This window comes from uncultured Campylobacter sp. (genome assembly GCF_937981295.1).
Lineage (GTDB): Bacteria > Campylobacterota > Campylobacteria > Campylobacterales > Campylobacteraceae > Campylobacter_B.
The window spans coordinates 1-57671 of record NZ_CALJPC010000071.1; the positions used below are offsets into that span (position 1 = coordinate 1).

At 45.9% G+C, this 57671-nt stretch carries 44 protein-coding genes, 1 tRNA gene and 1 pseudogene (1 of these 46 running past the window's edge); 16 read left to right on the forward strand and 30 right to left on the reverse strand.

Annotated features, from left to right (window positions below):
* The 10 genes from Q0135_RS05810 to Q0135_RS05855 all read right to left on the reverse strand — a co-directional run.
* Positions 1-256, reverse strand: a 256-nt coding sequence (locus Q0135_RS05810; protein WP_297989103.1) for a phytanoyl-CoA dioxygenase, incomplete at its 3' end; no start/stop codon positions are given.
* A complete protein-coding gene (locus Q0135_RS05815; RefSeq protein ID WP_297989105.1) occupies positions 246-605 on the reverse strand; it encodes a hypothetical protein in 360 nt (119 codons plus the stop codon). The genes Q0135_RS05810 and Q0135_RS05815, both read right to left, overlap by 11 nt.
* 46 nt (positions 606-651) lie before the next feature.
* Entirely contained in the window at positions 652-966 is a 315-nt protein-coding gene (locus Q0135_RS05820) for a hypothetical protein (RefSeq protein WP_297989108.1), read from the reverse strand.
* Positions 956-8953, reverse strand: coding sequence for a hemagglutinin repeat-containing protein (locus Q0135_RS05825; protein WP_297989110.1), 7998 nt, complete (start codon positions 8951-8953; stop codon positions 956-958). The genes Q0135_RS05820 and Q0135_RS05825 overlap by 11 nt, the downstream gene beginning before the upstream one ends.
* Positions 8954-9208: 255 nt before the next feature.
* Positions 9209-11221: a ShlB/FhaC/HecB family hemolysin secretion/activation protein gene (locus tag Q0135_RS05830; RefSeq protein WP_297989113.1), complete on the reverse strand. Its 2013-nt coding sequence runs from the start codon at positions 11219-11221 to the stop codon at positions 9209-9211.
* Between the two features lie 841 nt (positions 11222-12062).
* Positions 12063-12139, reverse strand: a tRNA-Arg gene (locus tag Q0135_RS05835).
* Positions 12140-12151: 12 nt separating this feature from the next.
* Positions 12152-12532, reverse strand: coding sequence for a response regulator (locus tag Q0135_RS05840; RefSeq protein WP_005869488.1), 381 nt, complete (start codon positions 12530-12532; stop codon positions 12152-12154).
* A 14-nt stretch (positions 12533-12546) separates the two neighbouring features.
* Positions 12547-17100 carry an ATP-binding protein gene (locus Q0135_RS05845; RefSeq protein ID WP_297989115.1) on the reverse strand — a complete coding sequence of 1518 codons (4554 nt, stop codon included), beginning with the start codon at positions 17098-17100 and terminating at the stop codon, positions 12547-12549.
* A 165-nt stretch (positions 17101-17265) separates the two neighbouring features.
* The gene (gene uvrC / locus Q0135_RS05850; RefSeq protein WP_297989116.1) at positions 17266-19068 is read right to left on the reverse strand and encodes an excinuclease ABC subunit UvrC; all 1803 of its coding nucleotides are present in this window, start codon (positions 19066-19068) and stop codon (positions 17266-17268) included.
* Entirely contained in the window at positions 19049-19459 is a 411-nt protein-coding gene (locus Q0135_RS05855) for a hypothetical protein (RefSeq protein WP_177388186.1), read from the reverse strand. Before Q0135_RS05855 ends, uvrC begins: the two co-directional genes overlap by 20 nt.
* A 27-nt stretch (positions 19460-19486) precedes the next feature.
* Between Q0135_RS05855 and Q0135_RS05860 the strand changes: the two genes are divergently transcribed.
* The 5 genes and pseudogenes from Q0135_RS05860 to Q0135_RS11420 form a co-directional block, all read left to right on the forward strand.
* Positions 19487-19684 (forward strand): hypothetical protein, encoded by a 198-nt coding sequence (locus tag Q0135_RS05860; RefSeq protein ID WP_177388184.1) that lies wholly within the window; start codon positions 19487-19489, stop codon positions 19682-19684.
* Positions 19685-19738: 54 nt separating this feature from the next.
* On the forward strand, positions 19739-21274 hold the full coding sequence (guaA, locus tag Q0135_RS05865) for a glutamine-hydrolyzing GMP synthase (RefSeq protein ID WP_177388182.1): 1536 nt from the start codon (positions 19739-19741) through the stop codon (positions 21272-21274).
* Entirely contained in the window at positions 21265-22227 is a 963-nt protein-coding gene (locus tag Q0135_RS05870; RefSeq protein ID WP_295099340.1) for a site-specific DNA-methyltransferase, read from the forward strand. Before guaA ends, Q0135_RS05870 begins: the two co-directional genes overlap by 10 nt.
* Complete coding sequence (locus Q0135_RS05875) at positions 22224-23978, forward strand: DGQHR domain-containing protein (protein ID WP_297989120.1); 1755 nt, start codon at positions 22224-22226, stop codon at positions 23976-23978. The genes Q0135_RS05870 and Q0135_RS05875 overlap by 4 nt, the downstream gene beginning before the upstream one ends.
* 221 nt (positions 23979-24199) lie before the next feature.
* A pseudogene (locus tag Q0135_RS11420) lies at positions 24200-24310 on the forward strand (cupin); the annotation flags it as partial.
* 445 nt (positions 24311-24755) lie between these two features.
* Here Q0135_RS11420 and Q0135_RS05885 read toward each other — a convergent pair.
* The 4 genes from Q0135_RS05885 to Q0135_RS05900 form a co-directional block, all read right to left on the reverse strand.
* Complete coding sequence (locus Q0135_RS05885) at positions 24756-26423, reverse strand: hypothetical protein (RefSeq protein WP_295098024.1); 1668 nt, start codon at positions 26421-26423, stop codon at positions 24756-24758.
* Complete coding sequence (locus tag Q0135_RS05890) at positions 26407-27528, reverse strand: DNA adenine methylase (RefSeq protein WP_177388571.1); 1122 nt, start codon at positions 27526-27528, stop codon at positions 26407-26409. Before Q0135_RS05890 ends, Q0135_RS05885 begins: the two co-directional genes overlap by 17 nt.
* Positions 27529-29142, reverse strand: a complete 1614-nt coding sequence (gene trpD, locus Q0135_RS05895) for an anthranilate phosphoribosyltransferase (RefSeq protein ID WP_177388570.1) — start codon at positions 29140-29142, stop codon at positions 27529-27531.
* Between the two features lie 284 nt (positions 29143-29426).
* Complete coding sequence (locus Q0135_RS05900) at positions 29427-31142, reverse strand: anthranilate synthase component I family protein (protein WP_297989124.1); 1716 nt, start codon at positions 31140-31142, stop codon at positions 29427-29429.
* Between the two features lie 126 nt (positions 31143-31268).
* On the opposite strand from Q0135_RS05900, the gene Q0135_RS05905 reads away from it, so the two are divergent.
* The 3 genes from Q0135_RS05905 to Q0135_RS05915 all read left to right on the forward strand — a co-directional run bounded on the left by Q0135_RS05905 (position 31269) and on the right by Q0135_RS05915 (position 34352).
* A complete protein-coding gene (locus Q0135_RS05905; protein WP_177388568.1) occupies positions 31269-32000 on the forward strand; it encodes a YaaA family protein in 732 nt (243 codons plus the stop codon).
* An 852-nt stretch (positions 32001-32852) separates the two neighbouring features.
* Complete coding sequence (locus Q0135_RS05910) at positions 32853-33584, forward strand: sulfite exporter TauE/SafE family protein (protein WP_177388566.1); 732 nt, start codon at positions 32853-32855, stop codon at positions 33582-33584.
* Between the two features lie 387 nt (positions 33585-33971).
* Complete coding sequence (locus Q0135_RS05915) at positions 33972-34352, forward strand: CrcB family protein (RefSeq protein ID WP_177388564.1); 381 nt, start codon at positions 33972-33974, stop codon at positions 34350-34352.
* 586 nt (positions 34353-34938) lie between these two features.
* Here Q0135_RS05915 and Q0135_RS05920 read toward each other — a convergent pair.
* The 4 genes from Q0135_RS05920 to Q0135_RS05935 form a co-directional block, all read right to left on the reverse strand.
* A complete protein-coding gene (locus tag Q0135_RS05920; RefSeq protein WP_295098029.1) occupies positions 34939-35841 on the reverse strand; it encodes a hypothetical protein in 903 nt (300 codons plus the stop codon).
* Positions 35816-36100, reverse strand: coding sequence for a hypothetical protein (locus Q0135_RS05925; RefSeq protein ID WP_177388562.1), 285 nt, complete (start codon positions 36098-36100; stop codon positions 35816-35818). The genes Q0135_RS05920 and Q0135_RS05925 overlap by 26 nt, the downstream gene beginning before the upstream one ends.
* Before the next feature lie 658 nt (positions 36101-36758).
* Entirely contained in the window at positions 36759-36974 is a 216-nt protein-coding gene (gene kcuS / locus Q0135_RS05930; protein ID WP_297989127.1) for a KCU-star family selenoprotein, read from the reverse strand.
* A complete protein-coding gene (locus tag Q0135_RS05935; protein ID WP_297989129.1) occupies positions 36961-39042 on the reverse strand; it encodes a carbon starvation CstA family protein in 2082 nt (693 codons plus the stop codon). The genes kcuS and Q0135_RS05935 overlap by 14 nt, the downstream gene beginning before the upstream one ends.
* 373 nt (positions 39043-39415) lie before the next feature.
* Here Q0135_RS05935 and Q0135_RS05940 point away from each other — a divergent pair, with 373 nt between their 5' ends.
* The 6 genes from Q0135_RS05940 to Q0135_RS05965 are packed head-to-tail and all read left to right on the forward strand — an operon-like array spanning position 39416 to position 43833.
* The gene (locus Q0135_RS05940) at positions 39416-39604 is read left to right on the forward strand and encodes a hypothetical protein (RefSeq protein WP_177388558.1); all 189 of its coding nucleotides are present in this window, start codon (positions 39416-39418) and stop codon (positions 39602-39604) included.
* A complete protein-coding gene (locus Q0135_RS05945; RefSeq protein WP_177388556.1) occupies positions 39601-40569 on the forward strand; it encodes an iron ABC transporter permease in 969 nt (322 codons plus the stop codon). Before Q0135_RS05940 ends, Q0135_RS05945 begins: the two co-directional genes overlap by 4 nt.
* On the forward strand, positions 40566-41339 hold the full coding sequence (locus Q0135_RS05950) for an ABC transporter ATP-binding protein (RefSeq protein ID WP_177388554.1): 774 nt from the start codon (positions 40566-40568) through the stop codon (positions 41337-41339). Before Q0135_RS05945 ends, Q0135_RS05950 begins: the two co-directional genes overlap by 4 nt.
* The gene (locus tag Q0135_RS05955; RefSeq protein ID WP_297989132.1) at positions 41336-42118 is read left to right on the forward strand and encodes an ABC transporter substrate-binding protein; all 783 of its coding nucleotides are present in this window, start codon (positions 41336-41338) and stop codon (positions 42116-42118) included. The genes Q0135_RS05950 and Q0135_RS05955 overlap by 4 nt, the downstream gene beginning before the upstream one ends.
* Complete coding sequence (locus tag Q0135_RS05960; protein ID WP_297989135.1) at positions 42119-43333, forward strand: radical SAM protein; 1215 nt, start codon at positions 42119-42121, stop codon at positions 43331-43333.
* A complete protein-coding gene (locus Q0135_RS05965; protein ID WP_297989137.1) occupies positions 43330-43833 on the forward strand; it encodes a flavodoxin family protein in 504 nt (167 codons plus the stop codon). Before Q0135_RS05960 ends, Q0135_RS05965 begins: the two co-directional genes overlap by 4 nt.
* A 612-nt stretch (positions 43834-44445) precedes the next feature.
* Here Q0135_RS05965 and Q0135_RS05970 read toward each other — a convergent pair.
* Entirely contained in the window at positions 44446-45015 is a 570-nt protein-coding gene (locus Q0135_RS05970; RefSeq protein ID WP_297989140.1) for a hypothetical protein, read from the reverse strand.
* Positions 45016-45188: 173 nt separating this feature from the next.
* Between Q0135_RS05970 and Q0135_RS05975 the strand changes: the two genes are divergently transcribed.
* On the forward strand, positions 45189-45389 hold the full coding sequence (locus Q0135_RS05975; protein ID WP_297989143.1) for a hypothetical protein: 201 nt from the start codon (positions 45189-45191) through the stop codon (positions 45387-45389).
* 207 nt (positions 45390-45596) lie between these two features.
* On the forward strand, positions 45597-46283 hold the full coding sequence (locus Q0135_RS05980; protein WP_297989145.1) for a hypothetical protein: 687 nt from the start codon (positions 45597-45599) through the stop codon (positions 46281-46283).
* 446 nt (positions 46284-46729) lie between these two features.
* On the opposite strand, the gene Q0135_RS05985 is transcribed toward Q0135_RS05980, so the two are convergent.
* The 11 genes from Q0135_RS05985 to lysA all read right to left on the reverse strand — a co-directional run.
* Positions 46730-46969: a DUF333 domain-containing protein gene (locus tag Q0135_RS05985; protein WP_297880494.1), complete on the reverse strand. Its 240-nt coding sequence runs from the start codon at positions 46967-46969 to the stop codon at positions 46730-46732.
* 416 nt (positions 46970-47385) lie between these two features.
* Positions 47386-48462, reverse strand: a complete 1077-nt coding sequence (serC, locus tag Q0135_RS05990) for a 3-phosphoserine/phosphohydroxythreonine transaminase (RefSeq protein WP_177388541.1) — start codon at positions 48460-48462, stop codon at positions 47386-47388.
* Positions 48463-48472: 10 nt separating this feature from the next.
* Complete coding sequence (gene xseA / locus Q0135_RS05995) at positions 48473-49639, reverse strand: exodeoxyribonuclease VII large subunit (protein ID WP_297989148.1); 1167 nt, start codon at positions 49637-49639, stop codon at positions 48473-48475.
* Entirely contained in the window at positions 49632-50360 is a 729-nt protein-coding gene (gene ubiE / locus Q0135_RS06000) for a bifunctional demethylmenaquinone methyltransferase/2-methoxy-6-polyprenyl-1,4-benzoquinol methylase UbiE (RefSeq protein ID WP_297989150.1), read from the reverse strand. Before ubiE ends, xseA begins: the two co-directional genes overlap by 8 nt.
* A gap of 9 nt (positions 50361-50369) precedes the next feature.
* Positions 50370-51788, reverse strand: coding sequence for a CHAD domain-containing protein (locus Q0135_RS06005; protein ID WP_297989153.1), 1419 nt, complete (start codon positions 51786-51788; stop codon positions 50370-50372).
* 48 nt (positions 51789-51836) lie between these two features.
* A complete protein-coding gene (locus tag Q0135_RS06010) occupies positions 51837-52247 on the reverse strand; it encodes a Fur family transcriptional regulator (RefSeq protein WP_005869540.1) in 411 nt (136 codons plus the stop codon).
* Between the two features lie 65 nt (positions 52248-52312).
* Positions 52313-54145: a 1-deoxy-D-xylulose-5-phosphate synthase gene (dxs, locus tag Q0135_RS06015; protein ID WP_297989156.1), complete on the reverse strand. Its 1833-nt coding sequence runs from the start codon at positions 54143-54145 to the stop codon at positions 52313-52315.
* A complete protein-coding gene (hisC, locus tag Q0135_RS06020) occupies positions 54135-55244 on the reverse strand; it encodes a histidinol-phosphate transaminase (RefSeq protein ID WP_297989159.1) in 1110 nt (369 codons plus the stop codon). Before hisC ends, dxs begins: the two co-directional genes overlap by 11 nt.
* On the reverse strand, positions 55244-56320 hold the full coding sequence (gene pheA, locus Q0135_RS06025; protein WP_297989161.1) for a prephenate dehydratase: 1077 nt from the start codon (positions 56318-56320) through the stop codon (positions 55244-55246). Before pheA ends, hisC begins: the two co-directional genes overlap by 1 nt.
* Entirely contained in the window at positions 56304-56738 is a 435-nt protein-coding gene (locus tag Q0135_RS06030) for a hypothetical protein (RefSeq protein WP_297989163.1), read from the reverse strand. Before Q0135_RS06030 ends, pheA begins: the two co-directional genes overlap by 17 nt.
* On the reverse strand, positions 56735-57671 hold the 3' portion of the coding sequence (lysA, locus tag Q0135_RS06035) for a diaminopimelate decarboxylase (RefSeq protein WP_297989165.1). It continues 554 nt past the right edge of the window; only the last 937 of its 1491 coding nucleotides appear in the window; the start codon falls outside the window, past its right edge; its stop codon occupies positions 56735-56737. Before lysA ends, Q0135_RS06030 begins: the two co-directional genes overlap by 4 nt.

Genomic DNA, 57671 nt, shown 5'->3' on the forward strand with positions numbered 1-57671 from the left:
CGTTAAAATTTTTATCTATAAGTTCCACAAGCACCATTAGTGTATCTCTTTCGTATGGCAGGAAACAAAATTTAAATTGTTCCAATAAGGCATTTTTACATTCGGTATATAAAAATTCTACCATTTCCGAAGGACTTTCGTAATGTTTAGCCGTAGGATGAACGATATATTTATCCTGATGTTCCAAAGAAGCCATTCGAGTTAAATGGAACATAAGATCACCCTTTTTAAATATCTCTTTTCCGTCAATTTGCATTTGGGTTTCCTTTTATTGGGATGTGGGTTTCATCGGTATCATATGGTAATATTTTACCAGTATCATCAAAATATTTTTTTCTACTAAACGGAATTCTTAAAACCCATCCACTATTAGTATTTGCGGTGCTTGGTAAATTCGGATTGTTTTCCGGCGCATGTATTCTGACCCTATCCGCACCATCTTTATCGACAAATTTTATTCCATTACCGTCATTTTGTAGCACTACTTTCCAGTCTTTCGACGCTCTTGAAAATATCTCTTCAAATGATGCGCCTGTTAGACCGGTGAAATCTCCTATATTAATCGATGCTTCCTGTCTAACCAGCCGTTTTAAATTTCTTGACATTTAGCGTAAGCCGTTTCCGTATACTACAAAATTTAATTTTACTATATTATTTCAATTCATTAAATGAATTTGAAAACATTTTACCTTTTTCTATTACGTGTTCTTCTTCTGATGTAAAATTAATATCTTCGGGCAGAAATTTTAAATAATATTTTATCTGAGAAGCCGCCCTCCTTAGCTCTTTATTTATGCAATAAGCGAATCTGCTTTTATTATTATCATAAACCTTAAAATATGCATAGTAGCAAGGATCTTTCCTTTCAGCATCTTGAGAAAACCGATAATCCAATGCCCAATACATCAAAGCCCCGGCGATCAAAGTCACTAGTGTTAAAAATGCCCGCTGAAAACTATTTTTCATTTTTTACTCCTTGTATATTTGGTTTAAATTTCTCCATACCTTCGTCGGCAATGTTTGGTAGAAAAAATATAGGGCTGTAGCCATATTCCCCCTTTGTTCCATATACAACGACGGATCTTCCTGTTTTTGTATAGATTAAATTAGAAAGCTTCTGCGCATAATTTGCACTGCTGCATGCGGCTAAATGTATAGCTATTACCCTCCCCTTTTTCCATGTACTATCATTTTTTATAAATTTTTCATACAATTCTTCTGGCGTGTATGCGGCACCTCTTCGCGTTCCTACTTTGTTCCCATCGCCATGCCCACCAATATATAGTTCCCTATAGTTGGTTAAAAATTCTCTTATTGCACCAGAAAAATCAGCGTTAAGATGCATTGAATAGTCTGCCGTGAAATCGTCTCCTCCCTCGTATGTAGGCTCATATGGGTCAAATAAATTTATCCTATTCGCTCCCTTCTGTTTATCCAGCCTAGAGAATTCTTTATTGTTGCTTGCATAGTAGTTTTGATTGATACTACTAGGAGCGTTTATCTTAGCAGAGCCGTAGCCACTGCCGTATGAGCTAAGAGCATATCCGTAGTATCTAGCGACTGCGTTTCCGAAATTTCGTGAATAGGTCGAATGATCGTCTTCGTTTTTAAGGAAGTCTATGCCTCTTTGATGATCCATAGCTCTTTGGCTTTCTGTAGCAGAGGTAGCGACTAGATCCTTTGTGCTTTCATTGTTTTTTATATTGATATAGCTGCGCCCGGTCTGCAAGGAGTAAAAGCCCATTATCTGCTTACCGTCTCTACCAGTCTCATCGGTATAGACGGTCTTTGTTTGATTAGGGATGTAGCCTAAATTTAGCATTACCTGCCTTGTGATATTTTGCGTTATGGCTTGTTTCTCTTGATCAGAAAGCTCATCGCTTTGTAGCATCCCTCTTAGCTCTGGATTATTTGCTATCTCCTGCCTTACTCCGTTTACCGTCATAAAGCCTTTGCCGTTTTCGCTAAAAAAGTCCGTAAAGCTAACTCTATCGGTAGTTGCTATTTGGTATATGGCATCATATATGGTAGAGGCGTCTTCATAATCTCTTTTTATCTCATTCCTTCCCCCTTCGCTAAAAAACCTCATATCCACACTTGCATCAACGTTAGAGCTTAGCTTTGTAGAGTATAGCTCTTTACTTAGCTTGGAGCTGTCTCTGTTTAATCTTCTAAGATCGTCTGAGTTATATAGAGCCTTATTGTTAGGATCAGATTGTAAAGAAGCAAGCTCATCTTTACTTAAAGAGCTTATATCTTTATCTCCTACTATAAGCTCTCCTTTTCCTATAGTAGCTAAGCTCTTACTCATAGAGTAGGATAGGTTTCTATTATTAGCGTAGTTAATCGATGAAATTTTAGACTTAGGGTCGGTATCGTTCTTTTTATCTTGCAAGCTCGTGCCGCTTTGTCCTATGATGCCACTTGTTTGCATACCGCTCATGTGATTTGAGCTAAAGGCGTTTGATCCCGCGGTGTTCTCTTTAGCTTCGGAGCCCCTGCTCTCTTTAGCTTGGCTACCTCCATCTTTACTTCCGCCTCCTCCTTGTTGAGGATCCTTAAAAGCATAATTGGTTCCTATGCTTAAAGAATTTGATTTGTCGTATCTGGTGTTGCTTAAATTTGAAAAAGTTAGAGTATCTGTTTTTAATCTAAGCTTGCCGTTATCTATGAAATTTCCATTCTCATCATAGTAGCCTGCGGCTATTAGTGAGCCTTTTAGATCTGTGTTAGATCCTACCTCTATGTCTAACTCTTTAGCGGTTATACTAGATAGCACGGTCTGTTTTACCATAGTGCTTGATTTGGATCTGGAGTAGTTAGCGTTTATGCTTGAAAGTTTGGAATTTGAATACCTTACTATGTTGTTGCTTATGGCATAAGGACGAGAAGGATCGGAGGTTGTTTTACTGCCGCTTATACCTATACCTGCTGCTATAGAGCTTGATTTGCTATCGTAATTATAGCTATCTCGCAAGCTTGCTAGGCTTAGATCATGTCCTACCTTTAAAGCTAAAGCGTTATCCGCTCTAAGGTTTGCTCCTTTTATTAAAGCGTCGTTACTAGCTAAGGCGTATATATTATGTCCTGCATAAACTTTAGCGTTATTGTGGCTAAGGCTTTCCTCTTTCATATTGCTTTTAGAGTAATCAAGCCCTGCGCTTCCTCCTCCGCCTCCATACATAGTAGCAGATACTCTTCCGCTTATGGTTTTAGAGCTTTGTTTAGCTTCATAGCTATCTTGCGAAGCATCCATAAATAGATTATGGGTGTTTAGGTATATATCATTACTAGCATATAAATTTGAGCCTTTGATATTTATAGCGGTATCTTTATTGCTATCAGTTAAAATTTTAATATTCTTGCCGCTAAGATTAGAGGCTACGGAGTTACTTGATTTGGAACTATCTTTGGAAGTGGTTCCGCTAAGCTCTGCAGAGGCGCCTACGCTAAAGCCCCAGGTAACCCAGCTAGAGGATGCGGCAGATCCTTGGGAGATGAGGGCGGCGGTTTTAGAGGCTACGTTAGCGGTAGCTAGAGCGATATTTGATAGATAGTATTTCTCCTCGTCCTTTACGTCCTCTATTATGTTTTGTAGATCTTCAATGTCGGAGTAGTCTATGCCTACCTCTTTAGCCTTATAGCGGTTCTTTAACTCAACAAGTTTGTCTTGTAGAGCATTTTTCTGATCCTTATACTCCTTGTATTGCTTTTTGGTCTGATTTAGCTGTTTTATCGCTTCTTGCAAGGCGATAGCCGCAGGGGCGATCTGGGCGTATTCGTTTTGAACGGTAAGAGATAGGGAGCCTTCCAGATGCTTAGAGTTAGATGAGGAGCTTGCGGTATCGGTAGAATTTATTATATTGATATTCCCATCTTTAGATATTAAGTTAAGATCCTCTTCGGCCTTTAAATTTGAACCTATAACGCTTAGGCTATTATCCCCTCTAAGAGTTATATTTTTAGCTTCCATATTAGAAGAGACGGTCTCGGTACCGTATAAGTTCGTATTGGATTTATCGTATGAGGCGGACGCTATTTTGGCTTTAAGGCTGGTATCTTTTTTAAACTCGTCCAAGGATTTAGGCTTCATCTGATTTAGCGAGTCTTTCGCTTTAGTAATAGATACGGAGGTGCTTTTTTGCGAGCTTTGTTCGCTGTATTCGTTAGCGGCAGCGGATATCGTTAGGTTTTTAGCGTCTATATTTATATCTCCGCCCGCTTTCATATTTGAAGTTATAAAAGCTGTAGGAGAGTTTAAGCTTATATCGCCCGCAGCTTTGATATCGGATAGTTTAGATATACCTTCCTTTACCTGCTTGCTATTATAATCCGACCTATATACCTCGGTAAAGCTTCCCCCGCCTATCTTTTCTATCCCGGCCTCTAATGCGATATTATCCATTGCCCCCACGGAAGCCGCTATCGCTACGGGATAGTTGAACACCGAGAGCGGATTGAAGCTTCTTTTCTTATGGGCGCTTAGCTCCTCTTTATACTCCTTAGCCGCTAGGATATTGATGGAATTTCCCGCGCCTAAGTTTAGATTGCGTCCGCTTGAAATATCCGCAGATATTAGGCTTAGATCGTTCTTTGCTCTTAAGTTTATATTCCCCGTTTCGCTCGATAGGGAGGAGCTTTGCAAATTTCGTTTATAAAGCGAGTGCATATCCATACTAGCTTTCAATCCGCCTAAAGAGGATTTGGAGCTATTTTTATAGTTTAAGGAGTTATAGCTTAGAGGCGATATATTGATATTGTTTCCCGCCTGTATATCTATAGCTTCTTTAGCTTTTAATGCAGAGCCTGCTATATTGATATCGGCCTCTTGCGAGCTAAGCATTATATTTTTAGCCCTTATGCTAGTAGGTACTACGCTTTGATTTAAAGCTTTAGTGGTAGTGCTTTTTTTAGACGCAAAGCCCTTTTCTTTAAATTCGCTCTCGTAGTAGTTACTATCGATATCCCCACTTAGATTTATGGAGTTCTTTGCCTGCAGCAAAGCATCACCGCTGCGCGCATTAATATCCGCTCCGCTTATGGCTATACCGTCCGCTTTAATTAGGATATTATCTTTGGCGTTAAGTTTGGAGCTTGTATTCTTAACGATATCCTCTTTATAGTATCCACCCTTGCTTTTAAAGTTATAGCTTAGCTTCTCCTCCGCGCTATTTATGTTTACGTCCTTTGCAGCGTTTAGGATCAAATTTGCAGCAGAGTCTATGCTCGCTCCGCTTACGGTTATATCACGAGCTGCATTTAATGCTACGCTGCCCTCGGTAGATTTTATATTTGAGATAGTGCCTATATAGGTGCTGCTTTGATCGCCGTAGGCTCTATTTAGGTTTATCTCTTTACTTAGAGTTTTATGTACTATATCTCTGCCGGCGTTTAAGCTTACGCTGCGTCCTTGTATCAAAGAGGATGCGTTTATTATATCCTTTTTGGCCGATATGCTTAGGGCGTTCGCGGCGATGATGGAGGCGGAGTTTAAATTTGATACGCTGCCGGCTTTTAGGTTCATATTTGATCCCGCGTAGATTATCCCTTCGTTTCTAAGATCGCCGTTTACGCTTAAATTTATATTGCCTCCTGCGTATATCAAAGAGGGTGCGGAACTAAGTAAGGTACCGTCATCTTCCTCCTCCGAAGAGTTCAAGGATGTCCTTTTTTTATCATAAAGTAAACTTAGCTTATTGTGCATATATGAAAAATCCGGTATCAGCTCGCTATAAACGTAGAAGGTATTATAAAATTTACTGCTTATAGGCGAAAAGAGATTGTTTATATAGCTAGGCCTAATGATATCTTGCATATCCGCTTCATTATTAAGGCTAGGCGCGAGATCGTTTTTATCGAGATTTAAAGCGTTAGGATTAAGGAGCCCCTTGCCTATTAGGGAGTAATCTATTTTAGAAAAAGCTTCCTTTATAAGAGCGGGAGCGTTACCAGAGTTTATCTGCCCGTGTGAGTTTAAATTTGAAATATCGCCCGCGTAGCCTTTTATATCTTTTTTAGCTCCTATTATGGAGGCAATAGCAGGCTGAGAGTAGTAGATATTCTTTTGGTCGCTATAGCCGCCATGCATTTTGCGCTTTTTGCCTCTCCATCTATACTCCGCCTGGCTCGTTATACTATGATTTAGACTTAAAGAGCGGTTGTTTAGACTTTTTACATTTAAGAGCAGATCGTTATAGGCATAAATTACGCTCTTATCGTTATTTAGCTCATCTATGTTAAGGTTGCTATCCCCTGCGGAGATTATGTTTGAGCCCATAAATTTACTTAGGCTATCTTCCGTTATATACTCTTTATTGATGCTGTAGCTTATCTGCCTTAATCTCTCCTTCTTATGAGGCTTGCTTCTTCTTATGCCGAAAAGATTATCTTTTAAATTTAACGTTATAGCATCATATAGCCTAGTATCCTCCCCCGGAAGCCTAGTATTTTTATATAAGCTTAATACATATAGATTCATATCTTGCCTGCTAAGCTCCTCCATGATCTTAGCGTTTAGCTCGTCCGGGCTAATATTGGGATTTTGCTTAAGGATGCGCTCTTTTATTTCTGCCGCATTAACCTTTAAAGGGATAGCTACGCCGCTGCAACCCCAGCCATCGCCATTGCAGGTAAAATCTATATTATAACCGGTGCTTTGAACCCTCTTTACGGGCTCGTTAACCGAGCGGTTGTTTAGCTTTTTAGCACCGATATTAAGAGTGTTTTTTGCATATATCAAGGAGGAGGCGTTAATGATCTCGTCTGCCTTGCCCTCCTCGCCTCTTTCATTAAAAATATTTAAATTTCTTTGAGAGATTATGTTAGATAGCGCTTCGTTGCTAAGATAGCTCGTATTTATAACTATATCCCCTCCGCTAAGTATATTGGACGCGTCTTGATTGAGGATATTTTTAGCGTTTAAAGCTATGCCGTCCTGCGCATAGATGAGAGCTTTTTTATTGATTAGGCTTTCAGAGTTTGTTATCAGCTCGCCGCGCGCGATTAAAGAGCCTAAATTTAAAATTTGCTCCTTTGCTTTTAAAGCCAAATTTCCAAGTGCGGCTATAATGCTTTCGTTTTTGATGCTCTTTGCGTTTATGATCAGATCTTTATTGGAGATCAGCCTTTGTGAGGCGATAAAATTTCCTTGTAGGTTTAAGTATATATCGCCGCCTGCGTAGATTCCTCCGTTATAACTCAAATCGTCCTTTAGCCCAAGATATAAACTACCGTCAGAGCTTAGCTTACCTAAAGCGCTAAGACTATCTAGGTTTAAAGCGAGATCCCCTTTGGAGCTTATCAGCCCCTCTTCATTATTAAGAGCGCCTTTGTTTATGATTAAATTTCCTCCGCTTAGGATAGAGCCTTTGGAGTTATCTATACTGTCGTAGCCTAAAAGAGCGCCTCCAAGGGAGATGATCTTTGAGCTTTCGTTGCGTAGATTGTTGCCGCGCAAGCTTAAGCCCTCTTGTACTATAAAGGTAGAACCTGAAAGGTTATAAAAATTTGGAATTTCGGAATCCAACGCCCTTAATACCATTAGGCTATTATCATTTAAGAGACTCTCTTTTATATCCAAATAGCTTTCGTTTGAAAGTATCGCTCCGCCTATATTTGATATATGATCCGCGCTTATTACGCTAAGCTCGTTTTTGGAGGGAGGAATAACTCCCACTTTGGAAGGGTCTTTGGTATCGTCCAAGCCCAGCTCATTTAGCCTTTCGCTCTTAGCCGCTCCTATTACGGCTCTATCTTTGTTGCTTAGGCTTTTAGCCTCTATCTTTAAGGCGGAGCTTGAGCTTATGGTGCCTTTTATATTATCTAGTCTATCCGCTTTTAGCTTTAGAGTATTAGCCTGTATATTTCCTCTGTTTTCTACCGAGGGGGCTTTTATATCCAGATTGGAGGCTGAAATTTTAGAGCCCTTTTGGTTGGAGATGGTCTTTGAGCTGATTTGAGCCTGTCCGTTGGAACCCAGCTTTCCTTCATTTATCAGATCTCCGTTAGCGTCTATCTTTAAAGAGCTGTCCGCCAAGATAGCCCCTTTATTGTTGATGCCCGCTCCATCTTTAGTAGATATTATATTTATCTTGCCCGCATACATTCCCCCTAGAGCCGAGGAGTCTATGGATACACCTTTAGGATGTGATCCCCCTTCTTGCTCAATTTTTAGATTATCCTGCCTCAATCCAGAGTTTGTATTTTTTAAAGATACCTTACCGTCCGTCGCTACTACGTTTATCTCGTTTGCGTAAATTTTACCCTCCAGCTTTAGGCTATTAGATATTATATTTAAATAATCTCCGTTATCGTTTAGGCCGTCCGCTCCTATATTTATAGAACCGTCTTTGCTTATGTTTAGAGATTTAAGATGTCCGTTTTCATAGGTGGGCGTGGCGGTGCTTAACGTAGTAGAGGAGGAATTTATTATGGTAGCGCCGTTTACGTTGATACCGCTAGGATTGGCGATGATAAGATCGGCTTTTCTGCCCGCTATCTCAATATTACCCTGTAAATTTGAAGGAAGAGGCGAGTTTACCTGATTGATTATAAGCTTAGCCTCGCCACGATTGAGCCTCGGATTTGGCGGTATATAGCCTGCAGTTTTACTTATAGCTCCGCCTTGAGAGTTATTAAATATCGTGCCCTCTTTGGGAGTGTTAAGCTTGGAGTATTCGTTGATAGAAATCCCCTTGTCGTTAGGAGAGGCGATATCTATTTGAGTGGCGGGAGCATTCGGAGTTTGAGACACCGAAGCTCTATGATTTACGGGAGCGGAGTTATCTGGTATTATCTCGCAATATGAAAAACAAGGAGCCAGCAAACCAATAAGCAAAAGAGCGGCAAGGCGTTTCTTTGCTTTGGTAAAGACGCCGAAATATTCTTTTGTATCAGTAGGGGTGCTAAGACGCCCTGTGCCATTAAAAATAGAGCTTAAACATAAAATTTGCATACTTATAACCTCCGTTTGCGATGGGTTTATATCTTAAATTTCTTGAATACTTTCTTAAAAAAATAGTAAATTTAGGATATTTTATTTAAAATTTATTTGAATTAGCTTTGGAGTTCGGTCTGGGCGCAGGATTGCTATTTCTCGGCTCTTAGTATAGCGTATCTGCGCTAAAATAGTTAGTAAAATTTACTAAGCATTATATAGTTTTAGTTTATATTAAACGCCGCGGTAAGCGCCGATAAAATTTCGCTAAATTTAAAAGTCGTAGCTTAAAGAGAAATTTAAAGCGGGGCTATCTGTTTTAAAATTTTCCGGTTTGCTAATAGGAAAAGCCACCAAAAGATCATAGCTAAAAGAGCCTGAAATATTTCCTCTAAGGCCTACGCCTCCTCCGCTAAGCATTTCACCCTCTGCGGGATAATCTTTTCCCTTAGAGCTAAGCTTGCCGACATCAAAGGCCAGATAGACGCCGTTGTTTTTAAAATACTTATATTCCAAGGTATTTCTTATATAAAAGCCACTATCTCCAAGCAGGCTCATCTGAGAGTCAAATCCTCTAACGCTATAGTATCCGCCGATATTTAGCCTATCTATGGGGCTAAGATGAGTGCTGGCTCTTCTTGCGTAAAGCTCCAGTTCGTAGCTTAAAGGGATAGCGGAAGATTTGGTTTTGAAATTTAACGCAGCGTTTATCAAATGATATCTAGAGCTCCCGCCTCCGAAGTCTTCATCGGGCGCTCTTAGGGCGTTAAACGCTCCCGTGGATTTTAGGTACGAAAGCATCATCTCTACCGAAGAGTTATCAAAGAATACCTTGGATTTTAGCCCCGCCTCATAGCCGCCTTCACGCTTTCTTTGGTTGCTAAGCTCATAATCTTGTATATAGTTTTTATACTTTTTTTGCCAAATTCTAAAAAACATAGAATTTTTGGAGTTTTGATTTCTAAAATATACGTAGTTAAGATCCAAATTTCTTCTAACGCTGCTTCCGCTATAGGTATAAAGCTCATATGTCCCTGGTACTATTTGATCGTAGGTGTATCTATTCTGCCAAAAAGATAGAGAAAAGTATCCGAAAGGTATACTAAAGCCTGCGTAGTAGTTAGCTGATCTGCCGCTTTTGCTATCATCCCCTAAAGATTTTTTATCTCCTCTTAAAAAATTCCTACCGTAAGAAGCAAATACGCTCTCGTTTAATCCAAGTAAATTTAAGCCGTAAAGCGTAGCCGTGCTTTGGTATTTGCCGCTAGATTTAGAGCCCAGATTATCCGCGCTTAGTCTAAGCAGTAGAGGAGAGCTTTGCTGTTTAGAGATATTGATATCGGAGTAGCCCTGCTTTGCGGAAGGGCTTAAGCTTATCTCCGCCTCGCTTCTTGAAGCAGCATTGAAATTTTCCATAGCCTGCTCCAGATCTCTTAAGTTTAAAATCTCTCCCCTTTTATCGCCGCCGAATGCGGTAAAGATGCTTCTTTGGTTCTTAGCTTCAGAGCCGGGCTCAAGTGAAATTTCGCCTATGCGCCCCGGATGCAGAGCTAAAAGAAGGGTGCCCGAGGAGATATTTTGCTGGGGGATGGAAACGGAGGTAGTAATAAAGCCTGCGGATATGATTTTATTGTTATACGCTCTTGCCAGAGCTAAAATTTCATCGCTTCCCAGGCAGTCGCCACTTTTAAATTTAAGCTCTTTTAGGGTTGAGTTTAAAATTCTTTCAAACCCCGGTGGAACTGAATGGTCGGAATTGGAGGTAGGGTTGATGGACTTAGCGGGAGTTTTTACTTTCGCGCGCCCCAAGTTTTCATCATTTGGTTTAGAGATAAGGACGCCCGAGCCGGCACCGTCTTTGGGATTGACGGCTGGAGTTTTTGGATCGTCTTTGTTTTTAGATTCGTAATCCGCTTCGTTAAATTTAGAATCCGCGCTATTTTTCTGCTCGTTTTGCACTTCTGCGTTAATCAGTTTGATCTCATAAATTTTAAAGCAAATTCCTGCTTTCTTGGGCTCTGCGGTTGCGCTTGAAGCGGAAGATTGCTCGCTGCGTATCGTTATAAAGGGATCCTCTACGCCTTGTCTAATTGATCTTATTCTTTGCTCTTCGGAATTTATGACGCCAGAAATATCGGCAGGGGTAGCCATAATCGCTTTAGGAGCTAAGCTTAAACCTATAAAGATAGAAGCTAGAATAAGCTTAAGCTTGACGCCGCGGGGTTGCAAAGTGGCTCCTTTAAATTTACTATCGTCGAGATAGAATAATGGTTTTTGATCAAACATCGATTGCGCCCATTTTTTACGATCGAAATATTGCCGCAAAAAAACCTTATAGCTTGAGCATGACAAAAGTGTCTATTGGCATCTATTCGCATATATTCGCTTTTTATAGGCTTTGTCTTCCGCTAGGAGCTATCAATTAAAATTGGCGATAATACACTAATTTTTTAAATTTTCGGGCAAGGCTTCTTGGATTTTAGTGCTAATTGAGATTTTATATTTTATCATACCAGCAATCTCGATCTTTTTATAGGTCCCCTCCATAAAGTCTAATTCAAAAAATGAACACTTATTCCCTCATACCATTCAAAACATCCACATATCAGATTTTACCATTCTCTATCACCAAGCCTTTTCTATAAGAAACGATGACACCTCTGAAAAACAACGAGGCTCCTAAAGAATAACAAAGCTTCCTACCATTTTTTTATTCTCCCGTTATAATAGGAGCGGTAATCTTTAAATTTACCACAAAATCTATCGCGAAGGAGCAGATATGCATTACTAAAATCTTAAAAGCGAAACGCGATAAAAAAAGAGTAGATAGTGCGCTTAAATGACTTTATCGGGGTCTGTTTTAAAGCCGGATCGTCTTTAATCTTAGAAAAAACCTTCATAACTGCTTATACTTTAAAATTTCATATATTTTTATAGGAGAGATTATAAAAGTTTTCAAAGAGTTTAGAACTAATATACATTTTTTAATATATAGTAGTTTCTCTTAAACCTACTGCATAGTCTAGCGTTTTTAAGATTTGAAATTTTTTTAAAAAATTTGAAAAACCCATGATGTAGGGCTTTTAAAAAAATCAAAAAACTAAAAATAGGGGGAAAATTTGATAGATGGTGTCCCCGACAGGATTCGAACCTGTGGCCTCAAAATTAGGAATTTTGCGCTCTATCCTACTGAGCTACGAGGACAAAATCGGCAATTTAATCGCCGATAATATTCATAACATCGTCTAGTTTTTTGTGAAGATCTTTGTCGTTGATAGGCTTTGTCATAAAGTCATAAGCACCCTTATTTAAAGCCTCTCGTTTAGCGGTCTCGTCCGTCGTAAGGACGATGACGGGGATATGAGCTATACTTTCTCTAGCGTGAAGATTATCTAAAAATTCCAGCCCATTCATCACAGGCATTACGATGTCTAATAAAATCAAATCAACGGGCTGAACTTCGAGTACGGCAAGGGCGTCCAAGCCGTTTTTGGCTTGGAGTATGGTTTGGAATTTGCCGTATTTTTTTAGCATAACTTCAAGTAGCTTTAAATTTATAGCGTCGTCATCAACCGTTAAAACTTTCAAATCTCTCATTTAAGACCTCATCCTTATATATATTTTTGTGCGAGTTTCTCAAGACCCGACTTGGTGATATTGTAACTAGCGACTTCGCTAAATAGTGGATTTTCATCGTTGTCGTTAGAAAACAGAACTAGCTTGGTCGCAGGCGCTTTTCGGCGTAAGCTCTCTAACGCCGCTAAGTCTAGCCCCGCTAGCTTTTTATCAATCAAAACAAGCTTATAACTGCCCGTAGCCGCCATAGAAATAAGCTGGTCGAAATTACCCGCAATTTCTACGTCTTTATACCGATGTTTTAATATGCTAGCAAAAATTTTACTTTCCATAATGTTTGCCTTGCATATAAGTATATCTTTTGTCGGCACACGCGCACCCTTAGCTTTCACTACGTCATCGGAAACTATACTTTTTTTAGGAACTAGCTTCATTATCGTCTTTGGCACTTTGACAGTTTTAATGACCGTCTTAGGTACCTGACGTTTTACAAGCTTTTTAACCAGCTTCTTTGTAGTTCCACCGGCAGGCGCTGCATCGGATCGTTTATCGCCGATAAAATTATCTAGCATTTGGGCTAAGATATCCTTTTTGATCGGCTTGGTGCAGTATTCGTCAAGTCCTGCTGCCATAAATTTCTCTCTATCACCTTTTAGCGCATTGGCGGTAACAGCCACGATCGGGATGTGGCGGAGATTATTCTCGTGCTCGTATTGCTTGATCTGCTTTGTAGATTCTATACCATCCATAACAGGCATCGAAATATCCATAAATATGAGATCATAGTCGTTATTGGCTTTTCTGGCTTCCAGCGCCAAAAGTCCGTTTTCGACTATCGTCAAATTCATATTAAAGCTATTTAGTGTATGCTTCATAAGCTTTTGATTGATCTCATTATCCTCCGCAATAAGGATTTTGGCGTTATATTTTCTATTGACCAAAGGTACATTTTCATCGGCAGGATTTCGCTCTACCGGCACTTCAACCTCTTCTTCGACTTCGACATCCTCTTCGACCATAATGGTTTCTTCCTGCTGCTCGTCTTCGTACACGGTAACGGGCACCTCGACCATCTCCTCTTCCTCAGGCTGCGGGATAACTACCGGTTCGACTTTTACGCTAACAGGCTCGATCTCAGGCTCTTCGACATGGTCGTTTTGAGTAGCAGGCTCCACCTTCGGAATATCTACAGGCTCTGGCTCAATACTTGGCTCTTCGGCAGGAATATTTTGAGCCGCTGGTTCTACTACTGGCGTTATCAATTCAAACTCGATATTTGAAGGTACCTGTTTAACCTCTTCAAGTTTTGGCTTGATAGGTTTTAGTTCAGGCTCAATTGTTATCGGCTCTGGCTCAACAGCGATAGGTTCTGGCTCAATTATCTTTTCAGCTGTACTTTCAGGTTCTGAAAGTTTAACATTTGAAATTTCATTTTCATGAGCAGAAACACTTGAAGTATCAGGCTTCGAAGCTTTAGCGATAGGAATTTCAGACTCGGTTTTAACGGCTACCGGAATTTCTTCTTCTACGCTTGGAATTTCAACCTTTTTGGCAGGCTCTTGCACCTTGGCGCTCGGTTTGATATCCGAAAGATCGATATCTATATCAGGAATTTCAATCTCAGCCTTAGGCGTCTCAATCTTAGCCTTTGGAATTTCTACTTTTGCAGGCTCAGCCTTTACTTCTTCTTCCTCTTTCTTAATCTTAGGAAGCTCTATTTCGATATCAGAAAGATCGATGCTAGGAGTTTCGGCTTTAGGAGCCTGGGTCTGCGACGCATGTGTTTTGAGCCCCACAAAATCATCAGGAATTTCCAAAGATATAGGCTCATCGATATCGGTCTGGACATCCTTTGTGCTTGAAGGCTCTACCTTTGGTTTTTCTGCGCGCGGGATTACTATTTCAGGAATATCAATATCGATCTTTGGCGATTCAGGCTCTGTCTTTTCAATCTTAATATCACTCATAGGCTCGATATCTATAGGCTTAATGACCGGTTCTTCTGCTTTAGGAGCTTCTTTTTTGAGCTCTTGAGCGATACTAGACTTACTAACAGCCTCCTCTTTATGCGCAGAATGAGCCTCGGCATCATGCGTACGCCTTCTGCTTTGCAAGATAGCGCGTAGCTCGTCTGCCGACGAAGTAGTAGCATGTCGTAATTCATCGAGCTTATTGATGATAGGTCTTTCTTTTACTACCGGCTCTTCCATAATCATTTCATCAAGGGCGGTAGGCTTTTCTACCTCAGCATCCAGCTTAATCTCATGCGTCTGTGGAGCAAAATCCGATCTGCTTAGAGCAATTCCGGATTTTGAAATTTTATCTAGCGTCTTAACGAATTTAGTTAAATTAAAAGGCTCTGTGAGGGTAAAAATTTTAGAATTTGAAATACTAATACTTTGAAGCTCTTTTGGCTTAAGAGTCAAGATCGTAGGCATACTCAATATATCGCTAACCTCGCCGTAATTCTTAAATCTAGTGATAAGGGCGTCATATTTGTTATTATTTTGCGCTGAGCGGAACTGCGCGTTCGTATTAAATATCGAAATTTTACCGCCTAGCTTGCTGATATAGTTTTTAACGATATCATTATACATCGTATCGGCGCTATCAGCTAAAAGCGCGAAATTTAATCCTTTGATGCTTTCAAATACTGCGTCCGCATCAGTCTTTTGAGTCTCTTTAAAAGCAAGGGTGAAGTAAAATCTAGTACCCTTTCCTACGGTAGATTTGACCTGAAGCTTGCCGCCCATCATCGCTACGTATTTCGACGAAATCGTAAGTCCAAGACCCGTTCCACCATATTTACGTGTGATCGTAGAGTCGGCCTGAGAGAAGGCGTTAAATACATTTGCGAGCTTATCTTCAGAAATTCCAATGCCGGTATCTTCTACGCTAAACGTTACGATCGCCTCTCCTGGAGCTTTGCTAGGCTCCCTTAAAATTTCAACTACGATAGTGCCATGCTCAGGCGTAAATTTGACAGCATTTGACATGAGGTTGATAAGAACCTCTTTGATCTTCGTAATATCTCCGTATAGGTGGTGCACGAGTGTAGGATCGATGTAAAGCAAGATGTCGATATTCTTTTCGGCAGCCTTGGCGACATAAATTTCAACTGCGCTTTCGAAATCTTGGATAGGATTAAATAATATATCCTCAAGCTCGACCTTATTGCTCTCGATCTTAGAGACATCCAAAATGTTATTAATGATCGTTAGAAGGTTTTCGGACGATTTTTCGATGGTATCAACGTAATCGCGCTTCTCCTCATCCAAATCGGTATTTTTAAGAAGCTCCGTAAAGCCGATGATGCCGTTAAGCGGCGTCCTGATCTCATGCGACATATTAGCTAAAAAGATCGATTTTGCCTTGTTGGCATCCTCCGCAGCACCCTTTTGATACGCAATCAGATCGAGCGCATCCTCGATAAGCGAATACGCCTTATTAACACCCTCACTAGTCCTAACATCGATATGCTCGTGCTGATTCGTCAAATCGCCGATTCGGCTAAGCACGTTGCCGAGGTCGGTAACGTTCTGTCTTAAACGTCTTGTGATACCCAAGGCAAAAACGACCAAAATAGCCGCTAAAACCCATATGCCAAGAGCGATAAATAGGTTTCTTAGTCTTTGCGCTAGATAAGTATCGGCATGCGCCGCAAGCTCAGCATTGATCTTTTCAGAAATTTCGCTTAGCTTTTTATATTTAAGTGTAGTAGAGGCAAACCACTCTTGAAAAGGTACGCTATAATGTCCCTCGTCCGCTTCTTGCTGCAATGTGGCCGAAATTTTAGCAGTCTCTCTTAATGCGTTTTGAAATTCCTCTCCGTCTAGAATTTTTAAAATTGCAGCTCTAGCATCCGATTCCGGCAAGAAGTAGTAATTAGGAAGCGAACTAGATAGGTTGAAGCTAGCCCAAGTCCTTAGCTGTGCCTGATTCATAGCCTTGCTACCGATGATGTATTCGATAATATAGTCGCGCTCCGATGCGGTGGCATCCATCGCCTCATAAGTATTAAGCAACGAAACCGTCCAAACGGTGATATTTGAGCTTACAAGACCCTCTCTTAGCACTCGTTGGATTGTTTTTACATCATCGTCGAATTTTTGAAAATATGAGCTGAAAAGCTCACCGAAGCTTTTGCTTTGAGCATCGACATCCCTTCTTACCTGCGGAAGTTTGTCTAATAAACCGTCTATATCGGTCTCGGCAGCCAAAAGCTCGTCATTACCGGTGCCGTAAGCGAAAATATCAAAAATAGTCTTTTTTACGACATTTTCGCTGATATTTTTGCTTTCTTTGTACTTTGCAAGCGCATCATCGGTTTTTTTGCGTTGACCCGATAGAAGGGTTCCCATACCGGGGTTTCCCTCGCTACCCAAAAACGCCGAAGTGATACCGCGCTCTTTATCTACCTGTTCTACCAACGCCGCGAGATTGCTATTTTTAGCAATTTGCTGCTGCAAAATTCCTACTCTGGCGTAATCCTGCAAAGAGATAAACAAGAAATATGATGCAAACGCGAAAATCAAAAGTAACGGGATACCGCTAACAAGTCTCAAAGCACTTGTAGTATTTAAATTCATACAAAATCCTTCAAAGCGCAGCTTACGCGACGTTAAATTTTATTCAACCGGAGAAACGAAGTCGCTTCCGTCACGCTAGGCGGAGACGATTTAGCCGTCCTGCAAAGTTAATGGGTGATTTTACTAAACAAATCTTTAAATATAGCTTTTTGCGTTAGGTTTTCGTTAATGATTGTTTAAAATTTTTTCGGCGGTTTGGATATTCGTAAGCGATCTGATCTCATCGAAGCTCGCCGCATAAATGCTCTCAAAATCGCCGTAAAAGTCCAAAAGCTTCTTCAGGCTTCCCTTGCTAACGCCCAAGCTTAGCAGTTTTGAGCTTTGCAGATCGAGTTTGCGTTTGCTCTTTTGGTGAAACGAGATCGCAAAGCGGTGCGCTTCATCGCGCAGACACTGAAAAAACTGAAGTTTTTTATCGTCCGTCGGCAGCGAAAAGATCCCGCCCTTCGTGCAAATTTTATCTTTCGCAGCCCCCTTTGCGCGGTGGGCTTTAGCGTCGATCTTCTCTTTAGAGATAGCGATTATATCGACGTTTGCTCCGACGCTGCAGATTATTTCCTCCGCCAAGTTTAGCAGAGCCGTTCCGCCGTCGATGAGCCACAGATCGGGCGCTGCAAGCTCGTCAAATTTAAGCGCGCGGCTAGTTAGATACTCGCGCATCTGATCGTAGTCGTTATTTGAGCTAAGGTGCTTGTGGCGGTAGTTTTGCTTGTTAAACTCGCCGTCTTGAAAGCTTATCATAGCTCCCACGGCCGCGGCGCCGAACATATGCGAATTGTCGAAAACTTCGATATTTACCGGCAAATTCGTAAGATTAAAATAATCCTTCAGCTCCTGCAAAAATGCGTAATCGTGCGTTTTTAGATGCTTTTTGATATTGATCTCGCAGTTTTGATATGCGATCTCGCAAATTTTACGCTTCTCGCCGATTTTCGGCGCGTAAATTTTAAAAGCTCTTTCGTGCCGCTTGGATAAAATTTCGCACACCAGATCCGCATCGTCAAACTCGTCGTAAACGTAAATTTTGGCGCACGCCACGGGAGCCGCAGCCGGGAAGGCGCTTAAGATCATCTGCTTGTAGGCGTTTGCGATATCATCGGCGCTTGGGGCTTTGCAGTTAATTATATGCGAGCTTGAGGCTGAAATTTTACCCTCGCGTATGCTAAAATGCACGGCGCAGACAAGCCCGTCGCGTGCGGCAATCGCAAAGACCTCGAAATCATCGAGCTTTGCCAGATCGACCTCAACCTTTACGTTCATCTGCCTTAAAATTTCAATCTTATCGCGGATCTGTGCGGCTTCCTCAAAATTTTCGCTCTGTGCAAGCCGCGCCATCCGCTCCAAAAGCTGCGGCACCATCTTTTGCGGATTTTTTAGAGCCGCAAGCGCGCTCTGCACGATACGAGCGTAATCCTGCTTTGAAATTTTATCCTCGCACGGAGCGGCGCAGCGCCCGATCTGATGGAACAAACAGGCCTTTTTGCCCTTGACGCAATTTTTCTTCTGCACGAGCGGAAACTGCATGTAAAGCGTCTGTAAAATTTCCTTTGCGCCGTGAAAATAGGGGCCGAAGTATCTGATGTTTCTGCCCTTTATGATCTTTCGCGTAATCTCAAAGCGCGGAAAGTCGTCGTCTAAATTTACGTAAATATATGGATAGGTCTTATCGTCGCGCAGCAAGATATTGTATTTGGGCTTTAGCTGCTTAATGAAGGAATTTTCCAGTATCAGCGCGTCGCTCTCGCTAGGCGTGACGATATATTCTAAATGCGCCGCCTCGCTTATCATCTTGGCGATGCGCGCACTTAAGCGCGGGCTCGGAGCAAGAGCGGGCGTGAAAGAAAAGTAGCTTTTGACGCGATTTTTTAAAATTTTTGCCTTGCCGACGTATAGCAGCTTGCCTGCGGCGTCGAAGTATTGATACACGCCCGGCGCGGCAGGCAGGCTCTTAATCTCCTCTATTAGCAAGGATCAGCCCTCTTATCTCTTCAAAAATTTTATAAATTTGCGGATCTTGGATTTTGTTTGCAAACTCCCCTTTTGCGCGCTCGGGAGATAAAATTTTACTGCTTCGGCGCAAATGAGCTTTATAAATTTGCGCCCTTCTTCTGCTCATCACTCTATCTGCTACGAAAAATTTTATCTCGCGCACACCGCAAAGCTCCGCCGTCTCTCTAGCGGCTACGAAGCGCTTTAATACGTCTTTTATTAAATTTATATTACTATCGCGTTTTAGTTCGCAAAGCCCCGCCGGGTGTTTCGCGGCTATCATCAAAATGCCATCTTTGACGTAGATGAAGGTGATCAGCCTTTGCCAACTAAGCGGCAAAATCGCCAGAAACTCGCCTCTTTCTCGCATCTTGGCATATAAAGGATCTTTTCTGATATGAGCTATTATTTCTCTTGCATTTTCCATAAGCGGATTTTAGCATTTTTTATCTTAGTTTTGCTTAGCGGCTGCGGATACAAAGCGCCGCCGTTTTATTCAGAAGGCGAGCAGGGCTCTAGCGTTACCGCCCAAAATACGGACGCCAATAACACGAGCGATGGTAGAGGAAGCGTTAGAATTTTACGCGATAAATAGCCTACTTTTAGCTTTGCTTTGTTATACTTTTAAAAATTTTTACAAAGGAATTTCATGCAAACGGCAGACATTTTAGTGCTGGACTTCGGCTCCCAATACACCCAGCTGATCGCTAGGCGCTTGCGCGAACAAGGCGTTTACACCGAGCTGATCGCATACAACGCACCGATCGATAAGATAAAAGCCAAAAACCCTAAAGGCCTTATTTTAAGCGGCGGACCCGCTAGCGTTTACGCCAAGGATGCGTATTTTTGCGATGATAGAATTTTTGAGCTTGGAATTCCAATTTTAGGTATCTGCTACGGCATGCAGCTCATCGCGCATAAATTTGGCGCCAGCGTCGTGCCTGCGGGTAAAAAAGAGTATGGCAAGGCTTCTTTAAAGCTGCTTCGCGCCAGCAGGCTATTTGGCGGCGTGGAGGATAACTCGACCGTTTGGATGAGCCACTCGGACAAGGTCGAGAGCCTGCCGGAGGGCTTTGAGGTGATGGCAAGCTCGGATGAGAGTGAGTGGTGCGTATTCGGCGACGAAATACGTAAAATTTACGCGCTGCAATTTCACCCGGAGGTCTGCCACAGCGAGTTCGGCGATAGAATTTTAAAAAATTTTGCCAAAGAGATTTGCGGAATAACCAGCACTTGGAATATGGGTAGCTTCGCCAAAGAGCAGATGATCAAAATAAAAGAGCGCGTAGGCAGCGCCAAAGTGCTTTGCGCGGTAAGCGGCGGCGTGGATAGCTCGGTCGTAGCGGCGCTTTTGGCGCATGCGGTGCCGCAGAGCCTGATAGCGGTTTTCGTCGATAACGGACTACTCCGCACTGGCGAGCGCAAGGCGGTAGAGGAGATGTTTAGGCTCAAACTCGGCGTGAGCTTAGACGTAGTCGATGCTAGCGAGCTATTTTTAAGCAGGCTAAAAGGGGTGGTCGATCCCGAGCAAAAACGCAAAATCATCGGCGCGACCTTCATCGAGGTTTTCAGCAAAGAAGCGGCAAAATACAAAAACGTAAAATTTCTAGCCCAGGGCACGCTCTATACCGACATCATCGAAAGCTCTGTCGCAGGCTCAAGCAAAACGATCAAAAGCCATCACAACGTAGGCGGCCTGCCTAAGGATATGAAATTTGAACTGATCGAGCCTCTGCGCGAAATTTTTAAGGACGAAGTGCGCCAGCTGGGACTCGAACTAGGTCTTTCGCGCGAAGTAGTTTTCCGCCATCCGTTCCCGGGTCCAGGCCTTGCGATCCGCATAATGGGCGAGGTAAATACGCCGAGCCTCGAGCTACTGCGCAAAGCCGACGTGATCCTGCGCGACGAGCTAAAATCAAGCGGCTGGTACAACAAAACGTGGCAGGCGTTTTGCGTGCTGCTAAACGTGCACTCCGTCGGCGTCATGGGCGATAACCGCACCTATGAAAACGCCGTGTGCGTGCGCGTGGTGGACGCTAGCGACGGTATGACGGCTAGCTTCTCGCGCTTGCCGTACGATCTGCTAGAAAATGTCTCTCGCCGCATCATAAACGAAGTAGACGGCATCAACCGCGTAGTTTACGACATCTCGAGCAAACCGCCTGCGACGATAGAGTGGGAGTAAATTATTTTTTAGTATTTACAAACATGAATAAAATTAAAATTAGTGAGAAATTTAATATTAACAATGAGGTAACGGTTTTTAATGGTGATTGTTTAAAGCTGTTGCAAAAAATACCTAATGAATTTTGTGACTTAATTATTACTTCTCCACCATACTGTATGGGAAAGGCCTATGAAAATATTCACGATGATATTGAAACATTTAAAAACCAGCAGATAACAATTTTTAATGATATTTATCGTGTATTAAAAGTCGGTGGTAGTTTGTGCTGGCAAATTGGGTATCATGTAAATAAATTTGAGCTTATCCCATTAGATTTTTATATTTATCAAATCTTTGTAGAAAATAGTAAAAAATGCAAACATCCGCTAGTTTTAAGAAATAGAATAATTTGGACATTTGGACACGGTCTAAATAGTTCAAGACGTTTTAGCGGGAGACATGAGACTATATTGTGGTTTACGAAAGGAAAAGAGTATAGTTTTAATTTAGATTGTATTCGTATTCCACAAAAATATCCAGGAAAACGTTACTATAAAGGAAAAAATAAGGGAAAATTTAGTGGAAATCCATTAGGCAAAAATCCATCTGATGTTTGGGATATACCTAATGTCAAGGCTAATCATGTTGAAAAGACTGAGCATCCTTGTCAGTTTCCAATAGCAATACCACAAAGACTAATTAAGGCGTTAACTCCAACAAATGGAATAGTATTTGACCCTTTTATGGGCTCTGGAACTTCAGGGGTAGCTTCCATATTGGAAAATAGAAAATTTATAGGGTCTGAAATACAAAAAGAATATTTTAATATTGCTAAAAATCGTATTAAAGATGCTATCAATGGAGTGGCTAAAGTTAGAGAGGATGTCCCTGTAATGAAACCAGATAAAAATAGTTTGGTTGCCAAGTTGCCGGAGGAATTTAGTATAATCAGAGGAGAGGTTGCAAAATGACTAAAGAAGTAAAACAAAAAGTTAATAAACAAAAGAAAATTTTGTCAGAACGAGAAAAACTAGAAAAAGTAGACAAAACAAAAAAGATTAAATTTAGAAATAAAATAAAGTATATTTTTAATATGGCTGGCTTCACCTATATAAATACAGAAAATCAGCATATAAAGATAGGAGACAGAATAATTGAGATAGATTTTGTTCTTTTGTATAAAAATATAATGTTGATATGTGAAGATACAATGACTAAAACTGATAATATAAAAGATCATGCAAGAAATAAAAAAGAAGCTTTTGATGAAATAGATAAAAATTTCTCAAGTTTTTATAAATGGCTATACGATAAATTCTCAGACTATCAAGATATCATATCAGAATGTGATCTAGATTTACGTGAAGTAAAATTTTTATATTTTTCCAAAGAAGAGCTTAATTTTACTGAGAGTGATTATAGATTGTTCCAGAAATTAAAATTTGTAGAGCCTAGTGTTTTGACCTATTTTTATAAGATGGCAAAATGTATTAAAAGATCAATTAAATATGAGATTTTTAAATTTTTAGACTTGACTAATAAAAATATTGGTATTGACCAAACAGAAAGTAGCAAAAAAATATCGGCAACCATAATTAGTCCAGAGTATACTACTGGAATTAATAATAAGGTAAAAAAGGTATCCTTTATGATGTCTGCGGATATGCTAATTAAAAACTCATATGTGTTAAGGAAAGATAACTGGGAGGACTCTAGTTTACTATATCAACGCTTAATTCAAGAACAAAAAATTAAAGATATAAGAAAATTTCTACTAAAGAAAAAAGAGGCGTTTTATAATAATATAATAGTGGCCTTACCAGATGATGTTGAATTTCATAGTCCTAAAGAAAATAAGGTAATTGATCTTGAGAACATTGGCAAGGAGCACCTTGTATGCAATATGACCATTCCTGATCGCATGAATAGCATTTGTGTTATTGATGGACAGCATAGAATATATGCTCATCATGAAGGAGGAGAAAACGATAAAGACGAGACCAAGATGTCCGAAATAAGAAAGAAACTTCATCTTTTAGTAACTGGACTTATTTTTCCAAAAGGAATGTCTGATATAGAAAAGATAAAAATACAAAGTGAAATTTTTTTAGATATTAATTTTAATGCAAAATCAGTTAGTCCAGATGTTTTACTTCATATAAGAATGGTTAAAGACCCAATATCTGATCTTGGATTGGCAAGATCAATAATAGAAAAACTTAATAAGGAACAGATATTTTTAAATAAGTTTGAGATGTCATTATTAGATAATGGAAAAATTAAAATAGCATCAATAATTAAATATGCTTTACGTTATCTAATAACCATTACTCCTGGTGAAAAGAAAAATTTATATTCATTCTGGAAGGGAGATAAGAATGCATTGCAAAATATGAATGATAACGCATTGGAAGAATATAAGAATTTTTGCAAAGAAAATATTGTAACATACTTTAAAGCTATTAAAAAAAATTTTAAAAAAGAATGGGATGATATAGATTCTAAACTACTATCCGTCATATCTTTGAACGGTTTTATTATTGCATACAATAAACTTATAAATATGGAAGGAATTTGTAATTTTGATCACTATGACAATCTTTTCTCAAAACTGAAAATCGACTTTTCAAAAAATAGGTTTCCCTATACATCTAGCCAATATGCAAAATTTTCTGAAGAAATCTTAGATCAAATAAAAAATACACATACACCAGATATTTAGGCAAATGGCACTATATTTAAGTAGATTAATATGTGCATTTTAAATAGAATTTGCTAATGGAAATTGAGCAAGAGAGTAGACTTACTGTAATTTAAAGGGTTAAAAATTTTTAAGTGATCAAGCAAATACCGTTATATTTGATATAAAAAGATAACCCCTATCAACAAAACCTAAAACTATTTTCGCTACAATGCCTTGTAAATTTTATGAAAGGGCGAAAAATGAGTAAAATTTACAATCTAAACGCCGACACGAAAGTGATCGCCAAAAGTGTCGTTAGCAAGAGAATTTTTGATTGCGAGAATGCTCACGTCGACGTGTTCGCCTTTAACGATGCCAAGTGCAAGATCTTATTAGCGCGAGACAAAAGTATCGGTAAGAGACGCCAGATAAATACGGCGCAATTACTTTAAATTTAAAAATATGCTGCCTAAAAAATCTGCGTGGTATAGAAATTAACCACCTATTAGTACATAGCCATAAATTAATTAAAGAGAATAAATCACTTAAGCGATCGAAATTTGTGCGGATAAATTTGTCTGAAAAGCATAGATTCAAGTGGTGATTTATCAGTACCGAGCACCACGCAAATAGCGTAAATTTAAAAGTAATAAATTGCGCTGCGTTCTTTGCGCGCAAACAAAAAGAACGACGGATAAATTTGAACAGAATGATACATAGTCGCATGCGGTGAGATAATCTTATTTTATTCTCGGCTGTCTACGATGCGCGTATCAGCAAGGCGGTATGTGCTATACCGGCAAGGTCGCAGCGAGTTCAGTCTGCCGCGCCGTCCGCGCTTTCGATTGTTCGCAAAATTTCGCTTATCTTTTGCGGATCTTTGATGCCTCGCGCATCCTCCACGCAGCTGTTTAGATCGATAGCGTAGGGGCTCAGCGCGAGCGCTTCAAGTATATTTTGCGCACCGATACCGCCTGCGAGAATAAAAGAGATCGCGCCGCCTTTGGAAGCGGTGCTACACTTATCCGCGCTATCATCCTTTGCGGCACCTAACTTGCCTACTTCGCCGCCGTCATTCGCAATATTTGGCGCGCCCGCCTCATAGTCGTTTGCGCCGCAATGATCGGAGCCCTCCTTCGCGGGCTCTATATTGTTTGACTGAGTAGCAGTACACGCACTGGCTCCGCACTCCTCGCTATTCTTTGCATCGCAGCCATAATTTTCTATTGCAGGTTTTGCCTCGCTTGATCGGGCGACATCACGCACAATTCTGCTGGCCTCGTCGTCATTAGCGGCACGGTGATTGTCGCTTTCTATGGGCTTTGTGCCGCTGTTTCCGACACACTCTGCGTAAAATTTTTCCTCGCCGAGATTCTCACAGATTGCATTGCGCTCAAAATCGTCTCTTGCGTCGTCTGTGCTTTGCATTGTGTTGCCCGCGCAGTTTTTTTCATCGCTCGTTGCGCCGTCTCGTCCTTGGTAGCCAAGCCCAGCGCGTCGCAGCAGATCCCAGTCGAAGCTCACGCCGTTACCGCCCAAGCTCACTCCTTTGGCATCGAATAAGATCCGATCGAAGCTCAAGCCCTCAAGCGGCGGCATTTCAGCGCCGATGCTTAGCACCTGCCACGCCTCTACGCCCGCCGCGTTGAGGTGCGCTTTGAAATCCGCGCTTATGCGTCCGTAAATCTGAGCGCAGTCTAGCTTGCAAGCCTCGCAAATTTTTAAAATTTGCTCCTCGTTTAGAGCTTCCGTATCTAAAATTTCAGAATTTAAATCTTTTACCGAGACGGACACAGCGCAGTTTGCGTTTAAATTTACGCTCAAATCGTCGCGCTGCTTTTCGCAGAATTCCGCGGCTTCGTAAAATTCTACGCCGCCGCTCTTGCTCGCGTAAATTTTATCTTTGCAAATTTTATCGCCGCGAGTTTTGTCGCTCAAATTTTTGCAGGCGGCGACGCTGTGTTTTTCAGAGCTCAAAGCAAAAACTCCGACGCACTTTGCGCCGTTTTCATGCGCGATGCGTGCAATCTCGCGCGCTGTATCTATACTCACGCGGCGCTTGGAGCTTGATACGAATATCACGCCTAAAAATTCCACGCGCACGCCCGAGTCGTCGCCCTGGCTTCGCGAACCGCTGCCAAAATTTTTATCACAATCACAATTCTGCTCGCACGTAAAATTTGCGTGATCTTGCGTGCGGCATGCGGAATTCTCGCCGCTCTGATTAAAATTTTGCGCGAAATTTTGGCCGTCAGAATTGAAATTTCGCGCAAAATTCTCGGCGTCTGAATTAAAATTCCGCCTAGAATTTTCGCCGCAAAAATTAGGAGTTTTCATCGAGCTTTCGCCGCCCGATTGCAGTAAATTTTTAGCATCGTCCGCGTGCTCTAAATTTGCGTATAAAGCCGAGCTGCACGCCAGCACGGCGCGGGCTTCGGCGGCGCTTTTGATGCCGCAAATTTTGATCTTACTTTTGTACGACATATAAAAATTCCGTCACGTAAAGCTCACGCGCGTTTAAATTTCTGCTCGCGCGGTAGGTCGGATAGCGGATCGCTATCGTGCGCACGGAGCCGATGTGCGCGAGGTTTTTTAAAAATTCCGCCTTAGAGATAAAGCCCTCGGAATTAAAAGAGATTATTAAAAATTTCGCCGGAAATTCCGCCAGCAGCGCGAAAAATTCCTCCGCGGCGCTTGATTTTTTATTATAAGCCGAGCGGTTCCAGTCTGCGGGGATCCCAGAGACCCTACTAAGCCCCGCAGCATTTGGGCGCTTGCCCTCGTTTATAAAATCCGTGATCAAATTTAGCATGAAATAGTTCGAGCCGTAGGGATGCTGATTGTAAGGGGGGTCGAAATACGCGACATCAAGCTGCGAAAAGCGCTCGCGCGCGCTCTGTGCAAAGCGCGCGGCGTCCTCTTGAAAGACCGCGCTTTCGCAGGCGAAATTTGAAAGCACCGGCAGGCGCAGGGAAATTTCGCCCATTATGCGGGCTAGCGCGTTTTCGCCGCTGCCGCCGAACTTGCCCACGCCCACTTTGTCCTTGTAAAAGCCCTTAAAAACGCCGCCCGTGTTTGAGTGGATGCTCGCCTCGCTAAGCAGCGGCGCGGTGAAAAAATCGCGAAATTTTTGCGGGATTTTGCTAATCTGCTCGCAAAGCCCGCCCAAAATTAGGGCGTTTCGGCGCGTGTAAAAAGCGCGCTCGCCCGCCTTGATATCCTCATCGTCCTTCGGCGCGTACAGCTCGCTAAAAAAGCTCTCCTTCGGCGTAAAATTTCTTAAAATTTCAGCATGCAGCTCGTTCAAATCCCGCCACAGCTCGTCGCTGAAATTTGAAAGATAGCAGGAATTTATCGCGCGCGAGTAGCCCTCCAGATCGTTTGCGATCACGAGGTTTGAGTGTGCTTTAGCCAGGCGCGCGACGATGCCGCTGCCGCTAAATACGTCCGCGAAGCTGATCTTGTCCCGCCCAAGCTCTGCCTTAATCTCGCAGATCGCCCGCTCTATAGGCGCTAGCAGCGAGCGCTTGTTGCCCAGATAGCTGATGAGCTGCTCGCTTAAAAACTCCCTCTTTTCGCCGCTAGCCATCTAAGCTCTCGCTCCTACGTAGTTTTCGTAAAATTCCCACGTCTTGCCCGATCCAATCGCCTCTAAAATCAGCGGCTTAGCCTCCGCAGGGCTTGCTACGACATCGGCGCAGTATAACGCAAACATCGCGTTTAGCACGACGATATCAAATTTCGGTCCGCCGAGCTCGCCTTTTAAAATTTGCTTTAAAGTTTTGGCGTTAGCCTCGCCGTCGCCGCCTTCTATATCGCCGTGAAATGCGCGTTTAAAGCCGAACTGCTCGGGACTTACGCGGTATTCTAAAATTTTGCCGTCCTTGACCTCGTGGATTAGTGTCTCGTCGCATAGGCTGATCTCATCCATGCCGTCCATGCCGTGCACCACTAAAGCGTGCTTGCGTCCTAAAATCATCAGCGTTTCGGCGATGAGCCCGTTTACTTCCTCCAGATAATTGCCTACGATCTGATTGCTTAGGCTTAAATTTGGATTTAAAAGCGGCCCCATTATATTAAAGACGGTGCCTATTTTTAGGCGGTTTCGCACCTCTTTTACCTCGGCGGTGATCTTGTGAAAAAACGGCGCGTGAAAAAACGCTAGCCCTGTGCGATCTAGCAGCGCCCTAATCTGCGCAAGATCGCTAAGTAGCGGCACGCCCAAAGCATCCAGAGCATCGGAGCTTCCCGATCTGCTGGTAATCGCGCGGTTGCCGTGCTTGGCGACGCGCACGCCGAAGCTTGCCGCGATAAAGGCCACGGTCGTGGAGATATTGATCGTCTTTAGCCTATCGCCGCCCGTACCTACGATGTCAAACATCGGACTCGGATCGTCGTAGGTGATCGAGTATTTTAAGATACTGCGCACGAGTGCCGTGAGGCTGCTTGGATAGAGCGATTTTTCGCTGATCAGCACGAGCAACCCGGCGAGCTGCACGATGTCGTAATCCTGCTCGTAAAGCGCCTTGCAAATGACCGCATAATCGTCGCTGTCTAGCGGAAAGCCCTTTTGTAGCTTCAACATAAACGGGGCGAAATTTACCACGAGTTTCTCCTTTAAAATTATCTTTTTGCCGTAATTGATGAAATTTTCGATGATCTTTTTGCCGTATTGAGTAAAAAAGCTCTCGGGATGAAATTGAATGCCGAAAACCGGCTTACTTCGGTGCTTCATCGCCATTATAATGCCGTCATTTTCGCTCTTTGCTAAAATTTCAAACTCGCGCGGCAGCGTGGCTTCGTCCACATAAAGCGAGTGGTAGCGCATAACTTCGAATTTACGCGGCAGCCCGCTAAAAAGCACGCCGTCACTAAAAATTTCGATCGCCGAGCTCTTGCCGTGCAGCGGCACCTCCAGCTGCTTTATCTCCGCGCCCGCTGCATATCCGATCGCCTGATGCCCCAGGCACACGCCTAAAATCGGCACGTCCAAATCCGCGCGCAAAATCTCTAAGCAAACGCCGCTGTCTTTTGGGTGATTTGGCCCGGGGCTTAGGATTATGTGAGATGGGGCAAGCTCGCGCACCTGCTGCAGCGTTATCTCGTCGTTGCGAAAGTAGCGCACCTCCTCATCGCTTAACTCCAAAATATATTGATAAATATTAAAAACGAAGCTGTCGTAATTATCTATCATTAAAATCAAAATTTTATCCTTTTTTAGGGCGTTTGCGCCTTTTTAAAATTCTAAATAGTTTAAATTTAACCTCTTTTCGGCGAACAAATCCGATGCCGCTTTAACGCCGCTAGCGGGCTAAATTTAAAATTCCGTCTGCGGCATTACCACATCTGTCGCGACGTTGCGCGTTTTGCGGTGCCGAATGAAGCTAGCCGTAAATTTTAACACTCTCGCAGCAAACACGCTTTTAAATTTAGCCGAATCAGACTCGCGCCGAAAAGCGGCGCATCTGATCGGTAAATTTAAAGCGTCTAAACTTCCTCGCATAGCTCCTCGATCGCTTTTAGCGGGCTTTTGCGTTTTTTGCAGATCTCCGCGTATTCGCTCTTTGGCGAGCTGTCGTAAACTATACCCGCGCCCGCGCCGATAAATACGAGATTACTTAGCCCTTCGTAGCCGAAATTCTCCGCGCTAAATTTAGCGACCTCAAACCGCATCGCGCGGCTAAAATGCGGCTCGCTTTCTAAATTTAGCGCCCCGCCGCCTGCGCGAGCTTTTAAATTTAACGTCGCCTCGTGCTCGCCTGTACGAGCTAAATTTTGCGTCTCGCCGCTGCCCTTTTGCGCTGCGGCATCGCAAAACTCTGTCGTTTCGGGATTTTCGCCGTCGCAAAGCTCCGTCGCTTCGGACTTCTCCTCGCCGCAAGCAGAGTTTAAATTTAAATTGGAATTTCGCTTAGAGTTCTCGTCTGAGCAGAAATTTTGCCCGCCGCGATTTACGAAGATTGCCGAACGAATCAAGATCGCCTGCATCACGTCGCCGTTAAAGCGCCAAAATCCGATTCCGCCGCCGTAGATGCCGCGCTCGTAGCGCTCCAGCTCATTTATGATCTGCATCGCGCGAATCTTCGGGCTGCCGCTTAGCGTGCCCGCAGGAAAGATAGTGCCGAGCACCTCAAACGCGCTTACTCCGCGCGGTTTGCTGCCGTAAATCTCGCTTACGATGTGCATCACGCTTTCGTAGCGCACGACGCGCATCGCATTTTGCACCCGCACCGAGGCGGGCGCAGCGAATTTGCCGATGTCGTTGCGAGCTAGATCAATGAGCATCCGATGCTCCGCAAGCTCCTTTTCGTCGCTTAAAAGCTCGCGCTCAAGCGCCGCGTCGGCTTTGGCATTCGCGCCTCTGCTGCGTGTGCCCGCGATGGGAGCTACGAAAATTTCGTCCTTTTTGATCTCCATAATGAGCTCGGGGCTGGAGCCCGCGACGCAACCGTACGGCGTCGGGAAGTGAAACATATAGGGACTCGGATTGTTCTTTTTGAGTCGCTCGTAAAACTCCAGACTGCCTAGATTCGTACCGACTTCTAAAATTTCGCCCAGCACGACCTGAAACACGTCGCCGCTTTTTATCTTTTCTTTTGCAGCCTCGACCATCGCACTAAAATGCGACTCCTCGGCGCCCAGATCGGTTAAAATTTTAAATTTAAGCTCTTTTTTCTTAGGCTCGGGCTTCGCCGCGGCTTGCGATTTCGATCCTATTTTTATCGCGGCGTCCGCTCTTGCGGCACTCTGCGGCGTGCCTTCCGCTTCGGCGGAGCTTTGCTGCGAAGCTTGCGGGCTAAGCTCGCGCAGGCTTTCGTAAATTCTAGTGTCTTTGCCGTAAAAATCGTAAATTTTGCTGATTTTATCGTAGTGCAGATAGTTTGCGGCATCGGCGTAAAAAAACGGCGGGAAGTCATACAGCGTCTGCTTCGGCGCGCCGATATTTTCAAATGCGCGCACGATGTCGTAGCCCAAAACGCCGAAAAGTCCTGCAAAGCTCGCGTTTTTAAACTCGCTCGCGCCTTCTTTTGCGCCCTTTACCTCATCAAATTTAAGCCTCAAAGCCTCAAAACTCATCTTAAATCCGTCGAAATAATCGCAATCTATGCCGATGATGACCTGCCTGTCGTCCTCTGCGAGGTAGCTTTGCGGATGCGTCTTTAAAATTTCGCGGTAGTAAAAAAGCGGCTCTTCTAAAAGCATTTTCGTCCTTACAATTTTTAGCGCCATTATACGCTGCTTAGCTTAAATTTGAGCGGGCGGCGCGAGCTCAGGCTGGCTTAGTCCAAGCAAAATTTTAGTAAAATTAGCAAATTTCAAGGAGAACGTATGAAAATTTTATTTTCCCCAAGCGAGATGAAAAGCGAGCTGGGCGGCGACACGCGCATTTGCGAGCGAAATTTCATCTTTGCAGATCTTTACGAAAAGCGCCTGCAGATGCTGCGCGCCTACGCGGATTTCGTGGATAAAGCAAGCGAAGCGGAGCTTTGCAAGCTTTTCGGGCTGAAAAAATGGGATGCCGCCCTACGCGAAAATATCTTTGAAAAAGGCTGCACAAAGGCGCTTTTGCGCTACACGGGCACCGCGTATCGCGCCCTAGGCTACGCGTCGCTAAGCCCTGGCGCGCAGGAGTTTGCGGAGCGAAATACGATAATTTTTTCAAACCTTTTCGGCCCCGTGCTGGGCGGCGACGCGCTACCGAACTACAAGCTCAAACAGGGCGAAAAATTCGGCGGCATAGACGCGGCGAAATTTTATCGCGACAGCTTTTCTGCCGCGCTGGATCGGTATCTGGCGGATGAGTGCGTCGTGGATCTGCGCGCGGGATTTTACGAAAAATTTTATGAGATGAAGCGTGAATATTTGAGTTTTAGTTTCATAAAAGGCGGCAAGGTGCTGAGCCACTACGCCAAGGCCTGGCGCGGTAAGGTATTGCGCGAAATAGCTATTGCCCGCGCTTGCAGCGAGGCGGAGGTGCTCGCGCTGCGCTTGGGCGGCGCTTCCGTGCTAGAGATCAAACAGATCGGACTAAAAAAAGAGATCGTGCTGGAAATTTCATAAGGCGCAAAGAAATTCCGTCCGGAGAAATTTACGATAAAGCTTGCAGGTCTAATGCGAATTTTTGCGTAAAATTTAGCCCGGAAAATTTGCCGCGAGTCCAAATCCCGCCCCGTCTAAAGCACTTCTGCCCGGAGAAATTTGTGGGCGGAATTTCATCGTGAGGATTTTGCGATGGCGGCTTTTTGGTCTTTTGCCTCTTTTTCAGCAGGCTTTGGACGGCGAAATTTTACCGCAAGATTTTTTAGAGTAAAATTCGCGCTCTTTGCGTTTGCACGCGCTTTGCATAAAATTTTACGTCGATCTTGTCGTGATTTTGCACCGCTTTTGCGGCGATTTTTAGAATACAAAGCGCGGAAATTTCGCCGCAGAATTTTGTCTAAAATTTTACCGTACGGGATTTCGCCGTATGAAATTTCGCCGTGATAGAATTTAGTCGAAATTTAATCGAGGCAAAAATACTGCGCCCATGATCTAAACGTAAAATTTTAATCCAAATTTATGCTAAACCGCCGCGGTATAGGCGCAGAATTATGATCTAAAAAATTTATACTTCGAAGTCACAACACAAACAAATGCAGATCGGGCTAACCCCGTATAAAATTTTAAGCCGAAATTATGGCTTACGTTCCGTTGCGATAAAATTTTGAGCCAAAATTAAGACATAAATTTTAAGCTAAAATTCTGTGCTCTAAAATTTCGCACTTTAAAATCCCACAAATTTCCAAATTTAGCAAATCCCGCGCTTGAAATTTTGAGCTAAAATCCTCCGCTTTCAAATCTAAAAATTTCGCAAATTTAGCAAGCTTTAAATTTTAAAGCTATAAACTTCGCTTCAAATTTTAAGGATCAAAAATGCTAGAACTCCCCTTTATCGGCATTGTCGTGGGCTTCATATCGGGCTTTTTCGGTATCGGTGGCGGCACGGTCGTAATGCCCGTGATGATGGCTCTAGGCTACGACGTCAAGACCGCCGCGGGCATCTCGGTGATGCAGATGTTCATCATCTCGCTTTTTGGCTCATATCTGAACTACCGCGCGGGCAAGCTTCGCCTAGATAGCGGCATCGCGGTGGGGCTCGGAGGGCTGTGCGGCGCGAGCATATCGGGCTTCATCGTAAAATACTCGCCAGAAATCGTGCTTGAGATCGGTCTTTTGCTGACGCTTGCGATCTCATTTCTCAAGCTCTTTAGCACGAACGTAACAAGCGGCGGCAACGCCGATCCCCACGGCGCGGTGCTGTTTTTCATCGGCTTTGCTATCGGCGCGATCGCGCTTAGCATGGGCGTGGGCGGCGCGGTATTTCTGACGCCGATTTTGGTCGGATTTTTGGGCGTCGATATCAAAAGAGCGGTCTGCATGGGGCTGTTTTTCATCGTTTTCGGCTCATTTAGCGCGCTTTTAAGCCTTTCGTACAACGGCCATGTGGATTACGAACGCGGCGCGCTGCTAGCCGTGGGCGGGCTTTTGGGCGTGTATTTCGGCACCTCTCAGGCTCGCCGTGCAAAGCGCGAAACGCAGAAAAAATGGCTGCTTGTCCTCTACGTCGTGCTATTTGCGCTGGCGCTAAAAAAGGTGCTGCAGTAGCGCCTGCTGTAGCAACACTGCGGACGATTGCCGCGCTATGGTTTTGCTTTGCGATAATTCCGCTACAAGCGCAGTTTAGGCGCCTGCTACGGGCATGTCAGAGCGATTTTAAGCGTTCGCGCTGTTTTGCTACGCCGTCCTTTTGCGTTTCGTAGTTTGCATTACCGTCCTCTTACACTGCGCGCGTTTGATCGCCGTTTTGCCGCGCTGCGTAAAATGTCGCGTTTCGTCGCGCGAGTAAAATTTTAAAACGAAATTTCAAAAAGCGCGAGCAAATTTTAAAAGCTGAATTTTAACGAGCCGCGTTAAAATAGCGAAGTTGCACATCTTTCGTCCTATGGAGGCTAGAGAGCGAAATAAAATTTACAAATTTTAAAAGGACTTGGATTGACGAACTTGATTTTAGCAGGGCTAGGCGGCTGTGTAGGCGCGATGGCGCGAGTAGGCCTAAGTGGAGCGATCGCGCGCGCAATGGACCGCGCCGGGTTTTGGAGCGCGTTTCCGATTGCTACTTTTTGCGTAAATGCGCTGGGAAGCCTGCTGATAGGGTTTTTGCTCGCACTAAATTTAACGCAGAGCGTGCGGGTATTTTTTATCGCAGGCGCGCTGGGCGGCTTTACGACATTTTCTACGTTCAGCTACGATACGCTGCAATTATTGCTGGCGCGAGAATTTGCTATCGGTGTGCTAAACGCGGTCTTAAGCGTATGCGTTTGTATGCTGTTTTGCTACGCTGGGCTGCTCGCGGGCAGAGCGCTTGCAGGCTAGCCGTGGAGCACGTGAGCTTTAAATTTAAATCGCCTCTCGCCTGCGTTTTTAAATCAAAATTTATTGAAAGTGCCTGTGCTACGGAATTTTATCGCGCGCATGTGCTGAAAAATCTGCGAGCGATGGGCACAATCCCACACGCCGTGCAGTTTTGCGAAAGGGTGCGCAGCAAGTAGTTTCGCAAAGTGCAATATCAAGCAGGAATTATAAGGCGAGCAAATCGTAAGACGAGCGAAAAGTAAAGCGAGCGAGAGGGATTGTAGCTAAATAATGGTGCTCGGCGTCGGGCAGGCTGGCAAAATCCAGATAAATTTGAAATTTGCGTGCATTCTCTGCGTATCTTGTTTACCGCAGCTTTGTAAAATTTCGCTATCTTGCGCCTAGTTATCGCGACGCCCTAAAAATTTCGCTGTCTTGGCGCGGATAAAATAAACCTAAGCCGCGCGATAAATTTTAAAAGCTCCGCGGGCAAATTTTAAAGCTTGAAGCTTAGAATTTTAAAATTCTCACGTAAATTTTAGAAGTTAAATTAAAGCGCGCCGAAATCACGATCTTATGTGTCAAATCCTGCAGCGCTATCTTAGATTTATCGCAAGCGACTGCGAGCCCTCTTAATTTCATTTCTGCAAATTTCATTGACCTGCTCGCCCTCGCTATTTCGCAAGATAACCTCGTAGTCCGTGATTTCGCGACCTTTGTTATACCCCTCGATATATCTGAATCTCGATAAAACTATTTTAAAGGATTCCACATCGTCTAAAGTATACTTATTGCCGAGCTTGACGTAGTTAAAATTCTCGCTAGAAAGCGTCGAAAAATCGCTAAATTTTTGCTTTAAATTTAGCGTATAAATCGTCGTATGCGGGGCGTCGTTATCGCAGCGATTAAATTCGCTTTCATCGAAGGCAAGCGCGAGGCAAATTTCATCTCCGCAGATTACCTTTATATCTTTGGCGCTGCTATTTATATGTATGGTTTGTCGCCATCCCTCGCCTTTGATCTCAAAGATATTGCGAGCGAGCTTTTTGGCTATTTCATCTCCGACATAGCCTTTGGCTTCTGGTTTATCAGCCCAACCAAGCGCAGAGTAGTTCTGCTTTTGCGGAAAATCCGCAAGCGGAGTTTGAAGCTCGCTTATGGCATTTAAATTTTCCTCGGTGCCTTGCGGAGCCGCAAAAGAGGTGCCTCTCATAGAGTGTAGATTAAAGAAACCGATAAATTTTCTCACGACCTTATACGCCGTTTGAGAAAATATCTTGGCTTCGTTTTCAAAAAGCGAAATATCGTAGATACCATATCTGTAATATCCAAGCTCTCTTTTCACCCAATCTAAATCCGGCGAGCGGTCGATCTCGTCGTATCCATAGTAGAGCTCCGGCATATCTTTTTGTAGCAAAAAGTCGTCGCGGTCGTCATCTTTGTATCTAAGCCAAACGCCGAATTCGTCCTTGATATATAGATAATCAAACTCCCTCCGCGCCCTTCGCAAAATCGCCTTTGCCTAACCAAAATACGGGTCTTTTTTCTAAGGGCGGCATAGCGGCGACTGGAGGTAAGCTTTGCAGCTCTTTTTCAAATTTTTCATCGATATAATCGCAAGCGTCAGTGGGCATACTAGGATCGCAACCCTCGGGCGTATCGAATGAAAAAAGCAATTTTATAATCACGAGCATATACAGTACAAAAAGTACGCAGGCAACGCTTATAGCCAAGGCGGTAATTTTTAAAATTCTTTTAAAATTTTTCATATCCAAATTTTACCTCGTTGCAGTCAAAAAGCATAAAATTTCGCTTTAAATTTGAAATCCTCCGCGTATTATCTGTACGCTTCGCCTATTGCTTCGCTAAGACTTTTTAGTAGCTCGCCTTTTTGTTTAGTAATATGACTTCGTAGTCTACAGGCTCGCACTCTAACCCGCATTTCTCTCGGCGGCGGTTTGCGCGGCGCGCTAAATTTTAAACTCGCGCGCGCATTTTATCCGCGCCCTAGTCTAAATTTAAAATTTCAAATCCGCGGCGAAATTTCATTCCATAGCGAAATTTCACGCCTTAAACCAGAGCGGCTCCGCCGCAGAATTTAGCGAGCGCGCCTTAATAAAATTCCGCCGAAGCTCGGTGAAGCTCCACACAAAATTCCGCAATATGACGGCAAAACGTCGCGGCTAGCGATGAGTACAGCGCGACGGCAAGGACAAATCTTAACGCCCTAAGTGCGAGCAAATTTAAAGGAAACCTCAAAGAGGTATGCGCAAAATTTGATCCCTAGCGGCGGGCTAAATTTCATGACTCGCGCGCCCGCACCCTATCAAATTTAAAATTTTAAATCCGCAGCGAAATTTCACGACACCACGGCAAAACGTCGCGGACCGGCGATGAGTACGGCGCGACCGCGCCCTTTCGCCGCTATCAGCACTTGACGTTTTTTGCCTTGCTATCTTGCATCGCACGGAAAAATTCCGCCCTGCTTAGCGGGATTTCGTCCGGATGAGCGCTTCTGAAATGGCTCAGATAACCCTCGTAATCGCCGAGCCCGATGAGCGGCGCAAGTGCGGCATCCGCGCGCGCTAAAAGCCTCGCCACGGCCTTCGGGGCCGCGAGCGGATTAAATTTAAACTTTTTCATAAACGCCCCTGTCCACGTACTCGCTTTCTGCCAGTTTGAAATATCCCTCGCTCGCGCCGCCTTTTGAAATTTTAAGGCACATTCGGATCGTTTGAGCGATGACTATGATCGTAACGACGACGAAAAGAGCACATAGCACGGCGTCGATGACGTTGTTTCTGATGATAGCCTGCGCCTTTTCTATCGCGGCGGGATCGCTTAGGCTGGCGAGCTTGGCGGCGGTGTTTTGCGCGATAGCCACGTGGCTTACCGCGTCGTGCACGCGCTCGCCGTTAGCCGGCATCAGCTTCAAGATCGCCGCATAAAGCGTGGTTATAAGCACCCAGATCGCAGGAGCGATCGTGACGAAGGCGTATTTTTGCTTGCCCATTTTGAAAAGCACCACCGTCGCAAGCAGCAGCGCGATACCCGCGAGCATCTGATTGGACGCGCCGAAAAGCGGCCACAGCGTGTAAATTCCGCCCATAGGATCGGTAACGCCGCTGTAGAGCAGATAGCCCCAGCCCGTCACGCAGATCACCGTCGCGATGATGCCGTAGAGGGAATTTTTGGTATCGGAAAAGGGCTTATAGAGGTTGCCTAAAATTTCTTGCACCATAAAGCGCCCCGTGCGCGTGCCAGCATCGACCGCGGTTAGAATAAACAGTGCCTCAAATAAAATCGCAAAGTGGTACCAAAACGCCATCAGCTCCTTGCCGCCGATGATCTGATGCAGAAGCATCGTTAGCCCCATTGCAAAGGTAGGAGCGCCGCCCGTGCGGCTCATCATCGTGGTTTCGCCGACGTTTGAAGCCAAGGCGCCGATCTGCTCGGGCGTGATACTAAATCCGATAGAATTTATATACGCCGCGGCGCTTACCGCGTCTTTGCCGAGCACTGCAGCGGGCGAGTTAATAGCGAAGTATTCGCCCGGGCTTAGGATGCACGCCGCCACAAGCGCCATTATGCCCACAAGGCTCTCCATAAGCATCGAGCCGTAGCCGATGAAAAGAGCGTGGGTTTCGCGCTCGATCATCTTCGGCGTCGTGCCGCTGGAGATCAGCGCGTGAAAGCCCGAGATTGCGCCGCACGCAATAGTAATAAACAAAAACGGAAATATCGGACCTGCAAAAACGGGACCCGTGCCGTCGATAAATTTCGTCGTAGCGGGCATTTTAAGTTCGGGCGCGACAAAGATTATCGCAACCGCCATGCCGATGATGACGCCGAGCTTAAGGAAGGTGCTTAGATAATCGCGCGGCGCGAGCAGCAGCCACACGGGCAAAATCGCCGCGATAAAGCCGTAGCCGATCGTAAGAAGCGCGAGCGTTTCGCCCTTTAGCGAAAAAACGTCGTGCCAGTACGGATCGATCGCTACGTAATGCCCGCCCCAAAGCGAAAGCATCAGCAAAATAAAGCCGATGATCGATGCCTCGCTGACCTTGCCTGGGCGCAAGAACCTCATGTAAATTCCCATAAATACGGCGATCGGTATCGTCATCGCGATCGTAAAAAGCCCCCACGGCGAGTTCGCGAGCGCCTTTACGACGACCATCGCCAAAATCGCTACGATGATCAGCATGATGAAAAAAATCCCGATCATCGCGATGCCGCCGGTGAGCTTGCCCATCTCATCTTTGATCATCTCGCCGAGGCTCTTGCCGCCGCGTCGCGTGGAGAGCACGAGCACGATGAAATCATGCACCGCGCCTGCGAGCACGACGCCTACCAAAAGCCAAATGGTGCCTGGCAGATAGCCCATCTGTGCGGCCACTACGGGGCCTACGAGCGGTCCTGCACCAGCGATAGCGGCGAAATGGTGGCCGAAAAGGACGTATTTGTTCGTAGGGACGTAATCTCGTCCATCGTTTCGGATCACCGCAGGAGTTGCGCGGCGATCGTCCAGCTCAAAGACGCGATATGCGATAAAGCGCCCGTAGAAGGTGTATCCGATCAGATAGATGCACGCGCTGGCTACTACGAGCCAGACGGCGCTGATGCTCTCGCCTTTATTTAGCGCAAGTACGCCGAAACACCACGCCCCTATGACGGCGACCGCCGCCCAAAGGATCTTTTGCCAAAATTTCATGCTCACTCCTTAAAACTTAGCGAGCGGCTTGGGCAGTATGTCGTTTTAACAAAACGGCTCGCGCCTTTAAAGCTGGGCTCGTTAAATAAAATTTAGTGCGTATTTTATCGGCGTTTTTATAATTTAAAGCTGAATCGCGAAATTAAATAGAGCTCTTTCGGTGTTTAAATTTAGCGCCTAAATTTTGAATTTCAAATTTAAATAGGCGGCTTGGCGGTGCGCGAAATTTTAACATTTAATCGACCTAAATTTAGTCCTCACAGCTCTTAGCCGTTATGGAATTTATCGCGATTTAAGAAATCAAGCGATAAAATCCCATGATAACGATTTTAATTTCTTAATAAAAATCGCAAATACTTTTAGGAGGAAATTTATGCCGGATCAGGTGCTCGGCTATGTACTTTTTCGTGCTGATATCAAAAGCTGCGCAAACCGTAAAAACGACGATGCGAGCCGCAAAAATTTCATAAATTCCGCGCGCATAAATTCCCGACGCCGCTTAAATTTTAAAAATATCCGCCGCGACGAAATCTGTGCGTATAGTTCGCCTGGTGGGCTATGAGCTTTAAATTTTATCTCTTTCTAATCGTAGCTTTCATATTGCTTGCTTTAGTAGCCGTAAGTAGCGGTGGGGCGAGCATTTCGCTGGGCGACATCGTAAAATTTTTCACCTTCGGCGAGCTGGACGAAACCAAGGAGCTGATTCTAACGCAAATGCGCCTGCCGCGCCTCGTGCTTGGAATTTTAATAGGCGCGCTGCTGGCAACTTCAGGAGTGGTGGTGCAAAGCGTATTTTTAAACCCGCTTGCAGATCCCTACATCATCGGCATCGCCTCGGCAGCGACTTTCGGCGCGGTCATAGCTTACCTGCTGGGGCTTAGCGACGTTTTTTACGGAATTTTTGCGTTTTTGGCCGCCAGCGGGCTTTCGCTCGTGATCTTCAAGCTCGCAGCCCATACCCGATCGATCTCGACTCTACTGATCGTAGGCATCGCCGTATCGTCCTTTTTGGGCGCATTTACATCCTTCGCGGTCTATCTAATCGGAGAGGATAGTTTTAGGATTACGGCGTGGATGATGGGCTATCTAGGCGGCGCAAACTGGCAAAAGATCGCGCTTTTGCTGCCGCCGCTGCTGTTTTGCATGGCGTATTTTTACGCGAAGCGCCACGAGCTAAATATCATCTTAAACGGCGACGAGGAGGCGAAATCGCTGGGGCTCAACGTCGAGAAGTCCAAAAAGAGCCTACTCATCGTCTCCTCGCTCATCATCGGCTTTTCGGTCGCATTTACGGGGATGATAGGCTTCGTGGGGCTCATCATTCCGCACACGCTTCGCATGGCGCTTCATACGGCGAGCAACGCCGTGCTGATCCCCGCTAGCGCGCTTACCGGCGGAGTTTTTTTGGTTTTTTGCGACGTAATCGCTAAAAACGCCCTCTCGCCGGTAGAAATTCCGATCGGCGTGGTGACCTCCTTTTTCGGCGCGCCCTTTTTTCTATACCTCGCGTTTAGGAAGCATGCATGAAAATTTCGGCGCTAAACTTCAGCTACGGCAAGCGGGCGATCTTGCGAGGCATCGAGTTAAATTTAAAGCGGGGAAAATTTTACGGGATTTTGGGTCCTAACGGCTGCGGCAAAAGCACCTTGCTAAAAAACATATTGCAAATTTTAAAGCCCGCAAGCGGGATCATCGAAATAAACGGCAAAAAAGCAAGCGAATATAGCCTCAAAGAGCTTGCCGCACTTATCGGCTTCGTGCCGCAAAAAACGGCCCTCGCAGCCGCGCTGAACGTGAATGAAATTTTACTTGCGGGCAGATTTTGCCGCCTAAAAAGTGCATTTAGCGGCTACGATGCGAGCGATCACGCTAAAGTGGAGCAAATGGCAGAGCTTTTGGACGTGAAAAAATTTTTAAATCGCAGCGCGTTTGAGCTAAGCGGCGGGGAGTTCGGGCGCGTGCTACTTGCCAGAGCGCTCGTAAGCGAGCCTGAAATTTTACTGCTCGATGAGCCCACGGGCGCGCTTGATATGAACTACGCGATTGAGGCGATGAGGATCTGCGAAAATTTAACCAAAACGCTAAATTTAACGAGCGTCATCGTGCTGCACGATCTAAATTTAGCCTCGCTTTTTTGCGATGAAATTTTGATGCTAAAAGAGGGCGCAGTTAGGTATCGCGGCAGCGCAAGCGAGCTTTTTACGCCGCAGATCATAAAAGAAATTTACGGCTTTGACGCCCTGATAGTCGAAAATTTAGGAACTAAATTTATCTTACCGCAAAAGGAGAAAATGTGAAAAAAATTCTTATAGCTTTGCTTTCGGCGAGTTTTGCGCTCGCCAAAGGCCTGGTAGTGCTCGACCCCGCCGCAGTCGAGATCATCTACGCTTTGGGAGCGCAGGATCAGATCGCTGCGATCTCAACTACCTCGATGAGCAAGATCCGCCCGGAGGCAGAAACCGCGAAACTGCCTAGCGTAGGCACCTACGTCAAGCCGAATATGGAAAAAATCGTCGAGCTTAAGCCCGATCTGGTTATCACGAGCTTTCACTCAGCGGGCGTTAGCGAGAATCTGCAAAAGCTAGGGCTTAAGAGCCTTGCGATGGATGCGAACTCCACCGCAGAGATCTGCCAAAACGTAAAGAAGGTCGCCGCAATCGTAAAAAAAGAGAGCGAGGCGGATAAAATTTGCGCGCAGATGGATGGAATTTTTGCAGACAAACCCGCTCTTCGCGGCAAAAAAGTAGCGCTATTTTTCGGTTCAAACGCCACTATGGCTTTTAACGACAAAACCCTAGTAGGCGATATTTTCGCTCGCCTAGGCGCCAAAAATATCGCAGACGGCCTAAAAGGCAGCACGCCTTCGGTATCTGCCGAATATATCCTCGAGCAAAACCCCGATATAATCGTCGTCGTGGGCGGCGAGACGGTGGATTTTTTAAAGGCAAATCCGATTCTTAGAAATACCAAAGCGGTAAAATCGGGCAAAATTTTAAAAGCTCCGACGCTCATCCTGCGGGGCAGCCCGCAGATCGGCGAGACGGTGGATGAAATTTACGCAGAGGCAACGAAATAGATGTTTAAAGAACGCATTAAATCCCACCATCGCTCCAAGCTTTTCGAGAGCGTCTCCGCGAGCGAAAACGAGCTGTTTGACGCGCTGGAGCAACCCGCCAAAGACAGCGACTGCGTGATCTATCTGCATGTGCCCTTTTGCGACAACATCTGCTCGTTTTGTTCGATGATGCGCTCCAAACTCGGCGACGAGCTGGACGAATACGCTAAATTTCTGGTCCGCCAGATCAAAGACTACGGCGAGATGCCCTATTTCGATACCAAAAGCGTTAAAAGCATCTACTTCGGCGGCGGCACGCCGAGCGTATTTAGCGAAGCTCACTTCGAAAAGGTCCTCGGCGCGCTGCATAAAAATTTCAAGATCGCAGACGACTGTGAGATCAGCGTAGAAACCACGCTGCATAATCTAGATACGCAAAAAGCGCTCGCTCTGCAAAGCTTCGGCGTAAACCGCTTTAGCATCGGCGTGCAGACCTTTAGCAGACAGGGGCGCGCGCTTCTAAACCGAGTGCACAAGCCTGCTCGCGCAATCGAGCGACTAAAGGAGCTTAGAGAAAAATTTGAAGGCATGCTCTGCTGCGACATCATCTACAACTTCCCGAAGGAAAGCGTGGAGGAAGCGATCGCAGACGCGCGCTACGTAGATGAGCTAGGTCTAGATAGCGCCAGCTTTTACTCGTTGATGTTCTTTGAAGGCTCGGAGCTATCCAAAAAGATCGACACCTCCTACTACGATCTGCCGACTGATAAAAAGCTGCACCACGCTTTCGCAGAGGCGCTGCTTGGAAGCGATAATTTCGAGGTTTTGGAGCTTACCAAACTTGCTCGAAAAGGTCGCGATAACTACGGCTACATCAAGCTAAGCCACAAGGGCACGGATATCCTACCTATCGGCAACGGCGCGGGCGGACACGTAGCGGGCTTCGGAATTTACGGCGTGTCGGGACACAAGATGATCTCGCGAATCGATGAGCGTGAAGCAAAATACGGCGTGCTAAGCAATCTGTTTCAGTACCCGATCGTAAGCTTAAACGAGCTAAAAGAGGCTCTGAGTGCGAGCATTTACGACGAAGCGGTGCGAAAGCTCAAAGAATTTGAGAGCTGGGGACTTTTGGAGCTTAAGGATGAAAAATCGGTCTTAAACTTGGACGGAATTTTTTGGGGCAACAACATCAACGAAGAGATAGCAAACATTATGAAAAAGGATTTTGTATGAAAAAAATCGTGCTTTACACCTCGCAAACGGGCAACACGAAAAAGGTAGGCGACGCGATCGCCGAACAACTAGGCTGCGAGAGTCTAAATTTCCGCGACTTTGAAGGCGAGGTCGATGACTACGACTTCATAGCTTTAGGCTTTTACGTCGATAAGGGCGAAGCAGAGGCGAAATTTATGCGCTTTTTACGCAAGATTCACGGCAAGAAGCTTGGCGTTTTCATGACTCTGGGCGCGGAACCGGACGGCGAACATTCGCGCAAGTGCTTAGATGCTTTCGAAAAGGGGCTTAAGGCAAACGGCAACGAGATTATAAGGGAGTTTGCCTGCCAGGGCGCGATCGATCCGAATCTACTTGAAACGATGCGCAAAATGGCGGCCGGCGGCAACTCGCCCCACCCTATCACTCCCGAGCGACTTGCGCGCTGGGCGGAGGCTGCGAAACACCCGGACGAGAAGGATCTGGCGGACGCAAAAGCAGCATTTGCGGGGATAGAATAAAATTTAAAGCAAGCCGCGCAAACTGCTGCGCGGCGAAACAAAACCAAATAAAATTTCACACTACTTAATGCGCGATTTGGAATTTTATCTTTTACTAAATTTGAACGACAAATTTCATTCCTACAAGCAAATTAGCCGCCGCAGAAGCAGGTCTTGCTCTAGAATTTAAACGATAAAATTTCATTTTGCGCGCAACGGATCGAATAATGCCGCCGACTTTGCGCCGCTAATGCGCGCTCTTAGCGGCGCAAAGCCCGCTTTTGCGAGCGAGCTGCCTGCAAGTACTACAGCAGCCGCCATTATCCAATACGCTGATCGTCGCCGCTCATAGCCGCGCGACAACTTATCTATCGTCGCTCATTACCGCACCGCCGCAGCGGTGCGGAGCGTGAGCATAAAAATATTTTAGACGCACTCTCAAGAGGACATCACCGAGCTTAATAAATTTTAGTGCGGTACTTTTACTATGTGCTCGTAAGCATAAATAAAATTCTTTAGCAAAAATTTTTAAAACAAAAATAGCAAAAGATTTGCAAGCAACGGATAAAATTTCATTATGGCTAAGATTCTATTGTGATCGCAATCATATCCGTTCTATCTGCCCATAGCTTTTTAAATTTCGCTTTTTGCCTCGCTTATTGTTTTATTTAATTTCGCAGCAAATTCCTCTTTGCTTATTTCTTTAAACGCTTCGTTTGGTACGGCGATAAAAAGACTTCCTTCCAGCAAAATTACCAAAAAATCGCGCTCCATTACCACCTCACAAAATTCCGCATCGTAAATGAGCGTATCTCGCTCACTTACTAATATAAATTGCCCCTTTAAATCATCTGGAATTTCAATGCTAAAATCGCCGAAAGTGACATTTTTATTCTTATCATATATCGCGGAATTTAGTAGCCACGATCTAACGCAAATAGCGTAAATATAAAAAACTGCGCAAGCAGTAGGCAAGATCGCTCCTAAGCTCTTTATCCAGGACTTATCACCATAGTACTCGCGTACAAACTCTATCCAATCGTCCTCAAAAATAAAAAGACAAGCCGAAAACGCAAAAGCGAAAAGCAAATCTGTCGCACAGACGGCGCGTATGAACTTGTTCCCTTTATAAATTCTGCGCGAAATTCTAGTTCTCATTTTAGCGAATTTCCGGTTATCTTGCAGCAAGTAAGAAATCAGCATATCTTTCCTTTAAAATTTTGCTTATTTTAGCCAAAATAAAAAGATCTGTAAAATTACATTGCATACTGCGTTTGCGCCTCTTCGACGATACAGCCAGTAGATGGAAAGACACTACTAATGCAAGCGGTAAAAGGGCGAGCTAAATTAATAAAATTCCTACCGAAGGAGGAATTATGAAAAACACGGCATTCATCACGGGCGCTACAAGCGCTACGGTCATCCAATACACCGCCCGCCATTTTGCGACGGCCTGGGCGCGAAAAATCCGCTTCTGCGAGCAAATAGACTGCGAGCTCTGCGGTCGCGATCATCGGCTACCCCTGTCGTCACGTGCCGTAGGCGCCGCCGTCAGACGCCGCCCTCCCGCCGCGTGACAACCCATACGCCGCTAACTACCTGCGCGACAACCCGTCGCCGCTCATCGCCCCGCCGCTTTGTCGCGGTACAAAATCCAAACCGAACCGCTAAATTTTAAATTCTACAAAAGTCTCATCGCACATAAATTTTAATTCGGCAAATGTGCAAAATTTAGGTAAAATTTCACCCAAACGCTTTGACGGTCAAAATTTAAAGGGGCGAAAATGACGAATTTCAAATACGCTAGTCACATTAACGAGGCTGCGGGGCTAGATCTTGATTTAGATTGCGAAGAGATCGATCTACAGGATAAGCTTTACGGGCTTTTTCAGTGCTTTATGCCCGAGGGTGCGGGCGTCGAGGCGGTGTTTGCGCCGCTGCAAAACGGCACCGAGCTGCAAGCGCGCATAATGCCGATCTACGCAGTCACGGCGCAGCAAACGCGAGAGACGTTTGGTCGAGGCGTGGCGCCCGGGTATTTTTGCCCGCCGCAGGATCCGAAATTTGATGACGAATCGCTTAAGAGCCTAGCTTTAGCGCACGTTCGAAATTTAAAAATTTTCGCCGATTTTCTAGGCAAGAACGAGCTTTTAAAGATGCTTGGCGAAACAAAATCCGCTCGCATGCAGGAAGGTTTTGATTTTGCGCATAGTAAAGACGAGCTTGCGGACGCCGTCTATGAGGCGATCACGGAGTGGATGATAGATTCGCCTAAGCTCGATATGAAGCTATGGGTGCTCGGCGAGGCGTACTATTCGATCAACTGCGACTACCTGCTACCTGCATACTTGCAGTATCCAAACTACGCGCAAAGGCCGCAAGAGGACTTTTTGAAGCCCTACTTCGAGCTATACCTAGCGGGACAGCAGATCGCGTTTGAGCGCGGCGAGGTCGTGGTTTTCACGCGCTAAATTTACGCAGGCAAGGAAGCGAACGAGCACCCGCAAGCGGCTAAAATTTGAGTCTTTCAAAAAAAAGGAAGCGAGCGACGTCTACGAACGGCTAAAATTTAAGTTCAGCAAGTATGGGCACAAGCGCTTATCGCATATCCAAAAAAACCTGCGTCGTAATCGAGCAATCTAGCAGGTTGTCTACGTCGCGTCAAGTCGCTTAAAATATTTCTGCTTTGCGTAGCCGCCACTTTCAGCACCTTGCTAGAGCAAAATCTCCGCACATCGTTGATGTTTGGATAATTAAATTTCTTCCATCACCCTGCTGCCCTCACTTTGTATGAGGTACCCAAATAATTTACTTGCACTAACGCTTGCTAGTTAGAATTTATCTAAATTTTAAAGAGGAATTTTGACGCAGAATTTTATGGAATTTCGCTGCCGCAAATCTCGCAAGCGATAAAATTCTATCGATTTACGCTCTTAAATTTACTCAAATCGCCGCCTGTTTTATAAAATTCTTCAGCGTCGATCATAGTGCCGTCAGGCAGCTTACAAACGGTGTAATCCACGCCGTTGCCGTCTTTGCGGACGATCAGCTCGCCGCCATTTTTGATACAAAAATCCCCAGCAGCGCTAGCCTCTGCGCTCACCGAAGCGAAAGCGCCCGCCACAAGCGCTACTGCAAAAAATCTCTTAAAACTCATTTAAATCCTTTCGTTTAATTTTGCCTGTTTTTAGGGTTAAGCTTAAATTTAGGCGCTAGATACGCTAAACCTGCGCCTACATAAATAAACCGCCGACCCTCCTCGAACACCGATAATAGCGTTTTAAATGTTAAATCCTACCTATAAATCCCAGCAGCGCCAAGTCCGCTCGCCGCTGCAAAATCAAAGCCATCAGACTTCATCCAATGCAAAATTTTAACATCATAAAATTTCATCTTCAATAAAATTCTAGCGGCGAAATCCAAGCCGCATCAAAGCTATTTCTGCCGTAAAATACCGGCTATAAAAGCGAGGGCTATGGCAAATAACTAGCTCAGCGACAAGGTAAGCGCGGATCCTAAACAATCTCGTCTATAAGTGCGAGCCGCGCCCAAACCCTCTAAATTTAACCGCCGCTAACCGTTTTTGCGCGCAAACTCGCTCATAAAAGCGACTAGTTTTTCAACGTCTTCGTGGCTTATCGCGTTGTAGATCGAGGCGCGGATGCCGCCTAAGACGCGGTGTCCTTTAAGCCCGATCATCCCCTCCGCCTCCGCCTGCGCGACGAAAACCGGCTCAAGCGCGGCATCCGCGATATTAAAGCTCACGTTCATCAGGCTGCGGCTATCCTTTTGCGCGTGGCCGCGGTAGAAGCCGCCGCTAGCATCGATCGCGCCGTAAAGTAGCGCCGCTTTGCGCTTGTTGCGCTCGTGCATCGCCGCAAGCCCGCCAATCTCATCCTTGATCCAGCCGAGCATTAAATTTAGCATGTAAATTCCGAAGGTATTCGGGGTGTTGCTCATCGAGTCCGCATCCGCTTGCGTCTTGTAGCGCAGGATCATCGGCGTTTTGGGGTCTGCGCGGTCCAGCAGATCCTTGCGGATCGCCACCATCGTAACGCCCGCGGGACCGCCGTTTTTCTGAATGCCTCCGTAAAACATCCCCACGCTGCTGAGCTCCACCGGCCGCGAAAACAGATCGCTTGAGCTATCGACTACGAGCGGACAGCCGCACTGCGGTAGCTGCGGATACTGCGTGCCGTAGATCGTGTTGTTCGAGCAGATGTAGCCGTAGTCCGCGCCATCCGAAAATTTAACCTCGGGGATGCGGTCGAATTTACTCTCCTCGCTGCTTGCGACCACGCGGTAGTTTATGCCGAGCACGCCCGCTTCCTTGATCGCCTTGCTCGTCCAGTTGCCCGTGTTGGCGTATTCTGCGACGCCGCCCGCGTATAGGTTCATCGGCACCTGCGCAAACTGAAGGCTCGCGCCGCCTTGCAAAAATAAAATCGTAAAATCATCCGAAAAGCCGTAGAGATCGCGCACGCGGCTCATCGCGCTATGTAGAACCTCCTCAAAAATTTTAGTGCGGTGCGAGATCTCCATTATCGAAAATCCGCGCCCAGCGTAGTTTAGCAGCTCCTCTTGCGCCTGCTTTAGCACGCCCAGCGGGATGGTGCTAGGTCCTGCGCTAAAATTTATTACTCTATCCATTTTGCCTCCTTTAGATGATTTTTGCGTTTTTGCTGAGCTGCTGTGAGCAAAGGACGAACTCGTCGCCCGCGGCAAGCTCGCCCAAGCTCACCGTTTTGCCGCCCTTTTGGATTTGAACGAGGTCTTTAGTGATCTCAAAAAATTTCGCCTTTTGCGCCAAAAGCTCATCCTTTGCACTTAGCGCGTGCTCTGCGGCGCTTAGCTTAGAGGCGATAAAATTTTTAAATTTAAGTTCGAAATTTAAAAGCTTTGCAAGCGAGCCTGAAATTTTTGGCTCGACCGATTTTGATTTAAGCTCTAAAGCTGCGAGGCTAAGCACGTTTTGTGCGGATGAAATTTTATCTTTTATCAGCCTATCAAACGCGTCGCTTATGCCGTCTAGGCTCTGAAAGATCGCGCAAATATCGGGCAGCAGATCGATCATCGCGGCGGTGGGCGTGAGGCTTCGGTGATCGGCTACGAAATCGCTGATGCTAAAATCGATCTCGTGCCCGACCGCCGAGATGACGGGCGTTTTGGCTGCATAGATCGCGCGAGCCAAGGCCTCGTCGTTGAAGCACCACAGATCCTCGCGCGAGCCGCCGCCGCGAGCGATTACGATCGCATCGTAGCCCTTTGCGTCGGCTACGCGCAATGCGCTTATGATCGAAGCAGGCGCGCTCTCGCCTTGCACTAGCGCGTTATACAGATCGATCTTGCAAAGCGCGAAGCGGTCCTGCGCCGTGCGAAGCATATCCGCCTGCGCCGCGGAGCCCGCGCTCGTGATGATCGCGATACTTTGGGCAAATTTAGGAAGCTGTTTTTTATGCGCGGCATCAAAAAGACCCTCTTTGCTGAGCTTATCTTTTAGCGCGGCAAACGCCGCTTCCAGCTCGCCCTCGCCGCTTTTGCGGATGTTTGAGACCTGTATCTGATACGCGCCCGTGGGAGCGTATAGCGAGACCTTGCCGCTTACGATGAGCTTATCGCCGACGGCGGGGATAAAATTTATCCGCGCGGCGTTAAATTTAAACATCGCGCAATCGATCGCCGCGCTCGCGTCTTTGATCGTGAAATACCAATGCCCGCTCGTGCTTTGAATTCTAAGCTTAGAGATCTCGCCCTCGACCTCGACGAAGCTAAAGCTCGTCTCTAAAAGCGCCTTGGCTTGGGCGTTTAGCTCGCTTACGCTAAGCATCGTCGCTCTTCCGCGCGATTTTTTCCGCAATGAAAAGCGTGCTGACGTCGAAGCTGAAGCCCTTTTGCACGCGCAGCTCAAAGCCCGCATTTTTGAGCTTTTCGCTAAAGCTCGCGGCGTCTAGGAAGCTGCCAATGGAGCTTGGCAGATACTCGTAGGCTTCTTTGTTTTTTGAGATGAAGGCGCCGATTTTGGGTAAAATTTTACTCACGTAAAAATCTCTGATCTTAAACGCGAGCCCGCCGCTTGCGGCTTTGGTAAATTCCAAAACCACGAGTGAGCCGCCCGGTTTGATGATCCGGTTAAACTCCGCAAGCGCCGCATCCAGCTCCACGACGTTTCTTATGCCGTAGCTGATGCTTAAAATATCCACGCTCGCGTCATCCAGCGTCGTAGCGCCCGCGGTCGCTTTGATAAACTCGCAGCCAGGGAATTTTTGCCTAGCTACCTCGAGCATTCCTTCGCTAGGATCAATCCCCACGATCCACTCGATCTGCACGCCGTGCTGTGCGGCGCCGTCGCGCCACGAGCTTATCATATCGCCCGTGCCGCACGCGACGTCGGCGATACTCACGAGCTTTCCTTTAAGCTTTTCAAGCGTCAGCTCGACCGCTTTTTTGCGCCACGAAACGTCCACGCCGAAGCTGATGGCGCGGTTTGCCAGATCGTAGGTAGGCGCGATCTCATCGAACATCTTTATGATTTTTTCCTGTTTTTGCACGGGCTTTCCTTATTCGTATGCTTTGATTTTGCGCAGCGATTTTTTCAGAGCGCGCAAAAGAGCCTCTTTTTCATTTAAAATTTTTTCCTCCAGCTCGGCGCGGCGGTCGTTTAAGCGGGCGTCCAGAGCCAGCAAATATGCAAACGCAACGCCGCTTTTATCGCTTGCTTTTTGATAGATCGCGATGAAATTTTGCCACACGCTGATATCTTGCAGCGCGCCGAAATCCTCGCAGACGGCCTTGGTGCGTTTAAACAGCTCCCTGACGCAGCCCTCATCAAAGCTTCTTACAAAAATTTCAAGCGCGTATCGCAGCCTCTTTAGCCCTATACGCGCGTCGTGAAATGCCTGTAGCGATGAACTTTGCTTTAAATTTTTTAGCTCCGCGCGCAAGCTTTTAATCAGCTTGCAGAGGCGGGCGGAGGCGAACTTTTTTGAAATTTTTTTATATTCGCTGCGCGCGTAGATGCCGTCCGCGCCGCTTAAAAAGCCGCTAATAGCGCCGTTTAAATCTGCAAATTCCGCGCTAGAAAGAAATTCTAAAATTTTATCCTCCGAGCGCTTTGCGATAAGATTTAGCTGCTGCAAAAAGCTCGCAGGCGCGTCGTCGGCCTTCAAAAACTCAGCAAAAACGTGAAGGTCTCGCAGCTGATTGGTGCGGCTCATAAATCCTGCGAGCAGTTTTAAAATTTCGCCCCTTTTTTCCGCCTCGAAAAGCGGCGCAGATAGCTTCAAAACCGCTCTAAATTTACGAATCTGCACGCGCAGCTCGTGAAGAGCTTCGGGGGCGAGGTTTTTTTGATACTCGCTTTTTGCGGCGCACGCCCTCGTCCACGCTAACTCAAGCGCCAGGCGCGCGAGCTTAACGCTGTCCGCATAGGGCGGAGCGAAAAATTTAACTCGGCTAAATTTTTCAAAAACGCTGCGGGCGTGCGCGAAATCAAGCGAGCGCGGCGGGATGCCGTAGCGCGCCAGATAGCGGCTTTTGTAGCGGTAATCGTCTGTGATCTCGCAAAAATCGGTACTGCCGAAGGTTTTTACAAAATCAAAATTTGCGCTTGCCGCCTCGCTTTGAAATTTTGCTCGTAAAATCGCGAGCGTGCTTAACTCGCCGCCGTAAAGCTCTAACCAAAACTCCGCCTCGTCGTTAGCAAAGCCGTAGCGGTTCTTTTGCACGACGCGAGCGACCCTGCTTTTTAAAGCCTCTTTGAAATCATCTTTTGAAATTTTAAAATTTAGAGTTTGTCTGTCGAGATCCTCTTTTTTGTGATGCAAAGAGCACTCGTCGTTTTGGCGGATGTAGTAAATTTCAGGGTAGAACGAAGTATAAAACCAAGCGACTTTTACCTTGCGACATTTCAGCCCTGCACGCTCTAGCGTCTGCAGAATCGAATCGTCGCTCAATAAAAATTTACGCTTAGTTTGCATACCCGCTCCAAAAATAAAGTGGGTAATAATAGCAGAAAATTCTTTAAACTATCTACACTTTTCGCAGTCTTCGACCGTAGCCGTGATATTTAGCTTGCGGATGAAATTGCCAGCTTTGCGTTCGATGTTTTTCAAAACGTCCTTATTAAAGGCATCATCCATGAAAAGATCCGTGACGTTGCCGCATTTTTCGCATACGACGTGGATGTGCGGCATCTGATAAATGTCGTAGCGACTCTTTTTATTCGGCGCATTGACCTCGACTACGACCCCTTCGTCGAGCAGGGTGTTTAAATTTTTATAAACCGTCGCCAGCGAAATGGATGGATAGTCCTCTTTGATCCCCTCGTATAGGTCATCTATGCTTGGATGTTCGTGGCGATCGAGCACCTTTAGGATGCACAATCTTTGAGGAGTTGCTTTCAAACCGCAAGTTTTGAGTAGTTCTACGTGGCTCATTTTTGTCCTTCAAAAAATTTTAAAGCGATATTATCAAATTTTACTTTAAACAAAGTTGATATTAACTAATACTTTTTATCACTTAATATTCGCTCGGTTAGAGTTTGGATATCCAAGCCCAAGCTACGCTCCACGTCGGCGGTCTTGCCGTGCGGTAAAAAGATATCAGCAAATTCGAAGCTCACGATCTTTACGTCCGAAATTTCATTTTCTTGCAAAAATGCGCTTAAAATTTCACCGATGCCGCCTTTTTTAGCATTGTCGCTAAAGACGTACCAAATTTTATCCTTGCGAGCTAAATTTTGCAAAAACTCGCCGTCTAAAGGCTTTGCAAAGACTAGATCCACGACGTCCACCTCCATCTGCCCTTCTAGCGCCGCAGCCGTTTTATACGCCCTACCTGCGCCGTTTCCGTAGCCGATGAGAGCTACGTGCGCGCTATCGCTGCGCTTTAAAAACACTGATTTTGCAAGTTCTACCGCAGGCACGCCGGTCTCGTCGCAGTCCAAGATAAAGCTTCCGCGCGGATAGCGGATCGCCAAAACCCCCTCATGCGCGTAGGAGTACTCAATGATTCGTTTAAAGCTCGCCTCGTCCCGCGGCGCGCACATACTGACGTTTGGGATCGCATTTAAGAAGCTCACGTCAAAGACCCCCTCGTGCGTCTCGCCGTCCTCGCCCACGATGCCCGCGCGATCCATCGCAAGGACTAAGCTTAAGTTCATAATCGCCGCGTCGTGGACGATCTGATCGAACGCGCGCTGCATGAAGGTCGAATATATCGTAACGTACGGCTTAAAACCTTCGCGCGCCATCGCAGCCATCGAGCTTAGCGCGTGAGGTTCGGCGATCGCTACATCCCAGAAGCGGTGGGGAAATTTCTCGATCAGTTTATCCATACCCGTGCCGCTTGGCATCGCGGCGGTCACGCCCACGACGTTTTCATGTTTGGCGGCCAAATTTAAAAGCGCTTCGGCATAAATTTGCGTGGCACTTTTGGCGGCGGATTTTTTCTTAAATTCTCCGCTTTGAATGTCGAAAGGCCCTACGCCGTGCCAGCTCTCCAAATATCCCTCGGCCTTGTCATAGCCCTTGCCCTTGATCGTTTGAGCGTGCACGACGACGGGCTTGCGCGCGCTTTTTGCCGTCTTTAGCGCCGATATGAGATCGGCTAGGTTGTGGCCGTCGACAGGGCCTATGTATTCGAGCCCCAGCTCCTCAAAATACATCCCAGGGATAATGAGCTTTAAGGAATTTTCAAAGCGCTTTGCCATGTATGTAGCACTTTGCGGGGCGTGCGAGAGCAGCTCTCTTACGTGGGATTTAAATTTTTGATATGTCTCGCCCGCCATCGCTTGGCTTAGGTATTTGCTAAAGGCGCCGATCGGCTTGCTGATGCTCATTTTATTATCGTTTAGGATGATGATGCAGGGCAGGCGCAGATCGCCGAGCTCATTCATCGCCTCATAAGTCATGCCGCCGCTCATCGAGCCGTCGCCGATTAAGACCACGGGAATTCTATCCTCGCCTTTGAGCTTGATAGCCTTTGCCGCGCCTACGGCTAAAGAGATCGACGTCGAGGCATGCCCCGCCACGAAGTAGTCAAATTTGCTCTCGCTAGGCTTCGTGTAGCCGCTGATGCCGCCGAACTGCCTAAGCGAGCCGAACTCCTCCCAGCGGTCCGTTAGAAGCTTGTGTGCGTAGCTTTGGTGGCTTACGTCGAAGATAAACGGATCGCTCGCGGCGTCGAATACGTAGTGCATCGCCACGATGAGCTCGACTGCGCCCATGTTTGAGCTTAGATGGCCGCCGTTTTTACTCACGACTTCGATGATGCGCGCTCTGATCTGCGTGCAAAGCTCTCGTAGCTCCTCTAGGCTTTTATTTTTAATATCCACTCAAAATCTCTCCCAAAGCGCCCAAGACGCGATCGTTTTGCTCAGGCATGCCGATCGTGATACGCACGGCGTTTAGCCCGTAGCTTTTTAAATTTCGAATTATGATGCCGCGGCGCAGAAGCTGCTCGCAAAGCTCGCTGCTATCTATCGGCGGGCTAAGTTTGAACGTGATGAAATTTGCGTAGCTAGGGCTAAATTCTAAATTTTGCTCTCGCGCAAAATCCTCGAAGCGGCTCATCTGCGCGGCGTTGTTTTGCAGGCTCTTTTGCACGAAAGCCTCGTCTTTTAGCGCCGCAATCGCCGCTGCGAGGCTAAGCGTTGTGATATTAAAAGGCGGGCGCAGCTTATAAAGCGCGCTTATGATTACGCGCGGCGCGATACCGTAGCCTACGCGCATACCGCCCAGGCCGTAGACCTTTGAGAAGGTACCTAGATAGAGCACGTTTTTAAAATTTTGAATTAAAAATTTCGGATCAAGCTTTTTGCGTTCATCTTTAAACGCCGCAAATTCGTTGTACGCAGCATCTATCACCAAAAGCGTATCCTCATCCACGCTACGAGCGAACTCATACACAGCCTCCGCATCCAAGCATTCGCCCAGCGGGTTATTCGGCACGCATAAAAAGATGACCGAAATTTCATCTCTGTGCGCGTCGTAAATTTTTAAAAGTTCAGCCAGATCATGCTCCTGCGCGTTCGTTTTGTAAACTTTAGCCTCGCAGTGGCTTGCGTAGATGCCGTACATCGCGAAAGTGACGCCCGCTTGCAGTATGGCGCGGCGCGAATTGAGCTTGGCGTGCAGCGCAAACTCGATGATCTGATCGCTACCCGCGCCGATGATGATATTTTGCGGCTCTACGCCGAATTTCGAGGCGAGCGCCCCCTTTAGCTCATACATCGAATCATCAGGGTAAAGATGCGCGCGTGCCGCGTTTTGCGCGATCGCCTCCTGCACCGCCTCGCTCGTACCGAAGGGATTTTCGTTGCTGGCAAGCTTTAGCACGTCCTGCTTGCGGATACCAAACTCCCGCACCACAAGCTCGATCGGCTTGCCCACTTCGTAATTGCTTAGATTTTCTACAAATTCGTTAAATTTCATCACTCCCCTCCGTTTATATAGCTTCCCAGCCAGGTGACTTCGTGGCCGTTTTTCTGCGCGTTTTGCAGCACGCGCGCCACGCGTTCGTCGTCGATATGTCCCTCAAAATCGACATAAAAGACGCATTTAAAATCCTTAAGCTTAACAGGGCGGCTTTCTAATTTGGTTAAATTTATCCCCTCGTTGCGAAACATCTGCAAAAAGTCCACGAGCCCGCCCGGGCGGTCGTCGGTTTTGGCTAGGATGCTCGTTTTGTTGCGGTCGCTCTTTTGGTTTTTAAAGTCGCTCAGCACGAAAAAGCGCGTGCGGTTGGCGGAGTTGTCCTCGATCTTTTGAAACATCATCGGCACGCCGTAAAGATCAGCGGCGATCTTGGAGCAGATCGCGGCGGAGTGCGGCGTGGCAGCTGCCATCTGCGCCGCAAGCGCAGTCGATTTGGTCGCGGTAAATTTAACGCCGCTAAGGCCGTGATCGTCTAAAAATTTAAGGCACTGATTGTATCCCTGCGGATGCGAGAATATCTGCTCCACCGTGCTTACGTCGTCGCAGTGGCTCGCAAAGCAGTGGTGGATATCCATATAAATTTCGGCGACGATCTTGACGCCTTCGTATTTTCGTAAGCAATCAAGCGTCGCTCCCACCGCGCCTTCGGTGTTGTTTTCGATCGGCACGACGCCGTATTTGGCCTCACCGCTATCAAGCTCCTTAAAGACTGCTTCGATGTTTGAGAGCGGCAGATAGGAGCTTACCGCGCCGAAGCGGCTCTTGGCGGCTTGGTGCGAATAGGTGCCGAAAGGTCCTAAAAACGCGACGATCTGCGGCTTTTCTAAATTTCGCGAAACCGAAAAAATTTCAAAAAATATCGCCTCGATCGCCTCTTTGCTTAAATTTCGCGCCTTTCCGCCGTCCAACCTGCTGATGATCGAGCGTTCGCGCTCCGGGCGGTAGATCGCGCTGCCCGCGGTCTGCTTCAGCTCGCCGATCTTTTTGACAAACCCCATGCGCTCGTCGATAAGGCGCAAAATTTCATCATCCAGCCTGTCGATACAAACGCGCAGATCATCGATGTTTTGCATCACAACCCTCCTTTTGTTCGCCCCTAAATTTCGGTTTTAAAAATTTCACGCCGCCACTCTTGCCGCAGGCTTTGAAATTCTTACCGCGCGAACTTAAAATTTCATCGCTTGCAATTACTGCGCCGCAACTTCCGCACACTAAGAAGGCGTGATAAAATTCGTCGCAGCGGGATCTGAAATTTAAAGAGCCGAGATTAAAATTTAAAGCGGGGCTTTGTTTTGCCGTAAAATTTAGAGGCGCATTTTGTTCGGATTTGAAATTTAAAGCGGCGGCGCGTTCAGGCTCGGAATTTAAAGCGACGGTGCGTTTAAAATTTAAGACCGTGCTTGCTACTGCGTTAAAATTTAAAGCCGCTGCGCGTTCGGATTTGAAATTTAAGATTGCGCCCTGTTTTGGACGGCTCGCCGCGCGGATCATACGAGATCCTTTTCGAGCGCGATTAGATCATCAAAGCTCTCGCGCTTTCTAATCAGGCGGTCCTGCCCGTCGTAAACCGCGATCTCGGCGGCGCGACAGCGGGTGTTGTAGTTGCTCGACATCGAAAAGCCGTAGGCGCCGGCGCTTTTGATCGCGAGCAGATCGCCGCTTTGTAGGCTAGGCAGGCTAACGCCTTTGGCCAAAAAATCGCCGCTTTCGCATATCGGGCCCACGACGTCGCAGAGGCTTAAGCTCTCTGCAGAGCTTTGCGGCGCAGAATTATCCACGGCGGAGCTTAGATTAGAGGAATTCTGTGGCGCGAAATTTCCTTGCAAGCTTTGTGAAACGCCGTTTTGCGGCGTAGAATTTTGCGGTGCGAAATCCTCTGAAGCGGACTTAGCCTCGATGCCGAAAGCTTTGCTATGCGTGGAATTCTGCGCCGTGAAATTCTCGGCTAAATCTTGCGTAATGCCGCTTTGCTGAGAGGAATTTCGTGCCGTAGAATTCTCGGTGTCGTTTTGGCTCGCGCAGCTTTCGCAGGCGAGATTCTGCTCGCTTACAAGCTCGATTTTATGGTGCGCGCCGTAGAGGCTCGGGCGTATGAGATCGTTCATCGCGCCGTCAACGATGACGAAGCGCTTGCCGCAGTTTTGTTTTTCGTAAAGCACGCGGGTAAGAAATACCCCCGCAGCTCCCGTGATGAAGCGCCCCGGCTCGCACACTATCGTGACATCTAGACCGCTTAGGCTGCGCAAAATCCCCTGCGCGTAGTCGTAGAGCACGATCTGTTTTTCATCCTCGTAGCGGATGCCGATGCCGCCGCCCACGTCGAAAAATTTTATATCGATCTCAAGGGCTCGCAGCTCGCGCAACAGATCGCTTACGATCTTTGCCGCGTCGCAGATCGGAGAAATGTCCGTAAGCTGGCTGCCG

Bases quoted from the DNA above. Each gene is read 5' to 3' on its own strand.
- Q0135_RS05815 (WP_297989105.1), bottom strand. From the start codon at position 605: ATGTCAAGAAATTTAAAACGGCTGGTTAGACAGGAAGCATCGATTAAT.
- Q0135_RS05820 (WP_297989108.1), bottom strand. From the start codon at position 966: ATGAAAAATAGTTTTCAGCGGGCATTTTTAACACTAGTGACTTTGATC.
- Q0135_RS05825 (WP_297989110.1), bottom strand. From the start codon at position 8,953: ATGCAAATTTTATGTTTAAGCTCTATTTTTAATGGCACAGGGCGTCTT.
- Q0135_RS05830 (WP_297989113.1), bottom strand. From the start codon at position 11,221: ATGTTTGATCAAAAACCATTATTCTATCTCGACGATAGTAAATTTAAA.
- Q0135_RS05840 (WP_005869488.1), bottom strand. From the start codon at position 12,532: ATGAGAGATTTGAAAGTTTTAACGGTTGATGACGACGCTATAAATTTA.
- Q0135_RS05845 (WP_297989115.1), bottom strand. From the start codon at position 17,100: ATGAATTTAAATACTACAAGTGCTTTGAGACTTGTTAGCGGTATCCCG.
- Q0135_RS05855 (WP_177388186.1), bottom strand. From the start codon at position 19,459: ATGCGAGAAAGAGGCGAGTTTCTGGCGATTTTGCCGCTTAGTTGGCAA.
- Q0135_RS05860 (WP_177388184.1), top strand. From the start codon at position 19,487: ATGAGCTATTATTTCTCTTGCATTTTCCATAAGCGGATTTTAGCATTT.
- guaA (WP_177388182.1), top strand. From the start codon at position 19,739: ATGCAAACGGCAGACATTTTAGTGCTGGACTTCGGCTCCCAATACACC.
- Q0135_RS05875 (WP_297989120.1), top strand. From the start codon at position 22,224: ATGACTAAAGAAGTAAAACAAAAAGTTAATAAACAAAAGAAAATTTTG.
- Q0135_RS05885 (WP_295098024.1), bottom strand. From the start codon at position 26,423: ATGTCGTACAAAAGTAAGATCAAAATTTGCGGCATCAAAAGCGCCGCC.
- Q0135_RS05890 (WP_177388571.1), bottom strand. From the start codon at position 27,528: ATGGCTAGCGGCGAAAAGAGGGAGTTTTTAAGCGAGCAGCTCATCAGC.
- Q0135_RS05900 (WP_297989124.1), bottom strand. From the start codon at position 31,142: ATGCTTTTAGAAGAGCCGCTTTTTTACTACCGCGAAATTTTAAAGACG.
- Q0135_RS05905 (WP_177388568.1), top strand. From the start codon at position 31,269: ATGAAAATTTTATTTTCCCCAAGCGAGATGAAAAGCGAGCTGGGCGGC.
- Q0135_RS05910 (WP_177388566.1), top strand. From the start codon at position 32,853: ATGCTAGAACTCCCCTTTATCGGCATTGTCGTGGGCTTCATATCGGGC.
- Q0135_RS05925 (WP_177388562.1), bottom strand. From the start codon at position 36,100: ATGAAAAATTTTAAAAGAATTTTAAAAATTACCGCCTTGGCTATAAGC.
- kcuS (WP_297989127.1), bottom strand. From the start codon at position 36,974: ATGAAAAAGTTTAAATTTAATCCGCTCGCGGCCCCGAAGGCCGTGGCG.
- Q0135_RS05935 (WP_297989129.1), bottom strand. From the start codon at position 39,042: ATGAAATTTTGGCAAAAGATCCTTTGGGCGGCGGTCGCCGTCATAGGG.
- Q0135_RS05940 (WP_177388558.1), top strand. From the start codon at position 39,416: ATGCCGGATCAGGTGCTCGGCTATGTACTTTTTCGTGCTGATATCAAA.
- Q0135_RS05945 (WP_177388556.1), top strand. From the start codon at position 39,601: ATGAGCTTTAAATTTTATCTCTTTCTAATCGTAGCTTTCATATTGCTT.
- Q0135_RS05950 (WP_177388554.1), top strand. From the start codon at position 40,566: ATGAAAATTTCGGCGCTAAACTTCAGCTACGGCAAGCGGGCGATCTTG.
- Q0135_RS05960 (WP_297989135.1), top strand. From the start codon at position 42,119: ATGTTTAAAGAACGCATTAAATCCCACCATCGCTCCAAGCTTTTCGAG.
- Q0135_RS05965 (WP_297989137.1), top strand. From the start codon at position 43,330: ATGAAAAAAATCGTGCTTTACACCTCGCAAACGGGCAACACGAAAAAG.
- Q0135_RS05970 (WP_297989140.1), bottom strand. From the start codon at position 45,015: ATGCTGATTTCTTACTTGCTGCAAGATAACCGGAAATTCGCTAAAATG.
- Q0135_RS05975 (WP_297989143.1), top strand. From the start codon at position 45,189: ATGAAAAACACGGCATTCATCACGGGCGCTACAAGCGCTACGGTCATC.
- Q0135_RS05980 (WP_297989145.1), top strand. From the start codon at position 45,597: ATGACGAATTTCAAATACGCTAGTCACATTAACGAGGCTGCGGGGCTA.
- Q0135_RS05985 (WP_297880494.1), bottom strand. From the start codon at position 46,969: ATGAGTTTTAAGAGATTTTTTGCAGTAGCGCTTGTGGCGGGCGCTTTC.
- serC (WP_177388541.1), bottom strand. From the start codon at position 48,462: ATGGATAGAGTAATAAATTTTAGCGCAGGACCTAGCACCATCCCGCTG.
- xseA (WP_297989148.1), bottom strand. From the start codon at position 49,639: ATGCTTAGCGTAAGCGAGCTAAACGCCCAAGCCAAGGCGCTTTTAGAG.
- Q0135_RS06005 (WP_297989153.1), bottom strand. From the start codon at position 51,788: ATGCAAACTAAGCGTAAATTTTTATTGAGCGACGATTCGATTCTGCAG.
- Q0135_RS06010 (WP_005869540.1), bottom strand. From the start codon at position 52,247: ATGAGCCACGTAGAACTACTCAAAACTTGCGGTTTGAAAGCAACTCCT.
- hisC (WP_297989159.1), bottom strand. From the start codon at position 55,244: ATGAAATTTAACGAATTTGTAGAAAATCTAAGCAATTACGAAGTGGGC.
- pheA (WP_297989161.1), bottom strand. From the start codon at position 56,320: ATGCAAAACATCGATGATCTGCGCGTTTGTATCGACAGGCTGGATGAT.
- Q0135_RS06030 (WP_297989163.1), bottom strand. From the start codon at position 56,738: ATGATCCGCGCGGCGAGCCGTCCAAAACAGGGCGCAATCTTAAATTTC.